Source organism: Streptomyces sp. NPDC002623 (assembly GCF_053592635.1).
In genome coordinates this window covers 170,515-228,185 of sequence record NZ_JBSFWB010000005.1, presented here as the reverse complement: position 1 = coordinate 228,185, position 57,671 = coordinate 170,515, and the positions used below count along the sequence as shown (strand labels likewise).

General features: G+C 71.9%; 23 protein-coding genes and 1 pseudogene (2 of these 24 only partly in view). 19 read left to right on the top strand and 5 right to left on the bottom strand.

The features are described 5' to 3' along the window. Together ACWD4O_RS11320 and ACWD4O_RS11315 are read right to left on the bottom strand one after the other, a co-directional pair. On the bottom strand, positions 1–320 hold the 5' portion of the coding sequence (locus ACWD4O_RS11320; protein WP_451279533.1) for a sirohydrochlorin chelatase. The gene continues 604 nt to the left of window position 1, outside the view; the window shows 320 of its 924 coding nt (coding positions 1–320); the start codon lies at positions 318–320; its stop codon lies beyond the left edge, outside the window. A 208-nt stretch (positions 321–528) separates the two neighbouring features. Then, a complete protein-coding gene (locus tag ACWD4O_RS11315; protein ID WP_451279659.1) occupies positions 529–1,515 on the bottom strand; it encodes an N-acetylglucosamine kinase in 987 nt (328 codons plus the stop codon). Positions 1,516–1,670: 155 nt separating this feature from the next. On the opposite strand from ACWD4O_RS11315, the gene ACWD4O_RS11310 reads away from it, so the two are divergent. Next, positions 1,671–2,348 (top strand): uracil-DNA glycosylase, encoded by a 678-nt coding sequence (locus tag ACWD4O_RS11310; protein WP_351912885.1) that lies wholly within the window; start codon positions 1,671–1,673, stop codon positions 2,346–2,348. On the opposite strand, the pseudogene ACWD4O_RS11305 reads toward ACWD4O_RS11310, so the two are convergent. Next, positions 2,274–13,029: pseudogene (locus tag ACWD4O_RS11305) on the bottom strand (amino acid adenylation domain-containing protein). The gene ACWD4O_RS11310 and the pseudogene ACWD4O_RS11305 sit on opposite strands and share 75 nt — an antisense overlap. Beyond that, positions 12,989–14,347, bottom strand: coding sequence for a valine--pyruvate transaminase (locus ACWD4O_RS11300; RefSeq protein WP_451279532.1), 1,359 nt, complete (start codon positions 14,345–14,347; stop codon positions 12,989–12,991). Before ACWD4O_RS11300 ends, ACWD4O_RS11305 begins: the two are co-directional and overlap by 41 nt. A gap of 1,343 nt (positions 14,348–15,690) precedes the next feature. Between ACWD4O_RS11300 and ACWD4O_RS11295 the strand changes: the two genes are divergently transcribed. The 7 genes from ACWD4O_RS11295 to ACWD4O_RS11265 all read left to right on the top strand — a co-directional run bounded on the left by ACWD4O_RS11295 (position 15,691) and on the right by ACWD4O_RS11265 (position 26,579). Next, positions 15,691–17,148 carry an AMP-binding protein gene (locus tag ACWD4O_RS11295; protein ID WP_451279531.1) on the top strand — a complete coding sequence of 486 codons (1,458 nt, stop codon included), beginning with the start codon at positions 15,691–15,693 and terminating at the stop codon, positions 17,146–17,148. Between the two features lie 155 nt (positions 17,149–17,303). Continuing rightward, positions 17,304–18,632, top strand: a complete 1,329-nt coding sequence (locus ACWD4O_RS11290; RefSeq protein WP_451279658.1) for a condensation domain-containing protein — start codon at positions 17,304–17,306, stop codon at positions 18,630–18,632. Further along, a complete protein-coding gene (locus ACWD4O_RS11285; protein ID WP_451279530.1) occupies positions 18,625–19,869 on the top strand; it encodes a cytochrome P450 in 1,245 nt (414 codons plus the stop codon). The genes ACWD4O_RS11290 and ACWD4O_RS11285 overlap by 8 nt, the downstream gene beginning before the upstream one ends. Next, positions 19,859–22,975, top strand: a complete 3,117-nt coding sequence (locus ACWD4O_RS11280; protein WP_451279529.1) for an amino acid adenylation domain-containing protein — start codon at positions 19,859–19,861, stop codon at positions 22,973–22,975. The genes ACWD4O_RS11285 and ACWD4O_RS11280 overlap by 11 nt, the downstream gene beginning before the upstream one ends. 32 nt (positions 22,976–23,007) lie before the next feature. Continuing rightward, positions 23,008–24,750 (top strand): non-ribosomal peptide synthetase, encoded by a 1,743-nt coding sequence (locus ACWD4O_RS11275; protein ID WP_451279528.1) that lies wholly within the window; start codon positions 23,008–23,010, stop codon positions 24,748–24,750. A 6-nt stretch (positions 24,751–24,756) separates the two neighbouring features. Further along, positions 24,757–25,536, top strand: coding sequence for a hypothetical protein (locus ACWD4O_RS11270; RefSeq protein ID WP_451279527.1), 780 nt, complete (start codon positions 24,757–24,759; stop codon positions 25,534–25,536). Continuing rightward, positions 25,518–26,579, top strand: coding sequence for a phosphopantetheine-binding protein (locus ACWD4O_RS11265; protein ID WP_451279526.1), 1,062 nt, complete (start codon positions 25,518–25,520; stop codon positions 26,577–26,579). Before ACWD4O_RS11270 ends, ACWD4O_RS11265 begins: the two co-directional genes overlap by 19 nt. On the opposite strand, the gene ACWD4O_RS11260 is transcribed toward ACWD4O_RS11265, so the two are convergent. Further along, positions 26,564–27,442: a thioesterase II family protein gene (locus ACWD4O_RS11260; RefSeq protein ID WP_451279525.1), complete on the bottom strand. Its 879-nt coding sequence runs from the start codon at positions 27,440–27,442 to the stop codon at positions 26,564–26,566. The two genes, ACWD4O_RS11265 and ACWD4O_RS11260, sit on opposite strands and share 16 nt — an antisense overlap. 171 nt (positions 27,443–27,613) lie before the next feature. Between ACWD4O_RS11260 and ACWD4O_RS11255 the strand changes: the two genes are divergently transcribed. From ACWD4O_RS11255 to ACWD4O_RS11205, 11 genes are all read left to right on the top strand, one after another. Next, positions 27,614–28,771: a threonine synthase gene (locus tag ACWD4O_RS11255; protein WP_451279524.1), complete on the top strand. Its 1,158-nt coding sequence runs from the start codon at positions 27,614–27,616 to the stop codon at positions 28,769–28,771. A 109-nt stretch (positions 28,772–28,880) separates the two neighbouring features. Then, entirely contained in the window at positions 28,881–34,313 is a 5,433-nt protein-coding gene (locus tag ACWD4O_RS11250; protein WP_451279523.1) for an SDR family NAD(P)-dependent oxidoreductase, read from the top strand. Positions 34,314–34,365: 52 nt separating this feature from the next. Further along, positions 34,366–35,217, top strand: a complete 852-nt coding sequence (locus ACWD4O_RS11245; RefSeq protein WP_451279522.1) for a 3-hydroxyacyl-CoA dehydrogenase family protein — start codon at positions 34,366–34,368, stop codon at positions 35,215–35,217. 30 nt (positions 35,218–35,247) lie between these two features. Then, positions 35,248–35,496 carry an acyl carrier protein gene (locus ACWD4O_RS11240; protein ID WP_351912862.1) on the top strand — a complete coding sequence of 83 codons (249 nt, stop codon included), beginning with the start codon at positions 35,248–35,250 and terminating at the stop codon, positions 35,494–35,496. Positions 35,497–35,578: 82 nt separating this feature from the next. Beyond that, positions 35,579–37,495 (top strand): CocE/NonD family hydrolase, encoded by a 1,917-nt coding sequence (locus ACWD4O_RS11235; RefSeq protein ID WP_451279521.1) that lies wholly within the window; start codon positions 35,579–35,581, stop codon positions 37,493–37,495. Beyond that, positions 37,492–38,760 carry a hypothetical protein gene (locus ACWD4O_RS11230; protein ID WP_451279520.1) on the top strand — a complete coding sequence of 423 codons (1,269 nt, stop codon included), beginning with the start codon at positions 37,492–37,494 and terminating at the stop codon, positions 38,758–38,760. Before ACWD4O_RS11235 ends, ACWD4O_RS11230 begins: the two co-directional genes overlap by 4 nt. 381 nt (positions 38,761–39,141) lie before the next feature. Continuing rightward, on the top strand, positions 39,142–39,702 hold the full coding sequence (locus tag ACWD4O_RS11225) for a hypothetical protein (RefSeq protein ID WP_451279519.1): 561 nt from the start codon (positions 39,142–39,144) through the stop codon (positions 39,700–39,702). A 356-nt stretch (positions 39,703–40,058) separates the two neighbouring features. Continuing rightward, on the top strand, positions 40,059–41,216 hold the full coding sequence (locus ACWD4O_RS11220) for an acyl-CoA dehydrogenase family protein (protein ID WP_451279518.1): 1,158 nt from the start codon (positions 40,059–40,061) through the stop codon (positions 41,214–41,216). An 80-nt stretch (positions 41,217–41,296) separates the two neighbouring features. Then, positions 41,297–47,734, top strand: a complete 6,438-nt coding sequence (locus tag ACWD4O_RS11215) for a MupA/Atu3671 family FMN-dependent luciferase-like monooxygenase (RefSeq protein ID WP_451279517.1) — start codon at positions 41,297–41,299, stop codon at positions 47,732–47,734. Continuing rightward, positions 47,734–55,626 carry an amino acid adenylation domain-containing protein gene (locus ACWD4O_RS11210; protein ID WP_451279516.1) on the top strand — a complete coding sequence of 2,631 codons (7,893 nt, stop codon included), beginning with the start codon at positions 47,734–47,736 and terminating at the stop codon, positions 55,624–55,626. Before ACWD4O_RS11215 ends, ACWD4O_RS11210 begins: the two co-directional genes overlap by 1 nt. Next, positions 55,623–57,671 carry the 5' portion of an amino acid adenylation domain-containing protein gene (locus ACWD4O_RS11205; protein WP_451279515.1) on the top strand. Its footprint extends 1,329 nt past the window's final position, so only the first 2,049 of its 3,378 coding nucleotides appear in the window; its start codon is at positions 55,623–55,625; its stop codon lies off the right edge, out of view. Before ACWD4O_RS11210 ends, ACWD4O_RS11205 begins: the two co-directional genes overlap by 4 nt.

The following is a 57,671-nucleotide window of genomic DNA, read 5'->3' as shown; positions in this document are numbered from 1 at the left end:
GCGGCACGGGCCTGCTCGAAGCGGGCGGTGCGCTCTTCGGCGGCGTACGTGAGCACGGCCTGCAGGGTGGGGAACTCGGCGTCGTCCCCGTCGAGGTATCCGATGCGCGCGTCGAGGCCGGGAAGCTCGGAGCGGGCGATGCTCACGATCTCCTCGGCGAGGCCGCGCGTGGCGGTGCCGGGCGTGCCCGGCACCGCGAGCACGAGCGCGGGCGCGCCCTCGGGAGCCGCCAAAGGCTCGGGTCGGCGGTGCCGCCCGGGCTGGCGAGGTCGCGGCATTCGTACTGGCAGGCCGGACGCGGGCCCAGTGGGGGAGCTCATGGCGACGCATGTTACTGGCTTCTTGGGCTCCCCTGTTCGGGGAGGGTGCACGTGAGCGGTATCCGTCCGGTTTTGTCTGATGAGTTACGTGCGGATCAGAAGTGATCAGAGTGTTTTCCGGGCGACTTGCCCTCGAAGGAGGCAATCCGAGGTAATCCCCCATTTGGGCCATGACGTACGGCCCCTACGCGCGATGCAGCACGGTGCGTTACGCCTGCCGCACCACCGTCAGCAGCGCGTTCTCGCTCGGCAGCGTGAGCGTGTCCGTCGCCAGCGCGGTGGCGATGCGCACGGCGCCGTCCAGCGGATCGCCCTCGGGCGGCACCCGCAGAGGGTGCGGCAACCGTCGCGCGAGTTCCTCCTCCACCGGGCGGAGCAGGGGGTCGCCGATGTGGAACAGGCCCCCGGTCAGCGCGATCCGGGACTCCCCGCCGGGCGGGCACACCGCGGCGGCCGACTCCGCGAGGTGCCGGGCCGCCGCGCGCAGGATGCCGGCGGCGACCGGGTCGTCCTCGGCGCACGCGGCCACCTGCGGCGCGAAGGAGGCGAGGACGGCCGCACGGTCCGGGCGGGGGTAGAGCTGACCGGGCAGCCCGGCCATCGGCCCGAACCGCTGCGCTGCGCGGACCAGGAGCGGAGCCGACCCGCCGGGACGCCCGTCGTGGGCGCGCAGCGCGGCTTCCAGCCCGGCCCGACCGATCCATGCGCCGCCCCCGCAGTCGCCCAGCAGATGGCCCCAGCCGTCCGCCCGCTGCCAGGCCGTCAGGTCGGTGCCGATCGCGATCAGGCCCGTGCCCGCCACCACCACGGCGCCCGGCCGGGACCCGAGCGCGCCGACGTAGGCGATGACGGCGTCGGCCGCGAGCGCGGTCGTCCGGACGCCGAACTCCCGCGCCAGCGCGCCGGGAAGCTCGGCGCGCAGGGCCTCGCCCAGCGAGCTGAGCCCCGCCGCGCCCACGACGGCCGTGGCCGGCGGCGCTGTTCCGGTCTCCGCCGTCAACGCCCTCACCAGGGGCACCAGTTGTGCCATCAGCTGGTCCGGGTCGATGCCCCGCGCGCCGACGCCCACCGGCACCTGGGACGCACGCCGGGCGAGCGCGCCCCGCCCGACGGTTCCCAGCGCGACCCGCAGACCGGACCCGCCGGAGTCCACGGCGAGGATGCCGGAGCGGGGCTCGAGCACCGGATGCGACATCAGGCTCCCCTCCTGCCCGGCGACCGAGTGCGCGATCTGCCGGACCGGCTCGATGACCTCGATGAGGAGGAAGGGTAACGCCGAGGGCGGCGTCGGCGCGTGAGGGGCTTCCGCGTTGTGCGGGACCCCGGTGTGTGCCAGTAGGGTGACGCGCTGTGGCACCACGACCCTTGAATGAACTTGTCGAAGCCGGCTGGGCGAAGGCTCTGGAACCCGCGGGCGAACGTATCGCCGCGATGGGGCACTTCCTCCGGGCCGAGATAGCGGCCGGCCGGACCTACCTTCCGGCTGGGGAGAACGTCCTGCGGGCCTTCCAGCAGCCCTTCGACGACGTCCGCGTCCTGATCGTCGGCCAGGATCCCTACCCCACGCCGGGGATGGCCATCGGGCTGAGTTTCGCGGTCTCGCCCGAGGTGCGTTCCCTGCCGGGCAGTCTGGAGAACATCTTCCGGGAGATGCACTCCGACCTCGGGCTGCCCAGGCCGTCCAACGGGGACCTCACACCATGGACCGAGCAGGGTGTGCTGTTGCTCAACAGGGCGTTGACGACGGCCCCGCGCAAGCCCGCGGCACACCGGGGCAAGGGGTGGGAGGAGGTCACGGACCAGGCCATCCGGGCGCTGGCCGCGCGCGGCAAACCGCTGGTGTCCATCCTGTGGGGGCGTGACGCGCGCAATCTGCGGCCGCTGCTGGGGGAACTCCCGGCGATCGAGTCGGCTCATCCCTCGCCCATGTCGGCGGACCGCGGTTTCTTCGGCTCACGGCCGTTCAGCAGGGCCAACGACCTGCTGCTGCGGCAGGGCTCCCAGCCGGTGGACTGGCGACTGCCGTAGGCCGGGCTCCTGCGTGACGTCACGCAGGAGCGCGGTGAAGGCCTCGCCCCATGCCTCGACGGTGAGATGGTCGAACAGGTCCGTGGAGTACTCGAAGGTGACGGTGATGGCGTCGTCCCCCGGTGCCAGGACGGCGTACAGCTCGTTGCGTGCCACCTCCGGCGTCGGGAGACCGCGCACCGAGGCCGACACCGACCGCAGGTCCAGAGCGGGCGGCGGTGTGGTGACCACCGTGAACAGCACGGTCGGGAACAACGAGTCCCCGGTCCCGGGCGAGACCAGCTCGACCACCTCGGTCAGCGGCAGTTCCTGGTGGTCGAGCACGGTGAAGAGCGTCGACCCCAGCTGCGCCACGAGGTCGGCGAACGTCGCCGCCTCGCCGAGCCGGGCGCGCAGCAGGACCGCGTCCCCCAGCAGTCCGACCACGTCGGACCGCTCGCGGCGGGTGCGGTTGGCGCTGGACGCGGCCAGCACCACATCGGCGGGACCGCCGCACAATCCGGCCCGTCCAGGCGGCGAACGCCGCGGCCAGCACGGTGTACGGCGTCGTGCCCAGGCGGGTCGCGGTGTCCCGGACCCGCCCGGGTGTGTCCCCGTCGATGACCCAGGTGTGCAGGGCGCCCCGACCGGACAGCGTCCCGGGTCGCGGTCGGTCGTACGGCAGCGCCGGACGTAGGGGCACGCCGTCGAGTTCGGTGCGCCAGAACCGTTCGAGCTCCGCTCTGCGCTCGTCGCCCAGCTCGTGTTCCGCACGTGCGCAGTCGGTGAACTGCACGGCGGGCGGGGCCGGTCGGCTGCCGACGCCCTGATGCCGGGCGTTGTACAGTTCCTGCAGCTCACGCCAGATGACACCCATGGACCAGCCGTCGCAGACCGCGTGGTGGAACACGGTCACCAGCACCCAGCGATCCGGGCCGAGCCGCGCCAGCCGGAAGCGGAACAGCGGTGCGCGGTCCATCGCCAGGGCACGTGAGGCGTGCTCCCGGCACCACCGCTCGACGAACTCGGGGTCGTCGGCGTGCGCGGTGAGAATGTCGACCGGCAGCTCCACGGGCACGTCGGCCAGCACCTCCACGAGGTACCGCCCATCGCGTCGTACGGCCCTGCTGCGCAGTGCGTGATGGCGCCCCACCAGATCCTCGAGGGCGCCCGCCAGGTGGGAGAGATCGAGGTCGCCGTACAGGTCGATGCGGTGCCCGACGTTGTACACCTCGGGGTTGGCGTGCTCGTGGTGCCGACGCCACAGCCTGCGCAGCGCGGCGGTCATCGGCACGGTGTCCACCGTCGGCTCGGCGGGCCCGGGACGTTCGCCGCGTCCCGCGACGCCACGGATCGTGGAGTCGAGAAAGAACTCGGCCATGGAGAGTTCGATGTCCAGCCGGTCGCCCATACGGTTCAGCAGCCTGATCGCGCTCAGGGAGTGGCCGCCGAGTGCGAAGAAGGACCGGTTCACGGGCACCTGGCGCGCGCCGAGTTCGTCACACCACAGTTCGTGCAGCGCCTTCTCAAGCGGGGTGGCGGGTTGAGATTCCGTCTCCGGGGCCTCGTCGTCGGGCTCGGGCGCGGGGAGCCGGTCCCGGTCCAGCTTGCCCGAGGCGTTGACCGGGAGCCGGTCCAGGCGTACCCACCGGCGCGGTACCAGGTGGTCGGGGAGTTCTGCGGCGAGCGCGGCGCGCAGCCTGCGGAGGTCGTCCTGCGGGGTCGCGGGGACCACGTAGGCGACGAGTTCGGGGTCGCCGTGCCGGTCGCGGCGGGACACCACGGCCGCGTCGCGGACGCCGGGCAGGGCACTCAGCGCCCCTTGGACCTCGGTGGGTTCCACCCGGTGGCCCCGGATCTTGACCTGCTCGTCCGTGCGGCCGCAGTACTGGAGCGAGCCGTCCGTGCGCCAGCGTCCGAGGTCCCCCGTCCGGTAGAGCACGCCCCCCGAGCCGTCGTCGAGGAAGGCTCCGGCCGTCTCCGCCGGCCGGGCGTGGTAGCCGTGCGCGACCGGCGCGCCGCCCACATGGATCTCGCCGACGGCCCCCGGGGGCACCTGCTGCCCGGCGCCGTCCAGCAGCAGGATCCGGGCTCCCGACACGGGCGTGCCGATCGGCGGCCACTCCGCACCGCCGGGGTCGACCCGGTGCGAGGTGACGATGACGGAGGTCTCCGTGGGCCCGTACTGGTTGTACAGCGCGCACCGTGGGTGCGCGGCGAGGAAGCGGCGGAACGCGGGGGTGAGCTGCAGCGACTCCCCGGCCGAGAACAGCTCTTGCAGGGAAGGCAGTCGGGGATCGGTCTCGACCAGGTATCTCAACGGGGTGCAGGGCATGAACATCCGCTGCACCCCGTGGCGGCGCACCGCCTCCGCGACAGCCGTGGGGTCGTGCCGCACCTCGTCGTCGATCAGCACGAGCGCCGCCCCGGAGCCCAGCGTGGTGAAGATCTCCTGCACGCTGACGTCGAACGCGGGCGAAGTCCATTGCAGGGTGCGCAGCGCACGATGCCGGTCCAGATGCCCCCGCACGAGATTGGCCGGGCCGCGGTGCGGCACGACGACGCCCTTGGGACGGCCGGTCGAGCCCGAGGTGTAGATGCAGTACGCGGGGTCCTCGGACCGCGCTCCGTCGACCGGGGGACCTGCCGCGAGGACCCCGTCGACTTCGCCGACCTCGTCCACGAGCTGCACCGGCAGCCCCGCCGCAAGCTGCGGACGGCGCGCGAGGACGGCGTCGGAGGTCACCAGCAGAACGGGGGCGCCGTCATCGAGGAGCGTGGCAAGCCGCGGGGTGGGCATGGCGGGGTCGAGAGGCAGATACGCGGCCCCGCTCTTGAGCACCCCCAGCAGGGCGGTGATCAGTTCCGGACCGCGTGGCAGCAGGACCGCCACCCGCCCACCGCGTGCGGCGCCCCGGGTGCGCAACTGCCGGGCGAGCATGTTCGCGCGGGTGTCCAGCTCCCGATAGCCGACGCTCTCCGCACCGCTCACCAGAGCGACGGCGTCCGGTGTCCGCCGCGCCTGCTGCTCGAACAGCCCGTGCAGGGTGTCCTCGACGGTGGGCGACGGCTCGGCCAGGCGTCCCAGCCGCGCCGAGGTCGTACGGTCGGCGTCGGATACGGCGGTCAGTTCGCTCAGCGCCGCGCCGGGGGAGACGAGCGCGCGGTGCAGCACCTGCTCCACGTAGTGCACGAAGCGGCGCACGACGGTCTCGTCGAACAGGACCGTGTCGTACTCGACCATGAACCGCACGCCGTCGCGGTGGTGCGTCAGATAGATGCTGAGGTCGAACGGGGCGCGTGCGCTCGGCACGTCGAGCAGTGTGGCCGCCAGCCGGGGCGGGTCGAAGGTCACCTCACCCTCGTTCTCGTACTCCACCATCACCTGGAAGAGCGGGTTGCGCCCCGGGTCCCGCTGCGGGTTGAGCTCCTCGACCAGTTCGTCGAAGGGGACGTCACGGTGCTCGTACGCCGCCGTGCTGGTGGCCCGTACCCGGTGCAGCAGCGTCGGGAAGTCCGGGTCACCGGTGAGATCCAGGCGCAGGGGCACGGTGTCGAGGAAGAGACCGACGTGGTGTTCGCCGCCGACGGGGCGGGCGGCGACCGCGGTGCCGAGGACCACGTCGTGCTGTCCGCTGAACCGGCTGAGCGCTGCCGCCACGGCGCTTGTCAGCGCCATGAACGGAGTCGCCCGATGCGCTGCGGCGAATGCCCGTATCCCGTCGACGAGTTCGGCGTCCAGGTCATGGGTGAGGCCGGCTCCCGCCCCGGATCTGACCGGGGGACGGGGCCGGTCGGTGGGCAGGGCGAGGTCCGGGGCGCCGGCGAGCCGGCGCCGCCAGAAGTCGAGGGACGCGGCGGGATCAGGCAGGCGGACCGGCAGCACTTCGGGCAGCGGCGGCGGCTCAGGAGCGCCGTGCTGGACCGAGCGGTAGAAGGCGGCGAGGTCGTGGACGAGCACCGCCGTGGAGGAGGAGTCGAAGACGATGTGATGGGCCAGCAGGAAGAGCAGATGCCGGTCCTCGGACAGGCGCAGCAGCCGGGCCGTCACCAGCGGCCCGCCGCGCAGGTCGAGGATGCGGCACCCCTCGGTCCCGAGCACGGCGCGCAGCGCCTCTTCCTCCGTCGCCCCGGTGTGGTCGTCGACCGGGCACTCGAGCCGTACCCGGTCCTGTGTCTCCTGGTACGGAATGCCGTCGGCGTCGCGGAACACGGTGCGCAGCGCCGGATGCCGGTCCACGACCCGCTGCAGGGCCTGTCGCAGCGCCGGCACGCTCAGCGGGCCGTCCAGACGGATCGCCTTGGGCTCGTGGTACATGCCGGTCCCCGGATGCAGCTGCTCCAGGAACCAGATACGGCGCTGCGCGGGCGACAGCGGCATCCGCTTCGGCACAGGCGTCGTCGGCCCCTGCGCGCCGGGCCGCTCGCGGCGGCGGAGCCGGTCGAGCAGCGGCAGCGCCGCGAGGACCTGCTTCTCCGGCACGCCGAAGTCCACGAAGCAGGCGATCTCGTCCGCTCCGGCAGCCACCAGACGGCGTACGGTCCTGGCGGCGGTGTCCTCGTCGCCGATCAGAGCGCGTGAGGCGCAGTAGCGGTCGTAGGCGCGTTCGAGCAGGAACTCGATGTCGTCCTCGGGGGTGCTGTCGAGGTCGACGGCGAAGCCGAGGCTGTTGGTGACCTGGTCGAAGAGGGACAGCGACGAACGCAGGTACGTCACGAACGGCCGGTATGCCTCGGCTCGCGCGCGGTCCGCGTCGTCACCGAGGTACGTGTGCACCAGCACCACCACCCGGCCCGCGGCGGGATCGAGCCCGTGTTCGGCGCGGGTGCGCCGGTACAGCGCGATGTTCTCCGCCAGCTGTTCGACGGTCTGCGTCATCAGGTTGGTGACCACACCGAGGTCCTCGGCGGCTGCTCGGCGGTAGCTGTCGGGGTTGCCCACCACGGCGACGTACATGGGCGGTCGCTGCTGGACGGGGCGCGGGTGCAGCCGTATCTCGACGGGCTGACCGTCGCCCGCGGTCGTCGCCAGAGGCTGCCCCGACCAGAGCTGCCGTACGGTCGCCAGCTGCTCGTACATCACGTCGCGGTGCCGGCCGAAGTGCTGCGGGGCGAGCAGGAAGTCGGTGGCGTGCCAGCCACTCGCGAAACAGAGTCCCGCCCTGCCGCCGGAGATGTTGTCGACGACGGACCACTCCTCGGCGACCCTGACCGGATGGTGCAGCGGCAGGACGACCGAACCCGCGTGCAGCCGGATGCGGTGGGTACTGGCCGCGAGCGCGCCGGCGAGCACGGAGGGGTTGGGGAAGAGCGCGCCGAACGAATTGAAGTGCCGTTCCGGGAGCCACAGGGCGTGGAAACCGTGCTCGTCCGCGAACGTGGAAGCCTTCATGATCAGCGAGTATTTGTCGCGGTCGGCGGCGTAGTCGTCGACGGCGTCGGTGCCGCTGTCGGTGTCGTCGGGGTAGTCGCCGAAGAAGTACAGGCTGAAGTCGCATCCGCCGGCGGGCGCCGACTCGGGCTCGGGACCCGCCGGTACGGAGCGCCGCACAGGGATCGGCGCCGGCGTCGGGGCGACGGCAGGCGCAGTGGTCGCGGACGCGGCGGTGAGCATGTCGAGCTGGCGGGACATCACCCCGGTCACCTGGTCGACGAGATGCTCCGCGAGCTTCAGCTGCTGTTCGAACAGCTCGGTGAGTCCCGAGGGTGACTCGAGTGCCGGTGCCGGTGCCGGTCGCTGATGCTGCTCGTCCCGCTCCCGCTCCGGATTCGGCTGCGGTGCTGTGGAGCCGGCCTCGTCGGATCGTAACTGCGCCAGACGTTCGGCCAGCCTGCGTGGGGTGTCGGCCGAGGAGAACAGCTCCCGGACGGGGATGCGCACGTCGTACCGGTGCTCGAGCTCCGTCGTCATGCCCATCAGGGCGAGCGAGTCCGCGCCGAGTTCGAAGAACGAGCTGTCCGGCGCGACGTCCGCCACCTCGCTGCCGAGCTTCCGAGCGGTCAGCCGCCGCACCTCGGCGAGCAGTTCGTCGGGTGCCGTGGGTTTCTCCGGCGCCGTCGGCACGGCCCGGGGCTCCACCCGCTGCCTTCGCAGCGGATGCCCTGGCAGCGGAACCCTGCCACCGACGCCGTTGACCACGCGCCAATCCAGCTGCGCCCCCCTGCGGTACAGCGAGCCCAGCGATGTCAGAAGCCCCCGCACCTGGTCGGCTGCGTGCGCGCCCGTACCCTGCCCGCTGAGCCAGCGGCTCTCCGGCGCGCAGTGCCGTCCGAGACCGGTGAGGGTGGACCCGGCACTCATCTCCAGGAAGTCACCGACGCCTTCCGCCGCCGCGGCGGCCATGGCCAGGTCGAAGCGGACCGGTTGCCGCGCCTGGCGGCAGAGGTGGTCGGCGTCGAGGATCCAGCCCACGGGACGCGGCCGTCCGTCGGCCGTGGTCACCAGGGGTGTGTGCAGCGGACCGTAGGCGATTCGCTCGGCGTGGGAGCGGAAGTCGCGCAGCGCCGGTTCGACCGCGGCGGAGTGGAACGCCCTGGTGACGGACAGCGCCCGCCACCGCAGGCCCTCCAGGTCGAGCAGGCGCACCGCCTCCTCGACGGCCTGCGGCGAACCGGAGATCACCTGGGCGCACGGGCCGTTGACCGCGGCCAGTTCGGCGCCGGCGGCCCGTGCGATCCGTTGCGCAGGGGCCCGCTCGGCGCGGACCGCGAGCATGCCGCCCGGCGGACAGGCCCGGTGCATCAGCCGCCCACGCCATGCCGTGAGCCGCAGCCCGTCGTCGAGGGTGAGGGCGCCGCCCGCGAACAGCGCCGCGTACTCGCCGACGCTGTGGCCGAACAGCAGCGCGGGGCGGACCCCGGCGGTGCGCCACACCTCGGCGAGCGCCGACTGGTGGGCGAACAGGGCGGCTTGGGCCGTCTCGGTGGGCCAGGCCTCGTCCTCGGCGGCGGACTCGTCCAGCAGAAGGGGCAGCAGGGTGCCGCCGAACTCGTCGGCGTAGAGCTCCTCGCAGCGGTCGAGGGTCCGCCGGGCGGCCGGATGGGCGGTGTAGAGGCCGCTCGCCATGCCGCGGCGTTCGCTGCCCTGTCCGGGGAAGACGAAGGCGAGCGGACCGAGAGGACCGTGCGGGTCGGGCCGCTGCTCGTCCAGCGCATCGGCGAGTTCCTCGGCCGTCCGGCCGACGGCCGTGGTCCGTGCCGTCCGGTGGGGCCTGCCGAGCGCCATGGTGGCTGCCACGTCCGCGGCCGCCGGCTCCGGCCGCTGCCGCAGCCGGTCGCGAAGCCGGCCGGTGAGCTCGTCCAGGGCCTGTGCGTCCCGGGCCGACACCGGGACGAGTACGGGCAGTTCGGGGACGCCCGCCGGGGAAGCGGACCATGGCGGAGGCTCCTCCAGCAGCACATGGGCGTTGGTCCCGCCGACGCCGAGCGCGCTGACCCCGGCCCGGCGCGGCACTCCGTCCTCGGCCGGCCACGGTCGCAGCTCGGTACCCAGTGTCAACGGGCCGTCCGCCAGGCGAAGTTCGGGGTTGGGACGGGTCAGATGCAGCGTCGGCACCAGTGTGCGGTGTCGCAGCATGAGCACCGTCTTGATCAGACCGGCCATTCCGGCGCAGCTGTCCAGGTGTCCGATGTTCGGCTTCACCGAGCCGACGGTGCAGAACGCCGTGCGCCGCGTGCCCTCGCCGAGAGCCCTGCCCAGTGCCTCCAGTTCCACCGGATCACCGAGGCGGGTGCCCGTCCCGTGCGCCTCCACGTACGAGATCGTGTCCGCGGGGACGTTCGCCCTGCGCAGCGCCTGACGCACCACCTCGACCTGCCCGGCGACGCCGGGTGCGGTGAAACCGACCTTGCTCGCTCCGTCGTTGTTGACCGCGGAGCCCAGGATCACCGCGTGCACGGTGTCGCCGTCGGCCAGTGCGCGGTCGAGCCGTTTCAGCAGCACGGCGGCCACGCCGTTGCCGCCGACGGTGCCGTCGGCCTCCGCGTCGAAGGCCCGGCAGCGCCCGGTGGGCGACAGGATGGACCCGGGATGGCTGCGGTAGCCGGTCTCCTGGGGAAGATGCACGGCCGCGGCGCCCGCCAGCGCCAGGTCGGCCTCACCGCTCAGCAGCGCCTGGACCGCGAGGTGCACGGCGACCAGCGAGGTGGAGCAGGCCGTCTGCACTCCGATGGCGGGGCCGGTGAGCCCGAGCCGGTAGGCGACCCGGGAGGCGAGGAAGTCGGACTGGTGCCCGACGGCGGTCTGCAGGGCGGTGGCGGGGTCCGCCGTCCCGTCGGGCAGGCCGGTAGCCGGCGCGTGCTGATGGTCGTAGAGGTGCATGCCCGCACCCGCGTACACCCCGACCCTGGTGCCCGGTTCGGTCGCCGCGTAGCCGCCGTCCTCGAGCGCCTCGTGGCAACACTCGAGGAACAGCCGGTGGGCGGGATGCGTGAGACGGGCCTCCTTGGGGCTCATCCCGAAGAAGTCCGCGTCGAACGCGTCGACGCCGTCGAGGACGCCGGCGACCGGCACCAGGCCGGGCGCGCGCCGCTGCTCCGGGGACAGGCCCGCAGTCGCGAGTTCGGCGTCGTCGAAGATCCGGACGCTGTCCGCTCCGTCGCGCAGATTGGCCCAGAACCGCTCCACCGAGTCCGCACCCGGGAAACGCAGCGACAGGCCGACGACCGCGATGCGCTGATCGGCCGTGTTCCCGGCGGCGGCGACGACGGCGGCGCCCGTCGTCGCGGGCTCTGCCCGTTGCCCGCGGGCGGCGGCCAGATGAGAGGCGAGCGCGGCGGCCGTGGGGTGTTCGAAGAACGCGGTCTGGGCGATCGTCGTCGCGAGCCGCTGTTCCAGGCGGGACCGCAGGCGGGTGAGGAGCACAGAGGTCAGCCCGAGTTCGTAGAACGGCACTTGAGCCTCGACCGCGCGCCCCAGCACGGCGGCGATCTCCTCCGTCACCACCCGTGTCAGGCGCTCGGAGGCCGTGGCGTCCTGCGGGGCGGAGGCGGTCTGGAAACCACCGGCGATCAGACGGTTCCGAAGCTCGGCACGGCGCACCTTTCCGGCGGGAGTCCTCGGGAACTCGCCGGGCGGGACGGGCACGACCTGGGAGACGGCCAGCCGGAGCCGGGCGAACAGCGTCGCCTTCACCTCCCGCGCGATGCGTGCGTCCTCGTCGGCGCCGCGGCTCACGAAGAACACCGCCGGCTCCTCCGTGCCGCTGTCCGGGTGCGGAATGCCGCAGGCGGCCACGTCCCCCTGGCGGACGCCGACCACGGCGGTGGCCGCCGCCTCGAGCTCGTGGCAGTAGACGTTGTGCCCGTTGAGGATGATCAGGTCCTTGCGCCGTCCGGTGATCACGACCTGCCCACCGTCGAGAAAGGCCAGGTCACCGGTGTCCAGCCAGTCCCGTCCGGCGGGGAAGGCCTCGGCGTCCGCCGCCGGGTCGTTCACGTAGCCGGGGGTGAGACGGGCGGGCGTGTGCACCTGGAGCCTGCCGATCCTGCCCGCGGGCGCCGGCTCTCCGCCGTCGTCCACGATGCGCAGGGTGACGCCGTGTGCGGGCGACCCGGCTGCGACGAAGGAGACGCAGTCGTCCTCCGGGGTCTGCGCGTCGGCCCGCACCAGGTCGCCGCCCAGGCTGCTCTTGAGCAGGCGGTGCACGGTGCCCGGCCGCCCCAGCCGCCCGTAGGCGACGGCCGTGACCGTCTCCGCCATCCCCCACGCCGGCACGATGTGTTCCTCCCGGACGCCGGATGCGGCGGTGGCGTCGAGGAAGCGGCGCAGCACCGGCAGCACGATCTGCTCGCCGCCGCAGAGCAGCGACTTGAGGCCGGCGAGGTCCCGGGGCTTCTCCGGCCGCTCGGCGAGCGCGTCCGCGACGAGCCCGTAGGCGAAGGTCGGCGCCCAGCTGTGCTGGGCCCCGTGCTCGTCGAGGAGGTCCAGCCAGCGCAGCGGCTCGGCCAGCACCCGTTCGGTCGGTGCGTGCACGTTGGTGCATCCCACGAAGACCGCCAGCAGGTGGTAGAGCAGGAACGCGCCGCTGTGATCGACCGGGAGCCAGTTCACCGTGGTGTCTTCCGGGCGTACGTCCAGGATCCGTCTGGTGCTCGCGGCGAAGTCCGCCAGACCGGCGTGGGTGAGCTGCGCCGCCTTGGGCACCCCGGTGCTGCCGGAGGACAGCATCAGCAAGGCGACGTCGGACCCGGCCGGCCGGACGAGGTCGTCCGCGGGCGGCGCGCCCAGGCAGTCCTGCGCGACCACGACCCGTAGTGCGGGAGCGGCGGTGGCCAGGGCTTCGGCCCCGGTCGCGTCACTGACCACCAACGGCCGGTCCAGCACCGCACAGGCATGCAGCAGGCGTTCCGACGCCGGAGAGCCCGGCGTGGGCGGCTCCGCGATGGCCGTGGGCCGGGCGCCGCCGAGCACACAGGCCCAGAAGGCAGGGAAGAACTCGGCCAACGGCAGCCCGCACAGCACCACCGCGTCACCGGCGCGCAAGCCGCGCTCCCGCAGCCCGGTGAGCAGTCGGCGGGCCTGTGACAGCAGTTCGCGATAGGGCCGGGTGGTCGTGGAACCGTCCGGGGCGACGGTGACGACGCCCGCGCCGGAAGCCGAGTCCGCGGCACGCAGCAGGGCGTCCACGGCGCTGCGCGGGTCGCCTTCGGTGCGCTCCGGCTCAGGCCCCCGGCAGAGAGCCTGCCCCTGTACGCGTTCCATGCGTGTCCCCTCCTTCTTCACTCGTGGGCGACGGCGGCGGCGCACCGACCGCAGAGGCCGCGTCACGCATCTCCCGCAGGACCTCGGCCACTCGGCGAACGCCCTCGGTGAGCACCTTCTCCTCGGTGCTGAGGCTGATGCGGAAGCACCGGGTCGCGTGGTCGCCCAGAGCGGCGGAGGACAGTGGCTCCACGAAGAAGTGCCGTCCCGGCACGATGAACACGCGCCTGTCCTTCAGCCTGTTGTAGAGAGCGATGTCGTCGAACCACCCGTGGTTCACCCACAGCCAGCAGAACATTCCGCCGGCGCCGGAGTGCATCCGCCAGTCCAGGTCCGGCGGCATCACTTCCGCCAGCAGCTCCGCGACGAACCGCTTCTTCTCCCGGTAGTGGGGAGCGATCGCGTGCTGGGTGACGTGATCCAACCGCCCGTCCCGCAGCGTGCGGGCGAGGGCGGCCTGGGGCAGTTGCGGGGCGTGCAGCACGGAGTTGGACATGAACGCCGCCAGAGCGTCGATGTACTCGGGGGCCCCGATCGCGAACCCGAGCCGCTCCCCGGGCAGTCCGGCCTTGGAGACGGAGAAGCAGTTGACCACGTTGTCGTGCAGCACCGGCTCGGTGTGCACCTCGGCGATCCTGGGGAACGGGGAGCCATAGGCGTGATCCAGGAACAGCGGAACCTCACGTTCCGTCGCCACGGCGATGAGCGCGTCCAGGTCCGCCCGGTCCAGGGCGCGTCCGGTGGGGTTGCCCGGACTGGAGACCAGCAGCACGCCGATGTCCGACTGCCGTCTCAGACCTTCGATGTCCAGGGCGTACCGGAAGCGGTGGTCGCCCTGCCGCTCCATCCGGGGCGGTACCCCCACGATGCCCCGCTCGTGCATGCACAGGCCCTGGTAGCCGGTGTAGTCCGGCACCATGGGAAGGACGATCTTCCGGTCGCCTCGCTCTCCGGGGCCCGCGAAGAGGGCGGCCGCGGCGAAGCACACCATCTGGCTGCCCGGCCCGACGACCACGTTCTCCGGGCCGAGCCGCCAGCCGTACGTCCGGCGGAAGTAGTCGACCACGGCCTCGATGAGCACCTGACTGCCGCGCGACGGGCCGTAGCGGCAGCTGGTCTGCCCGAAGTCGTCGGCGAGCGACTCCGCCAGGGCGGCCCGCCACATGTCGTGTGCCTCGGGGATGGGAGCCGGGTTGCCCACGCCGAGGTTGAGCCACTCGTCCGCCGACGCACCCGCCGTACTGGCGGCGACGTCCTCCATGATGCCGCGCAGCCCGGAGACGCCGGCCATTCTCGTGCCGCTCAGCGACAACTGCATGTTCTTCTCCTCATCCTGGGTTGCGCAGGCAGCACGGTGACCAGGGACGGACCAAGGGGGTATGGCCTCATGGGCGGTGGACGACCCGTCGCGGGGGCCGGGGCCGGGGCAGCCGCAGCAGGGCACCGTGGTCCCGCGGTGATGTCGGCGTCCGAGTTCCGCTGTGCCGAAGGCCCGCAGGATCGTCGAGAGACTGCGGAGGGCCTTGCCGGGTGCGGTGCTGTCGGGTCACTCTTCCGAACGCGCACACGGCGGGCAGCGTGCAGCCCATGCTCTTAGCGCACGACGGTTCTGTCAACGCGTGTGGAGCACCGCGGTGTCGAGCGGCGAGGGGTGTCCCGGGCGGGTACGGCGTCGGCGATGCCCGTATCGCGGAGAACTGTCCGATGCCTAATTCGATGCCCCGACTAGTCGAATCCTTCCCGAAAAGTAGGGCGGCCGTACGCTTCGTCGGCAAACTGCGCGCTTGACAGGGGATCAACCCACGTACTCGTCAAGAGATATGATCACCCCTTCCCTCATTCGGTCACACGCCATAGAGTGGGGAACGTCCTTCGGGACGCCTCGTGAATCTGTGGTGCGTCATTACCGGTGCATCGCTCGGATGAACACGAGGGAGGCAGCGAACCTCTCGCCATTGGCTGTCGAAGAGGACGGACGCTGCGTGTTAGGCGCCGCTGGTCGGCGCGACGGGGGACTACGAAGGGGGTACGGGGCGCTCCATCTGCCGTTGGATCGGCGTGTGGGCTGCCGTGAGCGCACGGCGTGCCGCTCGGGCTTCTTCAGCCCGGAATACCGCGGAACCAAGGGGCCTTTCCTCGGCGCGAGGAAGGGCGCGGAGGAGGCACGGCGGCCGACGCCGATCGTCGGGCTGCCCGGCTGAACTCGGGTTGTCGGCCAAGGATCCGCAGGCCAAGGATCCGCAGGCCAGGGATCTGCCGACCAAGGATACGGTCGTGGGACATGCGTCCCGCCGCCGGTGAGCCCGCTCCGCGCTGTCGACGGCGCCGTGAGACGACATGTCCATGAACAAGTCCGTGCGGGATGCACGCATCGCTTCAGTGCTGGGGGAAGTGGAGTGGAATGTCCTACGCCTGTGTAGGTTTAGCCGACGGCGTACGCGAAGAAATGGCCAGAAGCCGCGGACCTTCTTCGGGCTCGCTCGGTAAATCTTTCGTAGATCTTTCGGTGAACTCGCCGGCCGTGCTGTGCCCGACGGCCGGCGCTGAGAACCCGTTCTTTATTTCTATGGATTTCGTCAACGCTTCTATGAACATTCCGAAAGCGGCTCCATGTAGCCTGCATGGACCCTTACTTCGGCCTCCCGGACCGCGGTGCGGCGTATGAAGACGATTCGAGAAGCCTTCGAGGCCCATGCGGCACGGACACCGGATGCGGTGGCCGTGCGGGCCACCCGGACCTACACCTACCGCGAGCTCTCGGCGAGGGCGGCCGCCCTCGGCGAGGAGATCCTCGCGCACACCCCGACCGGGTCGCTGGTCGCCCTCGACGCGGCCGGGCCGGCCGGCGGCGTGGTCGGCATCCTCGCCGCCGCGGGCAGCGCCTGCGCGGTGCTCCCGCTGAACCGGGAGAGCCCCCCGGCCCATCGCGAACGGATCCTCGCGAGCGCCCGGCCGTCCCTCGTCCTGCGCGAGACCGCCGAATGCGCCTTCACCGTCGAGCCCGTTCCGGCCACCGGGGGGCCCTTCGTCCCCCGCGAGCCGGTCATGGCCGATGTCGCCTACGTCATGTACACCTCGGGGTCGACCGGACTCCCGAAGGGCGTCATGGTTCCCCACCGGGCGCTGCTCGACCGGCTGGCGGGCCTTGCGTCCACCCCCGGGCTGGCGGCGGGCGAGACGATGGTCGCCGCGACCGCCCTGTCCTTCGACATCTCGATGGCGGAGATGCTGCTGCCGCTGACGGTCGGCGCGTCCTTCCTCGCCGTCCCGGACGATGTGCGCTTCGACCCCTACTCCTTCGAGGACTTCGTCAACAAGCACGCCCCCCAGGTCATCCAGGCCACCCCCAGTTTCTGGCGCATGCTCCTGGCCGCGGACTGGCAGGGCGCCGAGGGCGCCAGGATCTGGTGCGGCGGAGAGGCGCTCACCCCGGAACTGGCGCGTCGCCTCCTGCCCCACGGCACGGAGGTCTGGAACCTGTACGGCCCGACCGAAGCCACGATCTGGGCCACCGCAGCGCGCGTCGAATCCCCGGACGTGATCTCACTGGGACGCCCGCTGGAAGGCAGCGGCCTCTACCTGGCCGCCGTGGACGGCAGCGGCACGACGCACCTGGACGAGACGGTCACGGAGCCCGGAACGGACGGTGAGATCGTGCTGTACGGCGCCGGCATCGCGCTCGGCTACCTGGACAGGGACGACCTGACGGCCGAGCGGTTCCCCGTCAGAGAGACCTCCGACGGCGACGAACGTCTCTACCGCACGGGCGACCGCGCGAGATACCGGGCGAACGGCTCCCTGGAGTTCCTCGGGCGCGCCGACGGTCAGATCAAACTCCGCGGCCACCGCATCGAACTGGGCGAGATCGAGGCGGTGCTGGAGGAGCATCCGGCGGTGACCGCCGCGGTCGCCGTCCTGCGCGACGCCGACCGGCCGCAACGCGCGTCGATCATCGCCCATGTCGCGGCCCGCGGAGACGGCGCGTCCGACAAGGCCCTCCGGGGTTGGTTGCTCGAACGGCTCCCGGCCGGCCATTGCCCGAGCCGGATCGTCGTCCGGGAGACGCTTCCGCGCACCGCCGCCGGAAAGGTCGACCGCGTGCTCCTGGCCGGCGAATAGGGCACGCGGCCCGAACGCCAGGAAGCCGCGGCCGACCCCCGAGCGGAGCTCACCGACGCCGCCCCGTGCGGTGGCGGCCCGTGGGCTGAGCGCGGTGTGACCCCGCCGACGTCCCAGGACATCAGCAAGCGTATGGAGGCAACGAGTTGAGCCAGGTGAAGACCGCTCCGATGACGTTCGGTCAGCTGTCGGTGCTGAGGGACCTCGACCTGTCCGGGCCCGACGAGCAGAGCGACGGCAATCTCCCCCTAGTCTTCGACGTCCCGTCCGGTACGGGCGTGGACGAGGTCACCGCGGCCTGGTGGCGGCTGGTGGAGCGGCACGAGGCGCTGCGGACCGTCTACGACCGGCGGGCCGCGGAGCCCACCCAGACGGTCCGGCCCTTCCGGAAGGGCGAGCTCGGCACGGTCGAACTGCCCGCCGCCACCCGGGAGGCGGCCCTGCAGGTCGCCGGGGAATGGGCGGAACACGAGATACGCATCGACGTCGAGCAGTCCTGGCGCGGCGCCGTCGCAGTCCACGAGGGTCTCGCCACCCACCTGGTGTGCGTGGTGCACCACCTGGCCGTCGACAGCGCCGCCTGCACCCTGCTGGAGAGCGAGTTCGACACGCTCGTCTCCGGCGGCACGCTCGCCCCCGACCCGCCGCAGCCCGTCGACCTCGCGCTGGACCAGCACGGCGACGAACAGCAGCGTCGGCAGACGATCGAGTTCTGGCTCGAGGAGTGGGAGGGATTCGTCGAGGAGGACCGGCAGGGCGACGACACCAGCCGCAGGTTCCGGGCGGCGCTGTACTCGGAGCGCGCCCAGGACGCCGCTCGCACGGTCTCCGAACGCCTCGCCGTGTCCGTCCAGTCCGTGATCCTCGGCGCAGCCGCCCTCGCCCTGTTCGGTCTGAAGGGCCGTGACCGGGCCACGTTCGGCCTCCTCGCGGGCAACCGCATGGACAAACGCTGGCAGACGCTCCTCAGCAGCATGAACCAGCTCGCCCCGATGACCGTCGCCGCCGACGGCGACGCCGACCCGGACGGGTTCCTGCGCACGCTCTACATGAACAGCCTGGAACGCCTCCTCTACGGCTCCTACAGCATCGACGAACTCCGGGCCCGGCTCACGGAGGCTGGCTGCCACAACCCCGATCCGCTGCAGTTCGACTGCTACTTCAACTACCTGGGGGAGATCGCCCGGCCCCCGGCGGCGCAGTCACCGGCACACGACGACGTCGAGTGGTTCGACGACGCCTGGCAGGGCGGGCCGCGCTTCAACCTCAGGGCCGCCACCGGATCCGGCCTGCACCTGTCCCTCACCGCGAGCGACGACTACCTCGGCGCCGAGGCGACCGGCCGCTTCCTCGCCTCCGTCGAGGCCGCGCTGGTGAGCCTCGCCGACGGCGGGCCGGACACCGTGGGCGAGGTGGGCCTGGCCCCGCTGCGGAAGGTCAGCCCGCCGCCGTGTACGAAGGACGGGGACACCGTCCATGAGTGACACCCGGCAGGCGGCCGTGGACGCCGGCCCTCGTACGGGCCGATGTCCCTATCACGTGGCCGATCGCACGCAGGCCGACCCGTGCATGGACTACCTCCATCTGCGCGACGACGAGCCGGTCCGGTGGGACGAGGACCTCGGCGTGTGGCTCGTCACCGGATTCCGCGAGGTGAGCGACCTCCTGCGCCACCCGTCCCTCTCGGCGGCCTGGCCGGAGCAGGGCAGGACCACGCTGCACACCCCGGACGCAGGGAAGGACGGCGACGGGAGCCGCACCTCCGAACTGGTGCGCAGATGGTTCATGTTCATCGACAACCCGGCGCACGCCGACGCCCGGAAGATCGTCGCCCCGCTCTTCTCGACCGAACGCCTGGCAGCGGCACGCCCCTTCGTGGAGGGGCTCGTCGACGAACTCCTCGCGCCCGAGCGTGCCGTGCTCGACGTCATGGACGAACTCGCCGTTCCGCTGTCGAGCCGGGTCGTCTGCCACATCCTCGGACTGCCCGAGGACGTCGCGCCCCGCCTCGCCGTGTGGGCCCCCGACATCGCGGCGTTGCTCGTCGCGGACTATCTCCCCCAGGTGATCACCCGGGGATACCAGGCGCTGCACGAGGTGACCGCGGCCGTCGACGAGGCGCTCCGGGGCGAGGTGCCCGAAGAGTCGGGCCTGTGGCTGCTGCGCGAGGCGCACCGGCGCGGCGAGATCGAACTCCAGGACGTGTGGGCCACGGCGAGCCTGCTCATCTACGCCGGCTTCGAGACCACCTCGACCTTCATCGGCAAAGCCGTACGGGCCGCCCTGCACGCCGGCGCCTGGGACGAGATCCTGAAGGCCGAGCCGGCCGTCGCGGTGGAGGAACTGCTGCGCTTCGACACCTCGGTCCAGCAGGTCGCCCGCTTCGCGACCGCGCCCGTCGAGGTGGCGGGGCGTCATATCGCCGCCGGCGACCTCGTGCTGATCATGCTGGGGGCGGCCAACCGCGACGCGGCCGTCTTCGACGACCCCGAACACCTGCGGCCCGGCCGGGAGATCAAACGGCACCTCACGTTCGGATACGGCGTGCACTACTGCCTGGGAGCCGGACTGGCACGGCTGGAGGCCGAGGTCGCCCTGCAGCGGCTCGGCGCCCGGTGGGACACGATCGAGGAGGCCGCCGCCCCCGTGACCCGCTCGCACTACGGCCTCACCGTCCTGGAACACCTCACGGTCAGAGGGGGGACCCGCAATGGCGCGTGACGCCGAAACCGCCTCGTACACCCATGGCGAGCTCATCCACGAAGCGGTGGCCCACCAGGCGCGCACACAGCCCGCCGCCATCGCCGTCGTACAGGGCGACGTCCGCCTGACGTACGCGGAACTGGACGCGGCGAGCGACGACTACGCCGCCGAACTGCGTGCCCAGGGCGTCGCCCCGGGACACCGGGTGCCCGTGCTCATGGCACGCTCGCCCCAGTACGTGGCCGTCGTGCTCGCCGTCCTCAAGTGCGGGGCGGCCTACGCGGCCCTCGACCTGCGGTGGCCCGAGGAGCGCCTGCGCGCCGTCCTCGGCCGGCTCGAGCCGCCGCTCGCGGTCGTGGCGGAGCCCAGGGACCTCCAGGTGCCCGTCTGGTCCTCGGCCGACCACCCCGTCGACGAGGCGGTGCGACGCGGCCGGCGGATTCCCGCCGCGGTGTGCGACGGCGGCAGCGAGGCCACCGTCTTCTTCACCTCGGGCAGCACCGGCGTCCCCAAAGGCGTCGTCACCCCGCACCGGGCCACCACCCGGCTCTTCCAGCCCGGTGGCTTCGGCGACTTCGGTCCGGGCCACGTCATGCTCTCGGCGGCCGCGCTGCCCTGGGACGTCGCAAGCCTGGAACTGTGGGGACCGCTGGTCAGCGGCGGCACCGTGGCCCTGGTGGAGGACGAGTACCTGCTGCCCTCGGGCCTCGCCGCACTGATACGCGACCAGCGCGTCGACACGGCATGGCTCACCGCGTCCCTCTTCAACGCCTTCGTGGACGAGGACCCCTCCTGCTTCCTCGGCCTGCGCCATGTGATGACCGGCGGGGAGCGGCTGTCATCGCACCACGTGGGCAGATTCCTCGCCGCCCACCCGACGGTGCGGCTGACCAACGGTTACGGGCCCGTCGAGTCCTGCGTCTTCACCACCACGCACGACGCGGTGCCGCAGGACACGGAACGCACCCACGGCATCCCCATCGGCAGGCCCGTGCCGCACACCACGGTCCACGTGATGCGGGACGGCCGGGTGTGTCCGCCGGGGGAGACCGGCGAGATCTGCATCGGCGGGGACGGCCTCGCAGGCGAGTACCTGGGCATGCCGCAGGACACGGCCGCGCGCTTCGTGGACACTCCCGTCGACGGCGGGACCGTCCGCCTCTACCGGACCGGGGACCTGGGGTTCACCACCCCCGACGGACTGCTCCACTACGTCGGACGGGCCGACCGCCAGGTGAAGATCCGAGGCCGGCGGATCGAGCCGCTGGAGATCGAGAACGTCTGTCTCGCCCTGCCGCACGTCAAGCAGGCGGTCGCGGTGCCGGTGCCCGGCGCGGACGGCGCCTACACCGCGATGGTGCTCTTCTACGTCGTGGAGCCGGGCGCCGCCGAGGAGGCCGTCACACCGTCGGCCGTGCGCGCCCACCTGGTGGCCGGGCTGCCTCCCCACAGCGTTCCCGACGACCTGCGGCGAGTCGACGCCGTCCCGCTGTCGTCCACCGGGAAGACGGACACCGAGCGGCTGCTGTCGACGACCCGGCCGGCGCCCGCCGACGCGCCGGGGGAGACGACCGCTCCTGCCGGATCCGCTGTGCCGGAGAGCCGGTGGACGGCGGTCGTCCTGGAGGAGTTCCGCACGCTGCTGGGAACCGAGGCCGCGCCCGACGTGCCGTTGGCGGTGCTCGGCGGAACCTCCCTCGACGCCATCCGGCTCTGCGCGCGGCTCTCCGACCGCACGGGCATCTCCGTGCCGGTCTCCGGCTTCCTGCGCAACCCCACGGTCAGCGGACTGGCGGAACTCCTTCAGACCCGCTCCGGCCCCGCCCTGCCGACGTCACCCGGCCGCACCGACCGCGTCCCGCTCGACGGCGTCCAGGCCCACTTCGGCCTGCTGCACGAGCTGGACCCCAGCGACTCCGCCGCCCTCTGCCACCTGCTGTGGGAGGTCACCGGCGCGCTGGACACGGCGGCCCTGGAGCAGGCTCTCAACGACGTGCAACGACGCCACGAGGCCCTGCGGTCGGCCTATCGGCTCGATCCCGAGCCGGTGGCGGTCGCACCGGACGCCGTGGACGCCCTCCGCGTCGAGACGCTCGGGGCGGGCGACGGGCCGGAGGAGGCGCGGGCTCGGGTGGAGAAGGCGCTGAACCGCCCCCTGGCCATCGAGGACGCACGGGTCTGGCGATGCGTGTACGCCCCGGTGGACGAGGACACGGCGCTGCTGGGCGTCACCGTCCACCACATCGCCTTCGACGGCTGGTCGCAGGACCTCCTCGTCGCCGAGCTGACCCACGCCTACGACGCCCGCAGCCGTGGGGCCGAGCCGCACTTCGAGAACACGGCGCCCACCCTGCGCGAGGTGGCCGACGAGGCCGCACGGTTCCGCGACCCCGACGAGGCCGCCGCTCAACTGAAGTACTGGACGGAGCACCTCGCGCAGGTGCCGGAACTCACGCTGCCCGCACCCGGGCCGGAGCCGGCACGGGCGTTCGAGGGTCTGGGATTCACCGTGGACGCGGCGGTCGCCGCCCGGCTGCGGGCCGAAGCCGGTCAGCTCGGATCGACCGTGTTCCTGCCCCTCGTGGCCGGGTACGCGGCTGCCCTCGCCGACGCGACCGGGCAGGACGACTTCGGCATCGGCGTACCCCTGATGCGTCGTTCCGGACCCGGCTGCATGGCAGCCGTGTCCTGCCTGGTGGACGTCCTGTGCCTGCGGCTGTCGGGCAGGGACGGCGGGCCGGTGCTCGCGGACCTGTCGAAAGTGGCTCGCTCCGCGGTCGAGGACGCCTTCGCCCGCCAGGACGTGGCGTTCGCCGAGGTGGTCCGTGCGGTCGGGCCGCCCCGCACCGGCCGTAATCCGCTGTATCAGACGATGTTCGCCGTGCAGAACGCCGTGCCCGAGGAACTCGTGCTCACCGGCTGCACGGTGCGGCGCCTGCCGATGGCGCCGCCAGCCGCCATGCACGAGATCGTCTGCGAGATCTGGCCGACGGCCGACGGCGGAATGCGGGTGGACATCAGCTTCCAGGCGGACCGCGTCGCGTCGAGGACCGCGCACCGTCTCGCCCACGCCTACGAGGAGCTGCTGGTCTCCGGCGAGCTGCCCGGCTCTCAGCGCTCGTGAACAGTCACCACTCGAAGGGACCCCACCTCTCCATGCAGGACAACTCAGAGGAACGGACGGTCGTCTGCCTGCTGCGGCGCTTCGTCGACGCGAACCCCGAGGCGACCGCGATCGAGTGCGGTAAGGACGTGCTGACGTACCGCCGTCTGTGGGACGAGGCCGGAGCCATGGCGGCGCGGCTCCAGCGGACGGCCGGGTTCGAGCCGGGCGGTGTACTCGGCGTCCTCTTCGAGCGGGGCATACCGGGGGTGATCGCCCAGCTGGCGGCCTGGCGCGCCGGAGCCGCCTACCTGCCCCTGGACCCCGCCCTTCCGGACGGACGCATCGAGTCGGTCCTGAAGGACGCGCGGCCCTTCGCCGCCCTGGCCCAGCCCGATCTCCGGCACCGGGTGCCGCAGCCGGTCCCCGTGCCGGAGGCCGGCTCCTGCGGCCCCGCGCAGGAGCCGCGGCCGGTCAGGTCGACGCTCGCCTACGTCATCTACACGTCCGGTTCCACCGGCACGCCGAAAGGGGTGGAGGTCGGTCACGCCGGCCTGGTGAACCTGCTGGACTGGCACCGCGAGACCTACGGGACCGGGCCCGGCGTGCGGGTGGCCGCCTTCGCGGGGCTGGGGTTCGACGCCTCGGTCTGGGAGGTCTGGGCGACGCTCGCGGGCGGCGCGACCCTCGTCCTCCCGGCCGAGCCCCTGGGCGCCGACGTCACGGCCATCTCGGACTTCCTCCAGGAGAACGCGATCGAACAGTGCTTCCTGAGCACACCGCTCGCCGAGGAGCTGATCGGCTCGGACCGGCCGCCCGGCTCCCTGCGCGTCCTGCTCACCGGAGGCGACCGGCTGCGGGTGCGGCCCAGCGGCTCGTTCCCCGCCGCGGTCCACAACCACTACGGACCGACCGAGGCCACCGTCGTCACGACCGCCAGCCAGGACCTGCGCGGCACCGGCCGCCCCGACCGGCCGCCGGTCATCGGCGCCCCCATCATGGGCGCGCGCGTCCGGCTGGTCGATCCTCAGGGCGTGGACGTCGCCGGCCCCGGCGAGACCGGTGAACTCCTCATCGGCGGGGCGGTCCTGGCGACCGGCTACCGCAACGACCCCGCCCTCACCGCGGAGAAGTTCGTCGAGCTGAGGGCCGACGCCGACGGCACGGCGGACCGGTGGTACGCCTCAGGCGACCTCTGCCGCTGGACCGACTCCGGCGACCTGGAGTTCGTCGAACGGCGCGACGCCCAGCTGAGCGTCCGCGGCAACCGGGTCGAACCGGCCGAGATCGAGCACACCGTGCTGACCGTGGCGGAGGTGAGCCAGTCGGCCGTCGTGCTGTGGGACGACGGTTCGGGCGGTTCCCTCGCCGCCTTCTACTGCGGTGCGGCCGCCGTGGAGGCGGTGCAGGAGGCGCTGGTCGCGCGGCTGCCCCGGTACATGGTCCCGTCCCGCGTCCAGCGGCTGGACGCCATGCCGCTGACGCCGAACGGCAAGATCGACCGCAATGCCCTGCTGGAGATTCCCGCCGGGCCGGCCCAGCGGCCCGAGGGCGCCTTCCGGCCCGGTTCCACCGAGGAGGGCATCGCCGAGATCTGGGCGGAGCTGACCGGCATCGCGCCCGACGTCCGCGACAACTTCTTCGACGTCGGCGGGCATTCCCTGCTGGCGGCGCGCATGATCGGCAAGGTCCGTGACCGGTTCGGCGTCAAGGTCGGGCTGCAGGCGGTGTTCGACCACCCGGTCCTGGCGGACCTGGCGGCAGAGGTCGACGCCGCGTCGAAGAACGGAGTCTGAGACGAGATGTCCGGCAACACGATCACCCATGACGACCGGCCGGTCGTCGTCCTCGAGTTCGGGAACGAGATCCCGGCACGGAGCTTCGACCGGATCCTTCCGCCGGAGCTGCACGCGCACCGCCTCAGGATCGATCCGCTGAGCTACCCCGGACTCGCCGAGACGGTCCCCGACCTGGCGGCCCAGGCGCGGCACTGGGCGGCCGGGATCGGCACCGCCACGCGGCCCCGGGCCGTGCTCGCCTACTGCACGGCCGCCGAGCTGGCGGCGCTGCTGGTCGACGCGCTGCCCGGGCCCGGCATACCGCTCCTCGTCCTGGACCCCGTGGTTCCCGGCCCGGGCACACCTCAGGAGCTGCTGCTGGATCTCGCCCTGGGCATGGACGACACGCTGGAGCCCTCCGAGGTGCCCGACCTCAGCGGCCTCCCGGCGTCCGACGCCCTGCACCGGGCGAGTTCCTTCCTCCGCTCCCTCGTCACCCGGGCCGCACCCGACCTGGAGGAGGACATCGCGGACGAGCTGACGGCGGGGCAGCGGGCCTGGCTCGGCTTCACGCTGTCCGCCGCGGCCGACCGCAGCGCCCCGCCGAAGCTGGGCCATGTCGTGCTCAGCGAGGACTCCGAGTGGCCGGACGCCGACGCGCGGTCGGTGCACCGCACCGGACTGACCATGACGGACCTGTTCGGGACGTCGGCGGCGACGCCGCTGGTGACCGAACTCCTCTCGGCCCCCGTGGCGGCCGGAGGCCCTGGAGGGAAGGAAGAACCGTGCAGTCGCACTTCGTAGAGCGAGACGCGACCGAGGCCGTCGTCGCGGCCCAGTGGTCGCGGGTGCTGGGCCGGCCGCCCGCGAGCCTGGACGCCGACTTCTTCGGCTCCGGCGGCACCTCCCTGCTCGCCGCGAAGCTGGTCTCCGCGCTGCGGGCCGCCCTCGGAGCCCGCGTTCCCCTGAAGACCCTGTTCGAGGCGCCGACGTTCGGCGGTCTCAGCGCTCGGATCAGGAACGACACCCCCGGGTCCGGCGGACGGCTGCTGACCCTCAACTCGTCCGGCGCCGGTGCACCGCTCCTCCTGGTGCCGGCCGCGAGCGGCGGCGTCATCGGCCTCCACCGCTTCGGAGGCGATCCGATCGACCGTCCCGTGCTCGGGCTGCAGGCCCGCGGCCTCGATCCGGCGGAGGGCGAGCCCTGCAGGACGCTTCCGGAGATCGTCGACGATTTCATCGGCGTCCTGGAGAAGGCGGACGCGCCGCGCAGCCTGCACCTGGCCGGATACTGCGTGGGCGGCATCCTCGCCTACGAACTGGCCGGCGGGCTCCGGTCGCGGGGATGGGACGTGCGCTCCGTCATCCTGCTCAACACCTCGCTGTACTGCCCGCCGTTGGAGGTGAGCGACGCCGCCCGGGAGAAGCTGGTGTCCGTCGCCGAAGAGGCGGGCATCTCGATACCGCAGGGCCAGGAGGCGGACGCCGCGACGGTGTTCCACGCGGTGACCTCGCAGGGGCCGGACCCGATCGAGACCGACTTCGCCGAGTTCGAGGCAGGGTTGCAGGTCTTCGGGTCCGTCGGGGCGGCGGTGTCGAGCTATGTGCCCGAGCCGGTCGACTTTCCGGTGCGGCTGTTCTCGACGGACGACCGGGACAACCCCTCGGACGTCGAGGGCACCCTTCACCCGGTGACCGACTGGCCGGACCTCGGGCTCGGTGACTACAAGCAGCACTGGGTGCCCGTGGACCATTTCGAGATGATCGTGCACGAGCCGACGCTGAGGGCCGTCGAAGACGCCATGAAAGACATCGACGACGGCCGAAGACATCAGAGCGAAGTCTGACCGGACTCGAGGAGACGCTTCGCCATTTCCGAGAGAAGCGATTCCCGCGACGAATGCAGGAAAAAGTGATCCCCCGGCAGGACCACGGCGTCCAAATCTCCCTCGACCAACTCGGACCAGCGCTGGAGATGGTCCATCGAAACGGCCGGGTCGCCCGCTCCGCCGAATACCGTCACCGGTGTGCCCGGAGGCTTGCACGGCAGAAAGGAATAGCGTGAAAGCATTGCGTAGTCCGCCCGTACCGCAGGCAGCAGCATCCGCATGAAGTCGATGCTGCTGAGAATCTCCTCCGGCGTTCCGTTCATGCTTCGGAGTTCCTCGATCAGTTCACCCTCGGGAAGCGTGTGCAGGTCCCGTCGGCCGTCGTGCACGGCCGGCAGCGCGCGGCATCCCGAGAGGAACACATGCACCGGTTCGATGTCGTGCTCCTCCCGCAGGACCCGGGCCGCCTCCCAGCAGACGATCGCCCCGAGACTGTGTCCGAACAGGGCGAACGGCTCTTTGGAGTACTCCAGCAACTCCGGGACGACGGCATCCAGAGTGCCCTGCAGGGTGTCGACCGGATCCTCGAACAACCGGTCCTCGCGGCCCGGCGGCTGAATGGCGTGGACATCGATCTCGGGGGGCAGCAGCTCGGCCCACCCGCGAAATGTGGAAGCGCCGCCGCCGGCATAAGGGAAGCAGAACAGCCGTAGGCCCCCGGGTGGATTCGTGCGCGACAGTCGATGGATCCAGGGTCGCGTGGGCGGGTTACCGTGCATGTGCGTCCTCTTCCGTTTTCCGGTTCTGCTCATCGGCCCGAACAGCGTGCCACAGAGCAGCCTCCGGGGCGAGTAAATGAAGTGGATATCGAGTACGTCCATCGTCTATCGTGCACGTCACATCGAGCGCCATTGTGACCTGTTGGCGCCTGAGTTAATCTCGCTGCCGGTCGACATGGGACACGAACACCGAGCGATAGACCATCGAACGACATTGATTTTCTGCCCTCTTGATATAGAGCGCAGCCGTTGGGGGATCGAGTGCGGTACGGGGTGACGAACGTCGAGGGGGTCGAGACCTCCCGAAAATACCGGCTGGAGTGTGTGCGGTGCGACTGGCGCGGTCCTTCCTCGCTGCTCTTCCGGTGTCCGGTCTGCGCCGGCGCCATCGAGACGAGAACCGACCTCGACAGTGCCGAGATCGGTAAGGGGGACCAGCCGGAGGAGGCGTACGCGGACCTCCTGCCCATCGAGTCCGTGGACCATCTGGTCCAGGGAATCTCCCGGGTCACCCCCTGCCGTCCGGCACCGGAACTGGGCAGGGCGGTGGGCGTCCCCCGTCTGTGGGTCAAGGACGAGTCGCAACAGCCCACCGGCAGCACCAAGGACAGGCTCGCGGCCGTCGTCCTCGCGGTCCTGCGGCAGTACGGCGTCAAGGAGTTCGTCACCTCCAGCACCGGCAACACCGCCGTCGCGCTGGCCCGCGCGGTCCGCAGGGACGGAGCGATCCAGGCCCACTTCTTCTGCGGGCGCGACTTCGCCGGGCGCCACGACGTCCGGACGGACGAGCGCGTCACGGTCACCGTGGTCGACGGCAGCTTCGCGGAGGCGACGGAGGCCGCCCGCTCGCACGCCGACCGCCACGGACTCTTCTGGGAGGGCGGCTTCTTCAACTGGGCCCGCAGGGAGGGCCTGAAACTGGCCTACCTGGAGGCGTTCGACGCCATGGAGGCCGAGCCCGACGTCGTGGTGCAGGCCATCAGCAGCGGCATGGGCATCATGGCCGCTCACAAGGGAGCCGTGGAGTACCTGCACCTGGGCCGGCTTGCGCGGATCCCCCGATTCCTCATGGTGCAGCAGGACACCTGCGCGCCGATGGCCCGGGCCTGGCGTGAGAACCGGGCCGAACTCACCGACGAGGACGTGATCGCCCACCCCGACGGCCTGGCCCGCGCCATCCTCCTCGGCGACGGCCGCGCCAGCTATCCGTACATGCGGGACATCGCCACGGCCAGTGGCGGCGCCATCGTGGACGTCACCCAGGAGGAACTGGTCGAGGCGAGACGCCTGCTGTCCGACCTGGAGGGGCTGGACGTCTGCCATGCCTCGGCCGCCACGGTCGCCGCCGTACGCAACGAGGCGGCGGCGCACCGGATCGGCCCGGACGAGGTCGTGCTGGTGAACCTGACAGGCAGACAGCGACCGGCCTGAGGCGCGGTCGACCGCCGCGGCGGGAGCGCCCGGTCCACCACCGCGAAGACAGCAGGCCGCAGGGGGCTGCGGCAGCACCCACGGACGCCGCACGACGGAGGGAACAGCGATGAGCGACACGAGCGACAGAGATCTCGACGAGCCGTCCGCGCCGGAAGGCATCGCGATCATCGGGATGTCCGGACGCTTCCCGGGCGCCCGGGACCTGTCCGAGTTCTGGGCGAACCTGCGCGACGGCGTCGAGTCGGTCGTGGAGTTCCGCGACGACGAGCTCCAGGCGGCCGGAGTGGACCCCGAAGTGTTCCGGCAACCGCACTACGTGAAGGCCGGCCCCTCCTTCGAGGGCCTCGACCTCTTCGACGCGGAGTTCTTCGGCTACACCTCCCGGGAAGCCAAGATCATGGACCCGCAGCACCGGCTGTTCCTCGAGACCGCCTGGGCGGCGCTGGAGCACGCGGGCCACGACCCGGCCCGGTACGCGGGCACGGTGGGGGTCTTCGGAGGCGCGAGCAGCAGTGCCTACCTCGCGAACGTCGTCAGCAACATGGACGCCGGGGAGGAGATCCGCGGGGAGAACGTCGGCCTGGGCAATGAACTGGCCTTCCTGACCACCCGGGTCTCCTACAAACTCGACCTCAAGGGGCCGAGCTACCCCGTCCAGACGGCCTGTTCCAGCTCGTTGGTCGCCCTGCACGCCGCCTGCCAGAGCCTCCTCGACTACGAGTGCGACATGGCGCTGTCCGGCGGAGTCTCCTACAAGGTCCAGGAGAAGGCCGGCTACTCCTACCAGGAGGGCGCGTTCCTCTCCCCGGACGGTCATGTCCGGCCCTTCGACGCCGCCGCCCGCGGCACGGTCTTCGCCAACGGCGTCGGCGTGGTGGCGCTGAAGCGACTGGCGGACGCCGTCGCCGACTCGGACACCGTCCACGCGGTGATCAGGGGCACGGCGGTCAACAACGACGGTGCGGTCAAGGCGAGTTTCTCCGCGCCGAGCGTCGTCGGTCAGGCCACGGTGATCGCCGAGGCCCTGGCGACGGCCGGGCTGGAGCCGGGGGACATCGACTACGTGGAGGCGCACGGCAGCGGCACCCTGATCGGCGACTCGATCGAGGTCCAGGCCCTGTCACGGGCCTTCACCGGCGCGGCGGGCACCTGGCGCATCGGCTCGGTGAAGTCCAACGTGGGGCACCTGGACGCGGCGGCCGGGATGGCCGGACTGCTGAAGACCGTGCTGGCCCTGCGGAACGAGGAACTGCCGCCGTCCCTCAACCACGTGGAGGGCAACGGCGACATCGACTTCACGGACGGGCCGTTCCGCGTGCACACCGAGCTGAGCGCTTGGCCGCGGTCGGCGCGGGTGCGCCGCGCCGGCGTGAGCGCGTTCGGCTTCGGCGGCACGAACGCGCACGTGGTGCTGGAGGAGGCCCCGTCCACGCCCGAACTCTCCGCGAGCCCGCGGGAGTCCGAGCTCCTGGTGGTGTCGGCACGCTCCGAACAGGCCCTGGACCAGGCGTCGGACCGACTGGCGGCCTTCCTGCGCCGGGAGCGGCCCGCGCTGGCCGACGCGGCCTTCACCCTGGCCCGGGGCCGGCGCGCCTTCCCCTACCGGCGCACCGTGTGCGGATCGGACGTCGAGGCGGTGGCCGCCGCGCTGGAGAGCCGGGACCCCGCACATGTGACGAGCGGGCATGCCGAGCAGGGCGCGTCGCACGTCGCGTTCCTGTTCAGCGGCCAGGGGTCCCAGTACCCGGGCATGGGGCGCGGGCTCTACGCGTCGGAGCCGGTCTTCCGGTCGGCCGTGGACACCTGCGCGGAGCTCCTGGAGCCCCTCCTGGACAAGGACGTGCGCGACATCCTGTTCCCGGCGGACGCCGCCGACGCCGCGCTGCTGGGACAGACCCGATGGGCCCAGCCGGCGCTGTTCGTCGTCGAGTACGCCCTGGTCACGCTCTGGCAGGCCTGGGGAGTGGAGCCCTCGCACCTGCTCGGGCACAGCCTGGGCGAGTGGGTCGCGGCATGCGTCTCGGGTGTCTTCCGCCTCGAGGACGCGCTGCGACTGGTGGCGCTGCGCGGCGAGCTGATGCAGAGCTGCGGGGCCGGGGCGATGCTCGGCGTGGTGGCGGAGCGGGACGCGGTGGAGGCGGCGCTGCCCGACGGCGTCTGCCTGGCGGCGCACAACGGCCTCCGCGACTGTGTGGTGTCGGGACCCGTCGACGCGGTCGAGAAGTTCGCCGTGACGGCCGATGAGCGCGGGTGGGCGACCCGGCCGCTGGAGGTGTCCCACGCGTTCCACTCGGAACTCATGGAGCCGGTCGTCGACGAGTTCGTCGCGGCGGTGGGGAAGGTGGACCGCGGGTCGCCGGGCATCCCCTTCGTCTCCAATGTGACGGGTGACTGGATCACACCGGAGCAGGCACGGGACCCGGAGTACTGGGGACGCCAGATACGTCGGTGCGTGGAGTTCGCCGCCGGTGTGCGCCGGCTGGCGGAGAGCGGCACTCCGGTGCTCCTGGAGGTCGGCCCCGGCCAGACCCTCGCGGGACTGGCCCGGCGGACGCTTCTCGAGGCGGACACCGGGGGAGTGACGGTCACGGCCTCGCTGCCGCACCGCCGTGACCCCCGCGGCGCCGGTGAGACCATGCGCCGCACCCTGGGCCAGCTGTGGCTCCACGGGGTGACGCCGGACTGGACCGGCTACTACGGTCAGGACGAGCGGCGCCGCATCCCGCTGCCCACGTATCCCTTCGAGCGCAAGCGCTACTGGCTCGAACCCGTGGCCCCCCGGACACCCCGCGCACCCGGGCCCCACCCCCTGCTCGACCAGGTGCTGCTCCGGTCCGCGGGACAGTCCGTCTTCCACACTGAGCTCTCCCTCGAACGCCACTGGGTGCTCGCCGAACACCGCATGCTCGGCGAGGCGATCGTCCCCGGGACCACCTACCTCGAGATGTGCCGGGCCGCCGCCACGGCCCATCTGGGCCGTCCCGTCACCGAGATCAAGGACGTCGACTTCCTGGTGCCGCTGCTGGTGCAGGAGCAGCAGCCCCGCACCGTGCACACCACCGTCAGGGAACTCGGCGACGACCTCGTGGAGTTCACGGTGGCCGGCCACGACCCGGCACGCGACGTGTGGACCGTCCACGTCCAGGGCACGGCCGGCGTCGCTCCCCTCTCCCCGCCGCCGCCCCAGGACCCGGCCGCCCTGCGCGCCCGCTGCGATCTGGAGACCGTGGACCTCGGCGTGGCCCAGGCCGAGCACAAGGTGATGGAGTTCGGCCGCCGCTGGACGGAGAGCCTGCGCACCATGCACGTCGGCGTCCGGGCCGCGCTCGGCATCCTCGACATGCCCGAGCGGTACCGCGCCGAGTGCGAGGACCACGTCCTGCACCCGGCGCTGCTCGACCTCGCGACGGGGTTCAGCGGCTTCGCCGTCCACGAGTCCCGGGAGGACGTACGGGAATACCGGGGCAGCCGCGCCTTCTTCCTGCCGGTCGGCTACGACTGTCTCCGCATCCACGCGCCGCTGCCGCCCGAGGGGTTCAGCCTCATCACCCCCCACCCGGAGGCCAGGGCCGGCGTCGAGGTGCGCAAGGTCGACGTCACGATCTGCGACGCCTTCGGGAACACCGCGGTCGAGATCCTCGGCTTCACCGTCAAGCGCGTCCCCGACCCCCGGCACACGGTCGCCCGGATCCGTCCGCACACCCGTCACCACACCCTGCGCTGGGTACCCGCCCCGGCCGTCGCGGAGCAGCGCGAGGCGCCGGGAGCCGTGCTGCTCGTCACCGAAGGCGGCGTCCTCTCCCGGGACCTCGGCGGCTCGCTGCACTCCCGCGGGGTACGGGTGATCACGGCCGAGCTCGCCGAGGAGTGGAGCACGCCCGGCGACGACCACTACCGCGTGCCCCCCACCACCGAGGGGTACGAGCGGCTGCTCGACGCCCTGGGCGACGAGGTGCCCGGTGAGGCGGTGGTGGTCGCGGCCCCCGCCGCCGACGCCCAGCACAGGGTCGGGGAGCTCGACCGCCGACTGCGCAGTGGCGTCGAATCCCTCTTCCACCTCGTGCGGGCCCTGGCGGCACGGGACGCCGTCCCCGGCCGGCTGACCGTGATCGCCCCCTGTGTGGCGCGGGTGACGGGCGACGAGCCGGCCACCGCCCCCGTGCACGCGACGCTGTTCGGCCTGGCCAAGGTCATCGGCCAGGAGAACGAGGGGACGGAGGTGCTCTGCCTCGACGTCGAGGAGGACACCGATCCGGCCGCACTGTGCGCCGAACTCCTCGGCCCCTGGTCGCCGACCATGGTCGCGCTCCGGCAAGGCCGGCGCCATGTCACCGAACTGGCGCCCGTGCACCTGCGTGAACAGTCACGCCAGGAGGACGAGCGCCCCGACGGGGTCTACCTCATCACCGGCGGCCTGGGCGGCCTCGGGCTGGCCGTGGCCCGGCATCTGAGCCTCACCGTGCCGGGCGTCCGGCTGGCACTCGTCAGCCGCAGCACCCCGGGTCCGCGCGAGGGCTGGGACGCGACGGCCACCGAAGACCCGCGCCGCCGGCGGCAGATCACCGCCCTGCGGGAACTGGAGGCCCAGGGCGCCGATGTGCGCTGCTACCGGGGCGACGCGGCCAGTGAGACGGACATGGCGGACGTCGTCCGCGCCGTCCGCTCCGGTCTCGGCCGCATCGACTGCGTCATCCACGCGGCGGGCGTCGCGGGCGACGGCTTCCTCTTCCACAAGGACGCCGAGACGTTCCGCAGCACACTCGCCCCCAAGGTGTTCGGCGCGACCGTGCTGGACCTCGTCACGGCGGACGACCCGCCGCGGCTGATGATCGCCTTCGGCTCCACCACCTCGGTGTTCGGGGTGGCCGGTCAGGGCGACTACACCGCGGCCAACGACTACCTCCGACACTTCGCCGACCATCGCACCGCCCTGGGGCGCAAGACGGTCACCATCGACTGGACCGACTGGCTGGACACCGGCATGGCCTTCGACCACGGTGTCCAGCGGGACCAGGGGTTCTTCCGGTCGATCAGCGTGGAGGACGGACTCGGCAGCTTCGACGAGATCCTCGTCGCGCCCAGATCGCCCGTGGTCGTCGGTGAGATCAACCACCGCATGCTGGGCGCCGTGGACCCCGACCGCCTGGCCGCACAACTGCGCAGAGCCCCGCTGGTCCTGGAGGAGTCGGTCCGCCGGCGGGTCGCGGCGGCCGGCGGGGAACCCCGCCGGGGATCACCGGCGCAGGCGTCGACCGGGCCCGGAGCCGACGAAGTCGTCACGCTCTTCGGCCGGGACGACGGCGGATACAGCGAGACCGAACACCGGCTCGCCCGGATCTGGGCCAGAGAACTCGGCCTGGACCGACTGAACATCCATGAGAGCTCCTTCTCGCTGGGCGGAGACTCCCTCATCGCCCTGCGGATAGCGCAGAGCATCCAGAAGACCATGGGCGTCCGGGTGTCGATGGTCGACCTGTTCCGGTATGTCACGGTCGCCGATCTGGCGGCCCATCTCGACAGCAGGAAATCCCGCGGCTGAAACGGCAGTTCCGTTCGGCTGCCCCCTACCAACCATCTGAGGCGATATCACCATGAACATCCGTACAGTGGGTGTGATCGGCGCGGGCACCATAGGCCGTGGCGTGGCCCAGTCCCTGGCCCAGTCCGCGTTCGACGTGTTGCTGATCGACGTGTCCGAGGAGCAACTGGCCTCCGCCGAGGCGCAGATCGAGAGCGACCTGCTGCTGCAGGGCATGTTCCGCACGGAGCGCCTGAAGGACGACCCGGCCACCATCCTCGGACGCATCACCACCGGCACCGACCTGTCGGCCCTGAGCGCCGCGGACTTCGTCGTGGAGAACGTCACCGAGAACTGGGACATCAAGCGTGACGTGTACGAGCGGATCGACAAGATCTGCCGCCCGGACGTGATCTTCGGCGTCAACACCTCCGCCGTGCCCATCACCCGCGTCGGCTCGGTCACCGAACGTCCCGAGCGCATTCTCGGGCTGCACTTCATGAACCCCGTCCCGCTGATGGACACGGTCGAGGTGGTCCAGGGCCACTTCACCTCGGAGCCGACCATGGACACCGCGCTGGGGCTGCTGCGGGACCTCGGCAAGGAGGGCATCGTCGTCCAGGACGCGCCGGGCTTCGTCACCAATCGCGTACTGATGCTGACGATCAACGAGGCGATCTTCTGTGTCCAGGACCAGGTCGCCACGGCCGACCAGGTCGACCGGATGTTCAAGGGGTGCTTCGGCCACAAGATGGGGCCGCTGGAGACCGGCGACCTCATCGGCCTGGACACGATCCTGAACTCCATCACCGTCATGTACGAGAGCTTCCGGGACAGCAAGTACCGCCCCGCGCCGCTGCTCCTGAAGATGGTCGACGCCGGGCTGCTGGGCCGCAAGACCGGCCGCGGCTTCTACAGCTACTGAAAACCCCACCCCACATCGGAGGTAGTAACCATGCAGGACGACGTGCGCACCCGGGTCAGGGAGTTCCTCACACCGCAGCTCAACGGCCGGGCCCTGGACGACAGCGACGACATCTTCGCGCTGGGATACGTCAACTCGCTCTTCGCCATGCAACTGGCGCTCTTCGTGGAGCAGGAGTTCTCGATCAAGCTCACCCCCGACGACATGGAATTCGACAACTTCCGCACGGTGGACGGACTCGTCCGTCTCGTGACGTCGAAGACCGTGCCGGCGGCGTGACCTTGCGGACGCCCGCGCGGCGATCGGGAGCGGCCGCGCGGGGCGTCCGTCCAGTGACGGGCGAGACAGAAAGGCGTACGACATGACGACGCGGACCGAGGGCGCCGTGCCGGGCCCCGGCGCGGACGGCACGGCCGTCGTCCCTCTGCTGCTGCGGCTGCGGGCCTCGAACGTCCGGGTGTGGACGTCCGGCGGCCGGCTGCACCACGAGACGTCGTCCGGCGAACTCGACGAGGCGCTGCGGGTGCTGCTGGAGGAGCGGTCGGCGGACCTGGTGGCCTATCTCGAAGCCGTGGACGGCGTCGAGTCCTCCACCCACTACGTCACGATGCGCGACGGGGTCCGGATCGCCGTGGACGTGTTCCGTCCCAAGCGGGACGGCCGGCTGGTCGAGGAGCCGCTGCCGGCCCTGTGGTGCCACGACCGCTACCACCGCTCGGACCTGGTGGACGGGCTGACCTGGACCAAGCTCGACAGCCGCCCCTGGCTGCGGCGGATCCTCGACGACGGCTATGTGATCGCTGCCGCGGACGCCCGTGGCACGGGCGCCTCCGGCGGCGTGCGCGGCACGGAGTTCGGCGCCGAGGAGACCCGGGACGCCTACGAGATCACGGAGTGGCTCGCCGCGCAGGGCTGGTGCGACGGAAACATCGGCATGTACGGGGAGTCCTATCTCGGCATCACCCAGTTCCTCGCCGCCGGCGCCGCCCCGCCCGGTCTGAAGGCGATCTTCCCGCAGGTGGCTCTCTTCGACCTCTACTCGTTCCTCCGTCCCGGAGGCGCGTTCCGGCACGACTTCATCCGGAACTGGGGGGCGATGGTGCGACGGCTGGACACGGAGACCGAGGCCGCGCCCGTGCGGGACGACCGCTCGTCGGCTCGCGCCGCGGTCGAGGAACACCGGGCCAACACCGACGTCATCGCGAGGGCCGCCGCCCTGCCCTGCCGGGACAGCAGGGACGACGGTGACGACGGGCTGCCGTACGCGCAGCAGAGCCCCTCCGGCCGGGTCGGGGCGATCGCCGACGCGGGCGTGCCCGTCTACCAGCTCACCGGCTGGCACGACATGTGGGTGCGCGACGCGTTCCTGTGGCACGCCAACCTCACCGGACCGCGCAAGCTGCTCGTGGGCGACTGGTCGCACAACGGCAGGGACGGCGCCGACCTGGCGGCCGAGCACCTGCGCTGGTTCGACCACTGGCTCAAGGGCGTCGACACCGGGGTCATGGACGAGCCCGCCATCCGCTACCGCCGGCGCAACGCACCCCGTGGCCAGGAGTGGGGCACCGCGGACCGGTGGCCGCCCCCCGGGGTCCGCACGACGCGGATGTACTTCGGCGCGGGGCCGGCCGCGCCCGCGTACTCCGTCAACGACGGCTCCCTGGTGGCCGAGGCGCCCTCGCGGCTCGGCGGCATCGACGACTTCGTCGTCGACTTCACGGCCACCTCCGGTACGGCGACCCGCTGGACCGACGGCTACGGCGGACCGTTCGGCTACGAGCCGATGACGGGCAACGACCTGTCGGCCCTCACCTACACGACAGCGCCCCTGGAGCGGGAACTGGAGGTGACCGGGCACCCGGTCGCCGAACTGTGGGTGACGTCGACGCACCCGGACGGCGACTTCTTCGTCTACCTGGAGGACGTCGACGGCCAAGGGGTCTCCCACTACGTGACCGAGGGCGTGATCCGCGCCTCCCACCGGGCGCTGGGCGCCGCTCCGTACGACAACCTCGCGCTGCCGTACCACCCGTGCTCGCAGCGGACCCGGTCGCCGTTGCCCGAGGAGCCGGTGGCGCTGACCTTCGATCTGCATCCCATCAGCCATGTGTTCGCCCCGGGGCACCGGCTCCGGATCGCCGTCACCTGCTGCGACAGGGACAACGCCGAGACCCCGGTGCACTACCCGCCACCCGTCGTCCAGATACACCGGAGAGGCGCGCAGGCCTCCTTCGTCGACCTCCCTGTTCTCCCAGCCGCCCAGGAGCGAGCGACATGACAGACACCACCCGACGGGACACCGCGACGACGGACGCCGCGACGACAGGCGCCGGCACCGAGGAGTTCCGGACCCGGGTCGAGCTGCACACCCCGGTGGCCGGCGAACTCGCCTCCGAGATCGAGCGTCGTCTCCTCTTCGTGTCGTCGGAGATCACGGGATACGAACTGGACACGGCCGACGGCGAGGTGCGAGGGGTGATCCTGCGCACCGCCACCCCGCTCGGCGCGGAGGAGCTCGCCGACAAGGTGAACCGGGTCGTCGACAGCGACGTCCGCCAGCAGCGCACGACGCGGGTCAAGTCGGTGTGGACGTCCCCGCACGAGCGTGTGGTCGAGGAGGGGACGTTCGAACTGCTCGCCCTGGCGGGCGCGGTGACCGAGGCGGGCGAAGGACAGGTCGCCGTCGGCGAACCTCTGCTCTCGCTGCTCGCGTACTTCGACCGGGCGGTGAAGCAGATCCTGGGGCAGGACTTCGCCCCGCGGGAGTACCGCTACCCCACGCTGATCAGCACCGACGCCCTCGCGACGGCCGGCTACTTCGCCTCGTTCCCCCAGCATCTGATGTTCGTGACCCGGCTGCACAACGACATCGACGTGTACCAGGGGTTCCAGAAGTCCTACGCCGACACGGGGCTCGACTCCACCGTCCTCGCCGCCTGCCGCAACGTGGACTACTGCCTCCCGCCGACCATGTGCTACCACACGTTCCACCAGTATCGCGGACGGACGCTGGACACGGACGGGGTGCACGTCGTCACGGCCAGGGGCAAGTCCTTCCGGTTCGAGGCGGCGTACGCCACGACGATGGAACGGCTCTGGGACTTCACCATCCGGGAGATCGTCTTCATGGGTTCGCGTGAGGACGTGCTGGCCTCGCGCGAGCTGTTCATGCGGAAGATCTTCGCCTTCATGGAGGAGCTCGGCCTGAGCGGCTTCTGCGAGGTGGGCAACGACCCGTTCTTCGGCGGCGGCGACACCTCCGCGCGGATCTGGTCGCAGCGGCTGCTGGAGCTCAAGTACGAACTCCGCCTCACCGTCGCGCCCGGACGGACCATCGCCGTGGGCTCCTTCAACTTCCACGACGACCTGTTCGGCCAGAGCTTCGGCATCGACCACGGCACGGAAGGCGCCGTGCGCAGCGGGTGCGTGGGATTCGGACTGGAGCGGCTCGTCTACGCCTTCCTGTGCCAGTACGGCCTCGACTCCGACGGCTGGCCCGCCGCCGTACGCGAGGGAGCCGGCGCCCTGGGCGGGGCGGCCTGACGCGAATACACGGTGCATTCGGAGAACGTGCTCCGAGTTGCACCAAAACCCTGGCGGGAACTCATTCATGTCTCCTTCGCGTGGTTGCGCGCGCAGGAGCCGGTGCTCGAATTCCTCTCTTCTCTATCGGGAGTCGATGTGTCCAACGGCGTGCGGCAGGATGAAAAATGTCTGCGATGTCCCAGTTGTGAGCGTGATATGACCCGGATGCGACCGGCCGGGCTGCGCGTGTGCATAAGCTGTTTCGATGAATTCAAGCGGAATCTGACTTCTTTTCCGCGACTCTATCGCCAGTGCGAGGAAATGCTGACGGTGTCGCCCCAGAAGGGCGAGAAGGTATCCCGTCAGCTGGGTCGTGGAATTTCACTCAATTCCAGTGCCGTGGACGCCCGTGATCTGCTCCGGGCGCGTCTGCTGGCCTGGTCCGACCTGGTCGCCGCGGAGCAGTCCTGCGCAGCCCCCGATCGGTCGGTCGACGCGATGGCGGCCTTTCTTCACCGCCATGCCCATTGGCTCTGTGCACATGCCGCAGCCGGCGACATCGTCGATGAGATCGCCGAGACGACCGCCAAGGCGAAACGGGCCGCCTATCCCCACCGGACCCGTAAGTTCAGGGTCGGCCGGTGTGTCGAGCCGCAGTGCGACGGCTCCCTGGTCGCCGTGATCCAGCCCCATGAGCAGCTCCTGCCGAGCGAGGTGCGCTGCGACATCGACCCCGGGCACTCCTGGCCCGCACACCGCTGGCGTGAACTGGACCGGCGAGTGGGCCGGCAGAACGCCACGGGCGGCGACCGGTGGCTCACCGTCGTGGAGGTCTCCAAGCTCTGGGGCCTGTCCACCAGCAACGTCTACCGGCTCGCGTCGGTCAACAGCTGGCGCCGGCGCGCGAACGGCCGCCGGGTCTACTACTACGAGGCCGATGTGCTCCAGTCGGTGGGATGACGCCGTGCGCCACGGTGACACCGTGCCCGACGGGGGCCGTGTGCAGGCTGGTTGACCCTTGACTTCCGGTCTGGCGACTAAGAGTATGAAAACCAGACTGCACAGGTGTATGTGCAGGTCGCCCCCCGAGCCGGCCTTCGAGCCCGGCGGGAGCGCGATCCCGGCGGCCACGCCGAATCCCCGTGAGGCTCCACCCGACAGCGTTCCGGCGCCCGGCGACTCATCTCACTCCTTCTCGCCTCACTCCTTCTCACCCTCCCACGGGCGTCCTTGCGACCGATGACGCCCGGCTCGCGCGCGTTCACCGCGGCGCGGCAGCCAACTCCTCCGCTCGTGACACAAGGTGGTGCTTGTTTGTGATCGTCCAGTTGTCTCCGGAACAGCGGGCGGCCTGGAGCCAGTTCAAGGTGTTCGCCGAGAAGGAGATCCTTCCGCACGCCGCCGCGTTCGACGCCGACCAACGCATCTCCACGGACGTGGTGCGCGCGCTGGCCCAGGAAGGCTGCCTCGCGGCCACCGTGTCGGCGGCCGGCGGTGGCGGCGGCATGGACTGGGTGACCTACGGACTGCTGAGCGAGGAACTCGGCCGCGCCTGCCAGAACATCCGCAACTTCGTCGCCGTCGAGGACATGGTGGCGCAGGCCGTCGACCGCTGGGGCACCGCCGAACAGCGTGACCGCTGGATCGGCCCGATCCGCCGTGGCGAGACGCTCGCGGCCTTCGCCCTCACCGAACCCGGCATCGGCTCCGACGCGGCCTCCATCGAGATGGCGGCCGAGCCGGTCGCCACCCCGGACGGCGACGACGGGTTCCTACTGCGCGGAAGCAAGAAGTGGATCAGCTTCGGCCAGATCGCCGACCTGTTCCTGGTCTTCGCCAAGCTGGACGGCAAGCACACCGGTTTCCTGGTCGAGCGGGACACCCCCGGCCTCACCGTCAACCCCCTCAACGGCCTGCTGGGACTGCGGGGTTCCATGCTCGGCGAGCTCGTCTTCGACGACTGCCGGGTCCCCGCCCGGGCGCTCGTGGGCCGGCCCGGCATGGGGCTGACCTTCATCGCCTCCTCCTCCCTCGACCTGGGCCGCTACAGCACCGCGTGGGGATCGGTGGGACTGGCCCGGGCGTGCATGGAGGCCTCGGTCCGCCATGCCGACGCACGCCACCAGTACGGCAGCCCGATCAGCGACCACCAGCTGGTCCGACGGATGCTCGCCGACATGGTCACCGACATCACCGCGGCCAGGCTGCTGTGCCACCAGGCCGGAGTGAGCAAGGACCAGGGCGAGGCGGACGCGGTCAACCTCACCCTCATGGCCAAGTACCGGGCCTCGCTGCTGGCCAACCAGGCGGCCGCCGACGCCGTGCAGATCCACGGAGCCCAGGGCATCGGCACGCCCGGCCAGGTGGAACGGCACTTCAGGGACGCGAAGGTCATGGAGATCATCGAGGGCACCACCCAGATCCAGCAGTCCATGCTCGGCCAGTACGCCAGGCAGGTCGTCGGCCGCGGCTGACCACCGACCGCAACGTCGTCCAGGCCGCAGATCCGGCCACCGCAGACAACACCTCGATCACGGGGGAAGGACCAGCCTCGATGAACAGTGGACGGCCTGCGAGCCGCGTCGCCGACTCGCTCACCGATCTGTTGCTGCGCCGCTCCGCGGACCGACCCGACTCCGTCGCCTATACGTTCCTGGAGCGCGACCACGAGGTCTCCTGGAGCTACGGCGAACTCGACCTCAGGGCGCGAGAGATCGGCGCGACGCTGCGCAGGACGTGCGTTCCGGGCGATCGCGTGGTGCTCATCCTGCCGCCCGGCCTCGACTACGTCGCCTCGTTCTTCGCCTGTCTGTACGCCGGGGTCGTCGCCGTGCCCGTGTATCCGCCGCACGGGTCCAGTGCGGTCCGCAGCCTGTCCCGGCTGGAGGCGATCGTCGCCGACGCCCGCCCGTCCGCGGCGCTGACCACCGGGGCCATCGCGCGGCAGCGCGACGCCTTCGCGGAGTCCAACCCGGTCCTCGGCACGCTGCGCTGGATCGGGGTGGACACCGACGTGGCCCCGGAGACCGACTGGCAGCCGTCGCCGGCGTCCCGCGACACGCTCGCCTTCCTCCAGTACACCTCCGGCTCCACGGGCACTCCCAAGGGGGTGATGGTCAGCCACGGGAACCTGCTGCACAACGGCGCGGACATCGAGCGGTTCTTCGAGCTCACGCCCGACAGCAAGACCGTGATCTGGCTGCCTCCGTACCACGACATGGGCCTCATCGGCGGAATCCTGCAGCCGCTGTACACCGGATACCCGACCGTGCTGATGCCGCCGATGAGATTCGCGGCGGAGCCCCTGCGCTGGCTGCAGACCATCGCCGAGCATCGGGCCACGACGAGCGGCGGGCCGAACTTCGGCTACGAGCTGTGCCTTCGCAGGATCGCCCCCGAGCAGTTGGAGGGGCTGGACCTCAGCTGCTGGAAGGTCGCCTTCAACGGCGCCGAGCCCATCCGCGCCGATGTGATGGACGCCTTCGCGGACTTCCTGGCGCCCACCGGTTTCCGCCGCGAGGCGTTCTACCCGTGCTACGGACTGGCCGAGGGCACTCTCATCGTGACCGGCGGTTCGCCCGAGGCGGCGCCGGTGGTGCGGGAGAACGAGGGCACCGACCCCATCGTGGGCTGCGGACAGCCCTCCCCGGATCAGGAACTGGCCATCGTCGACCCCGAGACGCGTCGGCGGTGCCCGGACGGCGAGGTCGGCGAGATCTGGGTGAGCGGCCCGAGCGTCGCCCAGGGCTACTGGGAGCGACCCGAGACCAGCGCCGAGGTCTTCGGCGCCCGCATCGAAGGCTCGGAAGAAGGCCCGTTCCTGCGCACCGGCGACCTGGGACACCTCGCCGACGGCGAACTCTTCGTCTCCGGCCGCATCAAGGACCTGATCATCCTGCGCGGAGTGAACCACTATCCGCAGGACATCGAGAACACCGCCTTCCGGTCCCACCCGGCACTCCAGCACAACGGCGGAGCCTGCTTCACCGTCCCCGTCGACGGCCGGGAGACGCTGATCGTCACGCACGAAACCGAGCGGGTGTCCCGCGACGCCGACGTACGGGAGGTCGCGGCGGCGGTGCGGGCCGCGATCGGCGAGCACCACCTCATCGCCCCGTACGCGTTCGCGCTGGTGCGGCCCGGACGGCTGCCCCGCACGTCGAGCGGCAAGATCCAGCGGTTCGCGGCCCGGGAGCAGTACCTGGCCGGCACGCTCGCCGTGCTCGGCGTCCACGAGTTCGGTCAGGACGACGATGCAGACGCGACCGCCGCCACGGCCGCCGCCGGAGCGGACGGGGCGCGGACACCGGAGGCGGTCGAGTCCTGTCTGCGGGCACACGTCGCGCTGCGCGCGGGCGGCGACCCCCACGCCCTGGACCTCAGCAGGTCCGGGCCCGCCCTCGGCCTCGACTCCCTCGACCTCCTGGAGATCCAGCACGAGGTCGAGAAGACGTTCGGCGTCGAACTCGGACACGAGGCCATGCACGGCGCCCCGCTCCTGGACGTCCTGGCGGCGGTGGTGGCCGGCCTCGAAGCGGCCGGGGACCCCGCCGGACCGCAGACCTCGACCGGGGCCACGGCACCGGACGGGCCGCCCGGCCCGGCGGCCGACGGGCTCGGCCACGGAGAGCGCGGACTGTGGTTCCTCGACCGCGTCACCGGCTGTGGCGCCGCCTACAACGTCGCCGGAGCGGTACGCCTCCCCGAGGACGTGGACCCGGAGGCCCTGCAGCGGGCGCTCGACCAGGTGGTGGAGCGGCACGCCGCACTGCGCACCTCGTACACCGCCCGCGACGGACAACCGGTGCGCACGGTCGGCGCCGAGGGGAAGGTCGTTCTCGACCGTACGGCCGTGGCGGACGCCGCGCCGGGCGCCCTGGAGGACCTGCTGGCCGAGGCGGCCGCCGAGCCCTTCGACCTGGCGGAGGGACCCCTGGTGCGAGCCCGGCTGTGCGGACGCGCCGACGGCTCCCGGGTACTGCTGCTCGTGATGCACCACATCGTGGCCGACTTCTGGTCGATGTCCCTGGTCGTCGACGAACTGGCGCGCTGCTACCGGGCGGCGCCGACCGGCACGGGACCGCAACTGCCGCCGGCCGGCGACTACGCGGACTTCGTCGCGGCGCAGCACCGGTACGCGGCGAGCGCCGAGGGCGAGGCCGCCGCCGCGTTCTGGCGGGAGCGGCTCGGCGGCGAACTGCCCGTGCTGGAGCTCCCCACCGACCGGCCGCGGCCCCCCGTCCAGACCTACCGCGGCGACACCCACGACTTCACCCTGGACGGGGAACTGCTCGACGGGCTCACCGCCCTGGCCCGGAAGTCCGGGACGACGCTGTACACCGCGCTCCTGTGCGCGTTCGAGGTCCTGCTGCACCGCTACAGCGGCCAGTCCGACATCCTGGTCGGCTCGCCGGTGTCCGGCCGCGGCCGTGCCGCGTACGCGGACACCGTCGGCTACTTCGTCAATCCCGTGGTCATGCGCGGCGACCTGAGCGGCGATCCGGTCTTCCGCGAGCTGCTGGGCCGGTTCTCCCGGACCGTCTCCGAGTCGCTGGCCCACCAGAACTACCCGTTCAGCCTGCTGGCCGAGCAGCTCCAGGCCGGCCGGGACCCGGCGCGGTCCCCGGTCTTCCAGGCCATGTTCATCCACCATCAGGCGCCGTCCCGGTTCCCCGGCGACCTCGCGGCGGTCGCCACCGGGCACGGGACGCAGCCGTTCACCGTGGCGGGGCTCGAGCTGGTCCCCGTCCATGTCCCGCAGCGCACCGCGCAGTTCGACCTCACCGTGATCGTCGCGGAACACGGGGACGGCCTCGTCGGACGCGTCCAGTTCAACGCCGACCTGTTCGACCGCGCCACCGTCGCCGACCTCGCCGACAACTTCCGCACCCTGCTCGGGGGAATCGTCGGCGACCCCGACCGGACCCTTTCCGCGCTGCCGCTGCTGAGCGCGGAGAAATCCCGGCGCATGCTCGTCGACTGGAACGACACCGCCCTGGACCTGCCCGGCGAACTCTGCGTCCACGAGGAGTTCGAGGCCGCGGCCGCCCGCACGCCCGACTCCGTCGCCGTGGTCTTCCGGTCGGCACGGCTCACCTTCAGGGAGCTCTCCGAGGCATCGGACCGGCTGGCCCGGGAACTCGTGGCGCGGGGCGTCGGCGCGGAGTCCCGCGTCGGGATCTGCCTGGACCGCTCACCGGAGCTGATCGTCGCGATGCTGGGCGTCCTCAAGGCCGGCGGAGCCTATGTGCCGCTCGATCCGGACTACCCGCGCGACCGGCTGGACGTGGTGGTCTCGGACGGCCGGCTCGACCTGCTGGTGACCCGCCGTCGCGTGGCGCACCGGGTCGCGGACACCGCCGTACCCCTGCTCGACGTCGACGACGTCCTCACCGCACCGGACGGCCGCACCGGCGGCCCGGCCGGCCGGGCCGCCGCGGACAACGCCGCCTACCTCCTCTACACCTCGGGCTCGACCGGCGTCCCCAAGGGCGTGGTGGTCAGCCACCGCAACGTCGGCAACTTCTTCGCCGCCATGGACGAGCGAGTGGGCTGCGGCCCCGACGACACCATGCTCGCGGTGACCAACGCCGGCTTCGACATCTCCGTCCTGGAACTGCTGTGGACGCTCACCCGCGGCGCCAAGGTGGTACTCGCGGAAGACGCGTTCTCCCGGCAGACCCCGGCGACGGCCCCGGGCAGACCCGTCGACTTCAGCCTGTTCTTCTTCGCCAGCGACGCCCGCTCCGGCACGGACCAGGCCGACCGGCGCTACGACCTCGTCTTCGACAGCGCCCGCTTCGCCGACGAGCACGGCTTCACCGCCGTGTGGACCCCCGAGCGGCACTTCCACGAGTTCGGCGGCCTCTACCCCAACCCCTCGGTGCTCAGCGCCGCCATCGCCGCCGTGACCCGCAACGTGGCCGTCCGGGCGGGCAGCGTCGTCCTGCCGCTGCACTCTCCGGTGCGGGTGGCGGAGGAGTGGTCCCTCGTGGACAACATCTCCCATGGACGGGCCGGGGTCGCGTTCGCCTCCGGCTGGCACGCCGACGACTTCGTCTTCTTCCCGGACCGGTACGAGGACCGCAAGGAACAGATGTTCCGGGACATCGACACCGTGCAGCGGCTGTGGCGCGGCGAGACGGTCACCCTGCCCGGCGGCACCGGCAAGCCGGTGGACATCGGCATCCGCCCCGCTCCCCTCCAGCCCGCCCTGCCCACCTGGATCACCGCAGCCGGCAGCCCCGACACCTTCACCAGGGCGGGAGCCATCGGCGCGAACGTCCTCACGCACCTCCTCGGCCAGACCGTCGAGCAGGTCGCCGAGAACGTACGCCGCTACCGCGACGCCCGGCTCCGGCACGGCCACGACCCGGACGCCGGAGTGGTGACCCTGATGCTGCACACCTTCCTCGGCGACGACGTCGAAGAGGTGAAGGAACAGGTCCGCGAGCCGTTCACCGCCTACCTGCGGTCATCGGTCGGACTGATCGAGAACCTGGTGCGCACGCTGCGCCTGCCGGTCGACCTCGCCGGCATGAGCAAGGCCGACCTGGACGATCTGCTGGAGTTCGCGTTCAACCGCTACTTCGACACCGGCGCACTGTTCGGGACCCCCGAGTCCGTGCGCCCGCTGATCGAGCGGTGCGCCGAGGCCGGGGTCGACGAGATCGCCTGTCTGGTGGACTTCGGGCTGCCCGGCCGGACGGTCCTGGACGGACTGCCGGCCCTCGACCTGGTGCGCGAGCGGAGCGGGCGCGGCACCACCCCCGCCGAGGCCGAGGCCGACGCGACCGGGACCGAGGACCGGTCCCTCGCCGGTCAGATCGCCGCCTGGCAGCCGACCCTGCTGCAGGCGACCCCCTCGGCGATGCAGCTGATGGCGCTCGACGAGGGCGCACTCGGCGGCCTGACGTCGTTGCGGGCGCTGCTGCTGGGCGGCGAGGCACTGCCACCCGCTCTCGCCCGGGAACTGCGGGACCGTCTGCCCGCCCGGCTGATCAACATGTACGGCCCCACCGAGACCACGATCTGGTCGGCCACCCACGAGGTGACGGCCGTGGAGGAGACGGTGCCGCTCGGCGGCCCCGTCGCCAACACCCAGATCCACATCGTGGACGAGGGGCTGCGACCGGTCCCGGTCGGCGTGGCCGGCGAACTGGTGATCGGCGGCGCCGGGCTGGCCCGCGGCTACTGGGGCCGCCCGGACGCGACCGCCGACAGGTTCGTGCCGAACCCGTTCGCACGGACGCCCGGAGCGCGCCTGTACCGCACGGGCGACCTCGCCCGCTACCGCCCCGACGGCCGCATCGAGTTCCTCGGGCGGATCGACCGGCAGGTCAAGGTACGCGGTCACCGCATCGAGCTCGGCGACATCGAAGCGGCCCTGGGGGCCCGCGAGGACGTCCGGGAGGCCGTCGTGCTCGCCCGGCAGGAGGCCTCCGCCGGCACCCGGCTGGTCGCCTACGTGGTGGCGTCCGACGGCGCGGCCCCGTCGAGCCGGGACCTCCAGCGCGGTCTGCGCGAGCGGCTGCCGCAGTCCATGATCCCCACCGGCTTCGTCCTCCTGCCCGACCTGCCGCGCACCGCCCACGGAAAGGTCGACGCCAAAGCCCTCGCGGCCCTGGAGTGGTCGGGCGCCGGACACGGCGCCCAGGCGGCGCCGGTGACGGAACTGGAACGGTCGATCGCCGAGATCTGGAGCGAGGTGCTCAAGGTCGACTCGGTCGGGCTCTACGACAACTTCTTCGACCTCGGCGGGCACTCCATGCTCATGGTCCAGGTCCACAACCGGCTGCAGCGCGCCACGGGAGTGGAGCTGCCCCTGATCAAACTCCTGGAGCACCCCACGGTCAGCGCGCTGGCCACCCATCTCGGCGGCGACGGCGCCGAGACGGACCGGCAGGTGTTCTCCGACAGCCAGGAACGAGCGCGCCGGCAACGCGACAGCAGGCGAAGGTCCCGCGGGCTCGGTGGAAGGGGCAGGGCGTGATGAGCGAGCTCAACGAGCCGGCGGAGGACCCCGGATCGGACATCGCCGTCATCGGCATGGCCTGCCGGTTCCCGGGCGCTCCCGACGTCGAGACGTTCTGGGCGAACCTGCGTGACGGCGTCGAGTCCATCCGGCACTTCACCCCTGAGGAACTGGCCGACCTGGGCGTACCGCCGGAGGTCTCCGGCCGACCCGGCTTCGTCCCCGTGGGCGCCCCGATCGAAGACCCGGAGGGCTTCGACCACCGCTTCTGGGGGTACTCGCCGCGCGAGGCCGCGCTGCTCGACCCCCAGCAGAGGCTCTTCCTGGAGACCGCCTGGGCCGCCCTCGAGCACGCCGGTCACACCTCGTCGGACCAGGCCGGCACCGTGGGCGTCTACGCCGGCATGGGCCTGAGCACCTATCTGCTGTACAACCTGCTCGATCACCCGGACATCGGCGACTCGGACACCCAGTTGGCCATGCTCGGCAACGACAAGGACTTCCTGAGCAGCCGGGTCTCGTACCACCTCGATCTGCGCGGCCCCAGCATGACGGTCCAGACCGGCTGCTCGACCTCGCTCGTCGCCGCCCACCTCGCCTGCGACAGCCTGCTCAGCTACCAGTGCGACCTGGCACTGGTCGGCGGCAGCACGGTGGTGCTGCCCGAGCGCACGGGCTATGTGCACGTCCCCGGCGGCACGGCGTCCTCCGACGGGCGGTGCCGGGCCTTCGACGCGGCCGGCGACGGCACCGTCTTCGGCAGCGGGGCGGGCGTCCTCGCCCTCAAGCGGCTGAGCGACGCCGTGGCGGACGGCGACACCGTGTACGCCGTCATCAAGGCGTCCGCGGTCAACAGCGACGGCGCCAACCGGGTCGGCTTCACCGCGCCCAGCCTGGACGGACAGGCCGAGGTCGTCCTGCGCGCGCAGAAGATCGCCGACGTCGATCCGTCGACCGTCTCCTACATCGAGACGCACGGCACCGCGACGAAGCTCGGCGACCCGGTGGAGGTCGCCGCTCTGACCAAGGTCTTCCGGCAGAGCACGGACGCGACCGGATACTGCGCCATCGGCTCCGTCAAGACCAACATCGGGCACCTGGACGCCGCGGCGGGCGCGGCCGGCCTGATCAAGACGACCCTGGCCCTGCACCACGGGAAGATCCCGCCGTCGCTGAACTTCGCCGAGCCCAACCCCCAGATCGACTTCGCCGCGAGCCCCTTCTACGTCAACACGGAACTCGCCGACTGGCCCGACCGGGAGGGCCCCCGGCGGGCCGGCGTCAGCGCCTTCGGCTTCGGCGGCACGAACGCCCACGTCGTTCTGGAGCAGGCGCCCGCCGCCCCGCCGGCCCCCGACGACGCGGGGCCCCAGCTGCTCGTGCTGTCGGCCAGGACGCCCTCCGCGCTGGAGGAGACGACCGCAAGACTCGCCCGTCACCTAGAGGACCGGCCCGGGCTGACGACAGCGGACGTCGCGCACACCCTGAGCCGGGGCCGGGTCCCGTTCGAGCACCGCAGGGCGCTGGTGTGCCGGGACCGCGAGGACGCGCTCGCCGTGCTGGCGGGCGGCGACCCCGCCCGTCTGCACGAAGGGACCGCGCCCCGGCAGGACCGTCCCGTCGCCTTCATGTTCGCCGGACTCGGGGATCAGTACCGGGGGATGGGCCGGGACCTGTACCAGGACGTGCCGGAGTTCCGGACGGCCGTCGACGAGTGCTGCGAGCTGCTCCGGCCGCTGCTCGGCCGCGACCTCCGGGACGAACTGGGGTTGCGGGGCCCGGCGGTCGAGGCGACCGCGAGCGGCGGGTTCGACCTGCGGCGCATCATGTTCGGCGGCAGCGGTGAGGAGGACGACCCGCTGCGGCGCACCGGCCTCGCACATCCGGCGTTGTTCGTCGTCGAGTACGCGCTGGCCCGGTTGTGGCAGTCGCTCGGCGTGCTGCCCACCGCGCTGATCGGGCACAGCCTGGGCGAGTACGTCGCCGCCACTGTCGCGGGCGTCTTCACCCTGGAGGACGCCCTGACCGTGGTCGTCGCCCGTGCCGAGCTGTTCGACGGGATGCCGGCGGGCGCCATGCTGGCCGTCCCGCTCGGCGCGCAGGAGACCGCCCGTCACCTCGACGGGTCCCTGACCGTCGCTCTCGTCAACGGGCCCGCCCTGACCGCGGTGTCGGGGCCGGCCGACGAGATCGAGGCGCTGGAGCGACGCCTCGCCGACCGGCGGATCGCCGCCCGGCGGATGCGCGCCGAACGCGGCTTCCACTCGCCCATGGTCGCCGGCATGGCCGCGCCCCTCGCCGAGCTCATGGCCGGCATTGCGCTCGCCCCGCCCCGCATCCCGCTCGTGTCGAACGTGACCGGCACCTGGATGACCCCGGAAGAGGCGACCGACCCCGCGTACTGGGCCCGGCACAGTGTGAGCACCGTCCGGTTCGCCGACGGGTTGGCGACGCTGTGCGCCGAACGCGACCGCACCCTGATCGAGGTGGGCCCCGGACAGTCGCTGAGCGCGCTGGCGGCGGAGCACCTGGCCCGGGCGGACCCGCAGACACGCCCTGTCGTGCTGCCCTCGCTCCGGGCCGTCCACGACCGCCGCCGTCCCGACGACATCAGCCATCTCCTGGACGCCGTGGCCCAGTTGTGGACCACGGGCACGGCCGTGGACTGGCGCCCCCTGTCCGACCCCGCCGGGCGTCGCAGAGTCGGGCTGCCCACCTATCCCTTCGAGCGCACGCGCTGCCGCTTCGACCGGACCGACGACGGTCCCCGGCGCCGTCCCGCCGCAACCCGGCAGGACGACCCCGAATCCTGGCTGCTCGCCCCCGCCTGGCAGTCGGCGCCCATGCCGCCCCCCGCGCCGCTCACTGCCGCCGGGGAGCACTGGCTGCTCCTCGCCCCGGTCGGGCAGGACGGCCTGCCGCACCCGCTCGCCCGGGACGTCAAGGACCGTGCCACGGCGGCCGGACACCGGGTGACCGTCGTCGTGCCCGGCCCCCGGGAGCCCGCCGACGGCCTGCGGGACACCGCCGACCACCAGATCGACCCGGACGATGTGGCGGCCTACGCCGAACTGCTCGCCGGGTTCGACGGCGACCGGTGGCCCACGAAGGTGCTCCACCTGTGGAGCATCGGCGAGGACCCGGACGACGGCGACCGGACACACGGCATGCACAGCCTGCTGTGGCTCTCCAGGGCCCTGTCGGCCCGCAGCGCCGCCACCCCCGTCGATCTGTGGGTCGTCTCCCACGGGCTCGCCCGCGTCGAGCGGGCGGACCGGCCGAGGCCGGAGGTCTCCACCCTGCTCGGCGCCGCCAAGTGCGTACCGCAGGAGTACGAGGGCATCAGCGTGCGCTGCGTCGACGTCGCCCCGGACGACACCGTCGGCCCCGGCGTCGGCGAACTCGCCGGCCGGCTCCTCGACGTCATCGCCGAAGCGCCCGACGAACGCCTGCTCGCCTACCGCGGGCGCACCCGGTGGACGCAGACCTTCCAGCCGCTGAGGCTCGGTGCGGCCCGCAGCCCGCTGCGCGCCGAAGGCGTGTACGTGATCACGGGCGGGCTCGGCGCGGTCGGTCTCGAACTGGCCGACCACCTCGCCGGCCTGTCCGCGTCCATCGTGCTGATCGGGCGTTCCGCCTTCCCCGAGGAGGAGGAGTGGGACAGCTGGTCGGCCCGCCACGGCGACGCCGACCCCACCAGTCGCAGGATCCGGCGACTGCGCGCGATGCGTGAACGCGGCGCACGGATCCTCGTGTGCCGGGCGGACGTCACCGACGAGGAGGAGATGCGGCAGGCCCTCGCGGAGACGGAGCGGCGGCTGGGACCCGTCACCGGTGTGTTCCACGCCGCCGGAGTCGTCGGCGAGAGTGCCTTCGCGCCCATCGACGCCCTCGACCGGCAGTGGCTCGACGGCGTGATGCGCGCCAAGGTCGACGGCACCCGCGTACTGGAGAGGACCCTGGCCGGGCGGGAACCCGAGTTCGTGCTGCTGTTCTCCTCGAACGCGGCTCTGCTCGGCGGGCTCGGCACGTCCGGCTACACCTCGGCCTGTGTGTTCCTCGACGCGTTCGCCCGGGCCAGGGCCGAGCGGCCGGGGACGCGGTGGATCAGCGTCGACATGGAGGACTGGATCCCCGACGACGGCCTCGGCCGCCCGATGACCAGCGTCACCCGGTACGGCGTCGGCGTCGCGGACGGCATCCGGCTGCTGAGCCGGATCGCCGAGAGCGCCGAGGCCGGGGTGACCACCATCGTCACCGCCGACCTGGAGGAGCGGCTGGACCGGTGGGTCCGCCACCCCGAGGTCGCCAGGCGCGGACGCGTACCCGCCGGCGGGGCCCGCCAGCCGCGGCCCGAGCTGAGCACCGACTACGCGCAGCCCTGCGATGCCACGGAGTCGGTCATCGCCGAGATCTGGGCCGAGATGCTCGGCGTCGACCAGGTCGGACGCGACGACGACTTCTACGAACTGGGCGGGCACTCCCTGCTCGCGACCCAGATCGTCTCCCGGGCCCGCGCGGCCCTGGGCGTCGAGCTGTCGCTGCTCGACCTGCTGCGCCGGCCGACCGTGGCCGGGCTCGCCGACCAAGTGCGCGGCGACGACAGCGAGGCGGCGGTCCACGAACCCGTTCCGGTCGTGCCGCGCGACGAAGCCCTGGCCCTCTCGTACGGCCAGCAGCGGTTCTGGATCATCGACCAGCTCACCCCGGGCAACTCCGCCTACAACATCCCCGACGTCGTGCGCATCGAGGGACCCCTGGACGCCGAGGTGCTGAGGGCCTCCCTCGACGACATCGTGGCCCGGCACGAGGCCCTGCGGACCTCCTTCGTGCTCGACGACGGCGAGCGGCCCACCCAGCGCATCTCGGCGGACGTCCGCGTTCCGCTGCCCGTCACCGATCTCGGGGACCTCCCGGAGGACGTGCGGCGACAGCGCTGGGAGGAGCTCGCCCTCGACGAGTCACGGCGGCCGTTCGACCTGACCCGGGCGCCGCTGCTGCGGGCCACGCTCCTGCGGGTGGGCGAGGAGGAGCACATCCTGCTGCTCACGATGCACCACAGCGTGTCCGACGCCTGGTCCACCGGCGTGTTCGTACGGGAACTCGGCATCCACTACGTCGGCCGCCTCGGTCTGTCCACCGAGGGCCTGCCGCCGCTGCCGATCCAGTACGCCGACTACGCGGCCTGGCAGCGGCAGCGGCTCGACGGCGCCGAGCGCGACGAACTGGTGGAGTACTGGCGCGCGCAACTCGCCGGCGCCCCCCAGCTCGTGGAGTTCCCGCCGGACCACCCCCGCCCGGCGGCCCAGAGCTTCGCCGGTGCGACGGTCCCGCTCACCCTGCCCGGCCCCCTGGTCAAGGGGCTCCAGCAGCTCGGCGGCAGCCAGGGCGCCACCCTCTTCATGACGCTGCTGGCGGCCTTCACCTTTGTGCTGCACCGATTCTCGGGCGAGCGGGACGTGGTCGTCGGCTCACCGATCGCCGGACGCACCCACCCCGACGTGGAGAACCTGATCGGTGTCTTCGTCAACATGCTCGCCCTGCGCACCGACGTCGATCCCGACCTCTCGTTCAACGCCCTGCTGGCGCAGGTCAAGGAGATGACGCTGGCCGCCTACGCCCACCAGGAGCTGCCGTTCGAGCTGGTCGTGGAGGCGGTCGCACCCGAACGCAGCCTCGGCCACGGCCAGTTGTTCCAGAACGTGCTGGTCCTGCAGAACGCCCCGCTGCCTCCGCTGGACCTCGGCGGACTGCACCTCGAACAGGTGCCGATGCCCGCCGTCAACGCCAAGTTCGACCTCATGATCATGCTGCGGGAGACGGGCGACGACGCCGTCGGCATCGTCGAGTACGCGACGGACCTGTTCACCGAGGAGACCGCGTCCCGGATCGGCGCGCACTTCGTCACCCTCCTGAACAAGGTCGTGGCGGACCCCGACCGCCCGCTCGCCCGGCTCGACCTCCTCTCGGAGACGGAGCGGGCGAAGGTGACCGGAGAGTGGGCGCACGGACCCGACGGGCACGTCGGAGCGCGCTCCCTCCCGGAGATGTTCCGGGAACGCGCCCTCGCCACGCCGGAGGCCATCGCGATCCGCAGCGCGCCGGACCCTGCCGCCGCACTGACGTTCGAGGCGGTCGAGGCCAGGTCCAATCAACTCGCCCGGGAGCTGCGGGAACGGGGCGTCGGCGCCGAGTCACGGGTCGCCGTCTGCGCCGAGCGGTCCCCGGAGACGATCGTCCTGCTGCTGGGCATCATGAAGGCCGGCGCCGCCTATGTGCCCCTCGACCCGGCCTACCCGCGGGAGCGGCTGCGGTTCATGCTGGCCGACGCCGAGGCCGACCTGGTGCTGGTCGCCGGCGACCACCAAGAACGCCTGGGCGAGGGCCCGCACACCGCACGGACGGTGGACGTCGACACCCTGTGGCGGGCGTCCGCCGCACAGGCCACGACACCCCTCGACGTGCGCATCGACTCCGCCCAGCCCGCCTACGTCCTCTACACCTCCGGCTCGACCGGCGTCCCCAAGGGCGTCGTCGGCCTGCACGGGGGCATGCTCAACCGACTGGAGTGGATGTGGCGGGAGTTCCCCTTCCAGCCCGACGACGTCCTCTGCCAGAAGACCTCGCTGAACTTCCTGGACTCGTTCTGGGAGATCTTCGGGCCGCTCTGCCAGGGCGTACCGATCGTGGTGCTGCCGCAGTCCCTGCTCATGGACCCGCCCGCGCTGGTGGCGGTGCTCGCCGAGCACCGGGTCACCCGTATCGTGCTCGTCCCGTCACTGCTGCGGACCCTCCTCGACACCGTGCCCGGCCTCGCCGACGAACTGCCCGGCCTGCGCCTGTGGGTGAGCAGCGGCGAGGCCCTCCCCGCCGACCTCGCGGGCCGCTTTCTGGACACCCTCCCGGGCCGAGTGCTGCTCAACCTGTACGGGGCCTCCGAGATCTCCGCCGATGTCACCTGGCATGTGCTGACCGAGGCCGACGTGGCGGCGGGCACGGTGCCCCTGGGCAGGCCCATCGCGGGAACCAGCGCATACCTGCTCGACGACCTGATGCAGCCGGTCCCCGTGGGAGTGGCGGGAGATCTGTACATCGGGGGACCCGCCCTCGGCCGCGGCTATGCCGGCCGGCCGGACCTCACGGCCGAGCGCTTCGTGCCGAGCCCCTTCCCCGACCGGACCGGGGGACTGCTCTACCGCACCGGTGACCGGGCGCGATTCCGGTCCGACGGGGTGATCGAGTACGTCGGCCGGAGCGACCTGCAGGTCAAGGTCCGCGGGTTCCGCGTCGAACCCGCCGAGGTCGAACAGGCCCTGGGCGCGCACCCCTCGCTGGAACAGGTCGTCGTGACGGCCGAGGGCGAGGTCCTGGTCGCCTACTGCGTCGCGGCCGAAGGACGGCAGACCGACGGGGAGGCGCTGCGCCGGCACCTGCACGGACGGCTGCCGAGCTACATGATCCCGACGCTGTTCGTGCCCTGCCCCGAGCTGCCCCTGACCCCGAGCGGCAAGGTCGACCGCCGTGCGCTCAGCGGCCTCGCCCGGGCCGAGTCGTCGGCCGCGACGGTGTCCTCGGTCGCACCGCGCGACGACGCCGAACGGGCGGTCGCCCAGCTCTGGCAGGACACGCTCGGCACCACCGGACCGGTGGGCGTCCACGACGACTACTGGGCCTCGGGCGGCTACTCGCTGCTCGCGACCAGATTCGCCGTCCGCGTCCGGGAGACCTTCGGCGCGGCGTTCCCGCTGGACAGGTTCTTCGCGGACGCCACCGTCGCCGGCGTCGTCCGGACGCTGCGGGCCGACCCCGACGCCGGCCCCGAGGTCGACGAACGGGCGGCGCTGCTGCTGCAGATCACGGAGCTGTCCGACAGCGAGCTCGATCGACTGCTGACCCAGGAGGACCTGTGAGCACCGGCGGCGACATCGCCGACAAGCGGCGGGAGGCGATGCGCCGACTGCTCGCGCAGCGCGGACTGAACACCAGGTCCGAGACGCCGATCACCGCCCACCCGGAACGCGACAGCGCCCCGCTGTCGTACCCGCAACGCCAACTGTGGCTGTTCGAGCAGATGTTCCCCGACACCGGGGCCTACAACGTGCCCGCGGCGGTACGGCTGACCGGCACGCTCGACGTCCCGGCCCTCCAGGCCGCACTGGACGCCTCGATCGCCCGGCACTCCGTCGTGCGCGCGACCTTCGCACTGGCCGACTCCGAACCCCGGCAGCGCTTCGCACCCGCCCCGGACCACGTGGCGATCCAGCGGCACGACCTGACCGGTCAGCCGTCCCCGGACCGGGAGCAGCACGCCCATGAGTTGGCCAGGTCCATCGCGGCCCGCCCGTTCGACCTGACCGGCGGCCCGTCCGTGGCCGTTCATCTGATCACCACGGCCACGGACGAACACGTCCTGGTGCTCACCATGCACCACCTCGTGGGCGACGCCTGGAGCTGGGGCGTGCTCCTGCGCGAGGTCGCCGCCGGCTATGACGCCGTCCTGCGCGGCGAACGCCCCGCCGCCGGGCCCCTGCCCGTCCACTACGGCGACTTCGCGCGCTGGCACCGGGACAGGCTGGACGGCGCCGCGTACGACGACCAACTCGCCTACTGGCAGAAGACGCTGGCCGACCCGCCGCCCGTCCTCGAACTCCCGGCCGACCGGCCCCGTCCGCTCACTCCGGCGTTCCGCGGCGACGTGGTGGACTTCGACCTGGACGCCGCCGCCGTCGCCGGGCTCAGGGAGCTGGGCCGACAGGAGGGCGCGACGCTGTTCATGACCGCCATGGCGGCGCTCGACGTCCTCCTCCACCGCTACACCGGCCGGACCGACTTCCTGGTCGCGACCTCGGTCGCCAACCGCGGCCACTCCCAGGTCGAACCGATGATCGGTCTCTTCGTCAACACGCTGCTGCTGCGGGCCCGGATCGACGGGGACCGGACCTTCCACGAGGTGGTGCGGCACGTCCGCGAGGTGGCCGGCGAGGCACTGGTCCACCAGGAGGTCCCGTTCGAGAAGGTCGTGGAGCGGCTGCGCCCCGACCGCACCGCAGGGGCCGTCCCGTACTTCCAGGTGATGTGCACGCTGCGCTCCACACCGGCGTTCCCCGCGATGGCCGGACTGAGGCTGAGCGACTTCCCCCTCCACAACGGAACCAGCAAGCGCGACCTCACGCTGAACCTCGTCGAGGACGGAAACACCGTCCGCGGGCAGTTCGAGTACGACACGGAGCTCTTCGACCGCGAGACCGTGACCCGCCTGGCCGCGCACCTGCGGCAGTTGGTCACGGGCGCGCTCGCGGCGCCGGACACCCCGGTCGGCGCACTGCCCGTGCTCACCGACGCCGACCACGCCCCGCCGGCCGAGCCGGCCGTCTACCCGGCGGCGGCCTCGTGCGTGCACGAGCTCTTCGCCGAACAGGCCGCCCGTACCCCGGACGCCGTCGCCGTACGAGGCGAGGACACCGAGCTCACCTTCGCCGAACTCGACCGGCTCGCCAACCGGTTGGCCCATCTGCTGCGGGCGGCGGGCGTGGGCTCGGAACGCCCGGTCGGGCTGTGTCTGGAGCGCTCCCCGGCCATGGCCGTGGCCGTGCTCGGCGTGCTCAAGGCAGGCGGAGCCTATGTGCCGGTGGACCCCGCCGACCCGGCGGCCCGCCGGGCGGCGATCCTCCGCGACTCGGGCGCCGCCGTCCTCGTCCACACGGGCGCCGCGGACCCCGGCGCCCCGATCCGGACGGTGGAACTCGACCCGGCCTGGACCGCCCTGCGCGACCAACCCGCAGACTGCCCGCGGAGCGGGGCGACGCCCGGGAACATCGCGTACATCCTCTACACCTCCGGCTCCACCGGCGCACCGAAGGGCGTCGCCGTCGAGCACCGCCAGATCGTCAACTACACCTACGCGGTCCTGGACCGGCTGGGCATCGACGAGCCGCTGAGCTACGCGATGCTGCAG

Excerpts from the sequence above, each read along its gene's own strand:
- ACWD4O_RS11315 (WP_451279659.1), bottom strand. The coding sequence starts at position 1,515 with ATGTCGCATCCGGTGCTCGAGCCCCGCTCCGGCATCCTCGCCGTGGAC.
- ACWD4O_RS11275 (WP_451279528.1), top strand. The coding sequence starts at position 23,008 with ATGCAGGACAACTCAGAGGAACGGACGGTCGTCTGCCTGCTGCGGCGC.
- ACWD4O_RS11295 (WP_451279531.1), top strand. The coding sequence starts at position 15,691 with ATGAAGACGATTCGAGAAGCCTTCGAGGCCCATGCGGCACGGACACCG.
- ACWD4O_RS11230 (WP_451279520.1), top strand. The coding sequence starts at position 37,492 with ATGACAGACACCACCCGACGGGACACCGCGACGACGGACGCCGCGACG.
- ACWD4O_RS11260 (WP_451279525.1), bottom strand. The coding sequence starts at position 27,442 with ATGGACGTACTCGATATCCACTTCATTTACTCGCCCCGGAGGCTGCTC.
- ACWD4O_RS11300 (WP_451279532.1), bottom strand. The coding sequence starts at position 14,347 with ATGCAGTTGTCGCTGAGCGGCACGAGAATGGCCGGCGTCTCCGGGCTG.
- ACWD4O_RS11240 (WP_351912862.1), top strand. The coding sequence starts at position 35,248 with ATGCAGGACGACGTGCGCACCCGGGTCAGGGAGTTCCTCACACCGCAG.
- ACWD4O_RS11210 (WP_451279516.1), top strand. The coding sequence starts at position 47,734 with ATGAGCGAGCTCAACGAGCCGGCGGAGGACCCCGGATCGGACATCGCC.
- ACWD4O_RS11270 (WP_451279527.1), top strand. The coding sequence starts at position 24,757 with ATGTCCGGCAACACGATCACCCATGACGACCGGCCGGTCGTCGTCCTC.
- ACWD4O_RS11280 (WP_451279529.1), top strand. The coding sequence starts at position 19,859 with ATGGCGCGTGACGCCGAAACCGCCTCGTACACCCATGGCGAGCTCATC.
- ACWD4O_RS11285 (WP_451279530.1), top strand. The coding sequence starts at position 18,625 with ATGAGTGACACCCGGCAGGCGGCCGTGGACGCCGGCCCTCGTACGGGC.
- ACWD4O_RS11245 (WP_451279522.1), top strand. The coding sequence starts at position 34,366 with ATGAACATCCGTACAGTGGGTGTGATCGGCGCGGGCACCATAGGCCGT.
- ACWD4O_RS11250 (WP_451279523.1), top strand. The coding sequence starts at position 28,881 with ATGAGCGACACGAGCGACAGAGATCTCGACGAGCCGTCCGCGCCGGAA.
- ACWD4O_RS11235 (WP_451279521.1), top strand. The coding sequence starts at position 35,579 with ATGACGACGCGGACCGAGGGCGCCGTGCCGGGCCCCGGCGCGGACGGC.
- ACWD4O_RS11215 (WP_451279517.1), top strand. The coding sequence starts at position 41,297 with ATGAACAGTGGACGGCCTGCGAGCCGCGTCGCCGACTCGCTCACCGAT.